This is a genomic window from Cellvibrio fontiphilus, assembly GCF_042646205.1.
In the GTDB taxonomy this organism is placed as follows: domain Bacteria; phylum Pseudomonadota; class Gammaproteobacteria; order Pseudomonadales; family Cellvibrionaceae; genus Cellvibrio; species Cellvibrio fontiphilus_A.
On the sequence record NZ_JBHRTF010000002.1, the window covers coordinates 461,372 to 519,042 of the forward strand.

The 57,671-nt window shown below is 51.9% G+C and carries 43 protein-coding genes (2 of these 43 running past the window's edge); 24 read left to right on the forward strand and 19 right to left on the reverse strand.

From position 1 onward, the window contains the following. From ACFODX_RS03850 to ACFODX_RS03870, 5 genes are all read right to left on the reverse strand, one after another. Positions 1 to 710, reverse strand: partial view of an acyltransferase family protein gene (locus ACFODX_RS03850; RefSeq protein ID WP_378116233.1) — the 5' portion only. Its footprint begins 568 nt before the window's first position; the window shows 710 of its 1,278 coding nt (coding positions 1-710); the start codon lies at positions 708 to 710; its stop codon lies beyond the left edge, outside the window. Between the two features lie 48 nt (positions 711 to 758). Continuing rightward, entirely contained in the window at positions 759 to 2,009 is a 1,251-nt protein-coding gene (locus ACFODX_RS03855; RefSeq protein WP_378116235.1) for an efflux RND transporter periplasmic adaptor subunit, read from the reverse strand. Between the two features lie 189 nt (positions 2,010 to 2,198). Then, positions 2,199 to 3,236, reverse strand: coding sequence for a metal-dependent hydrolase (locus ACFODX_RS03860; protein ID WP_378116237.1), 1,038 nt, complete (start codon positions 3,234 to 3,236; stop codon positions 2,199 to 2,201). A 1-nt stretch (position 3,237) separates the two neighbouring features. Then, positions 3,238 to 5,043 carry a DNA helicase RecQ gene (gene recQ / locus ACFODX_RS03865; RefSeq protein WP_378116956.1) on the reverse strand — a complete coding sequence of 602 codons (1,806 nt, stop codon included), beginning with the start codon at positions 5,041 to 5,043 and terminating at the stop codon, positions 3,238 to 3,240. 474 nt (positions 5,044 to 5,517) lie between these two features. Continuing rightward, on the reverse strand, positions 5,518 to 6,531 hold the full coding sequence (locus ACFODX_RS03870) for an alpha/beta hydrolase (protein WP_378116239.1): 1,014 nt from the start codon (positions 6,529 to 6,531) through the stop codon (positions 5,518 to 5,520). A gap of 254 nt (positions 6,532 to 6,785) precedes the next feature. Between ACFODX_RS03870 and ACFODX_RS03875 the strand changes: the two genes are divergently transcribed. The 5 genes from ACFODX_RS03875 (at position 6,786) to ACFODX_RS03895 (ending at position 13,021) form a co-directional block, all read left to right on the forward strand. Beyond that, complete coding sequence (locus ACFODX_RS03875) at positions 6,786 to 7,637, forward strand: type IV toxin-antitoxin system AbiEi family antitoxin domain-containing protein (RefSeq protein ID WP_378116241.1); 852 nt, start codon at positions 6,786 to 6,788, stop codon at positions 7,635 to 7,637. Then, positions 7,624 to 8,544 (forward strand): nucleotidyl transferase AbiEii/AbiGii toxin family protein, encoded by a 921-nt coding sequence (locus tag ACFODX_RS03880; protein ID WP_378116243.1) that lies wholly within the window; start codon positions 7,624 to 7,626, stop codon positions 8,542 to 8,544. Before ACFODX_RS03875 ends, ACFODX_RS03880 begins: the two co-directional genes overlap by 14 nt. A 221-nt stretch (positions 8,545 to 8,765) precedes the next feature. Beyond that, positions 8,766 to 10,238 (forward strand): lysozyme inhibitor LprI family protein, encoded by a 1,473-nt coding sequence (locus ACFODX_RS03885; protein WP_378116245.1) that lies wholly within the window; start codon positions 8,766 to 8,768, stop codon positions 10,236 to 10,238. Positions 10,239 to 10,411: 173 nt separating this feature from the next. Further along, the gene (locus tag ACFODX_RS03890) at positions 10,412 to 11,164 is read left to right on the forward strand and encodes an HNH endonuclease (RefSeq protein WP_378116247.1); all 753 of its coding nucleotides are present in this window, start codon (positions 10,412 to 10,414) and stop codon (positions 11,162 to 11,164) included. A 57-nt stretch (positions 11,165 to 11,221) separates the two neighbouring features. Further along, entirely contained in the window at positions 11,222 to 13,021 is a 1,800-nt protein-coding gene (locus tag ACFODX_RS03895) for an AAA family ATPase (protein ID WP_378116249.1), read from the forward strand. A gap of 164 nt (positions 13,022 to 13,185) precedes the next feature. On the opposite strand, the gene ACFODX_RS03900 is transcribed toward ACFODX_RS03895, so the two are convergent. After that, positions 13,186 to 14,499: an ATP-binding protein gene (locus ACFODX_RS03900; RefSeq protein WP_378116251.1), complete on the reverse strand. Its 1,314-nt coding sequence runs from the start codon at positions 14,497 to 14,499 to the stop codon at positions 13,186 to 13,188. A gap of 235 nt (positions 14,500 to 14,734) precedes the next feature. Here ACFODX_RS03900 and ACFODX_RS03905 point away from each other — a divergent pair, with 235 nt between their 5' ends. The 11 genes from ACFODX_RS03905 to ACFODX_RS03955 all read left to right on the forward strand — a co-directional run bounded on the left by ACFODX_RS03905 (position 14,735) and on the right by ACFODX_RS03955 (position 33,289). Next, positions 14,735 to 15,538, forward strand: coding sequence for a Cof-type HAD-IIB family hydrolase (locus tag ACFODX_RS03905; protein WP_378116253.1), 804 nt, complete (start codon positions 14,735 to 14,737; stop codon positions 15,536 to 15,538). A 51-nt stretch (positions 15,539 to 15,589) separates the two neighbouring features. Further along, complete coding sequence (locus ACFODX_RS03910) at positions 15,590 to 16,660, forward strand: DUF2157 domain-containing protein (RefSeq protein ID WP_378116255.1); 1,071 nt, start codon at positions 15,590 to 15,592, stop codon at positions 16,658 to 16,660. After that, complete coding sequence (locus ACFODX_RS03915) at positions 16,660 to 17,532, forward strand: DUF4824 family protein (protein ID WP_378116257.1); 873 nt, start codon at positions 16,660 to 16,662, stop codon at positions 17,530 to 17,532. The genes ACFODX_RS03910 and ACFODX_RS03915 overlap by 1 nt, the downstream gene beginning before the upstream one ends. A 173-nt stretch (positions 17,533 to 17,705) precedes the next feature. Beyond that, positions 17,706 to 19,808 carry a TonB-dependent receptor gene (locus ACFODX_RS03920; protein ID WP_378116259.1) on the forward strand — a complete coding sequence of 701 codons (2,103 nt, stop codon included), beginning with the start codon at positions 17,706 to 17,708 and terminating at the stop codon, positions 19,806 to 19,808. A 9-nt stretch (positions 19,809 to 19,817) separates the two neighbouring features. Beyond that, positions 19,818 to 20,909: a PepSY-associated TM helix domain-containing protein gene (locus ACFODX_RS03925; RefSeq protein WP_378116261.1), complete on the forward strand. Its 1,092-nt coding sequence runs from the start codon at positions 19,818 to 19,820 to the stop codon at positions 20,907 to 20,909. 85 nt (positions 20,910 to 20,994) lie between these two features. Next, on the forward strand, positions 20,995 to 23,946 hold the full coding sequence (locus ACFODX_RS03930; RefSeq protein WP_378116263.1) for a bifunctional diguanylate cyclase/phosphodiesterase: 2,952 nt from the start codon (positions 20,995 to 20,997) through the stop codon (positions 23,944 to 23,946). Between the two features lie 162 nt (positions 23,947 to 24,108). Beyond that, positions 24,109 to 25,041 (forward strand): hydroxypyruvate isomerase family protein, encoded by a 933-nt coding sequence (locus tag ACFODX_RS03935; protein ID WP_378116265.1) that lies wholly within the window; start codon positions 24,109 to 24,111, stop codon positions 25,039 to 25,041. 52 nt (positions 25,042 to 25,093) lie between these two features. Further along, entirely contained in the window at positions 25,094 to 26,782 is a 1,689-nt protein-coding gene (locus tag ACFODX_RS03940) for a GMC oxidoreductase (RefSeq protein ID WP_378116267.1), read from the forward strand. After that, positions 26,779 to 27,327: a gluconate 2-dehydrogenase subunit 3 family protein gene (locus tag ACFODX_RS03945; protein WP_378116269.1), complete on the forward strand. Its 549-nt coding sequence runs from the start codon at positions 26,779 to 26,781 to the stop codon at positions 27,325 to 27,327. Before ACFODX_RS03940 ends, ACFODX_RS03945 begins: the two co-directional genes overlap by 4 nt. A 179-nt stretch (positions 27,328 to 27,506) precedes the next feature. Further along, positions 27,507 to 31,190 carry a thrombospondin type 3 repeat-containing protein gene (locus tag ACFODX_RS03950; RefSeq protein ID WP_378116270.1) on the forward strand — a complete coding sequence of 1,228 codons (3,684 nt, stop codon included), beginning with the start codon at positions 27,507 to 27,509 and terminating at the stop codon, positions 31,188 to 31,190. Between the two features lie 326 nt (positions 31,191 to 31,516). After that, positions 31,517 to 33,289 (forward strand): pectate lyase family protein, encoded by a 1,773-nt coding sequence (locus ACFODX_RS03955; RefSeq protein WP_378116272.1) that lies wholly within the window; start codon positions 31,517 to 31,519, stop codon positions 33,287 to 33,289. Between the two features lie 81 nt (positions 33,290 to 33,370). On the opposite strand, the gene ACFODX_RS03960 is transcribed toward ACFODX_RS03955, so the two are convergent. The 4 genes from ACFODX_RS03960 to ACFODX_RS03975 are packed head-to-tail and all read right to left on the reverse strand — an operon-like array spanning position 33,371 to position 35,937. Next, positions 33,371 to 34,030, reverse strand: coding sequence for a Bax inhibitor-1 family protein (locus tag ACFODX_RS03960; protein WP_378116274.1), 660 nt, complete (start codon positions 34,028 to 34,030; stop codon positions 33,371 to 33,373). Positions 34,031 to 34,055: 25 nt separating this feature from the next. Beyond that, entirely contained in the window at positions 34,056 to 34,685 is a 630-nt protein-coding gene (locus tag ACFODX_RS03965; protein WP_378116276.1) for an FMN-binding negative transcriptional regulator, read from the reverse strand. Between the two features lie 30 nt (positions 34,686 to 34,715). Beyond that, entirely contained in the window at positions 34,716 to 35,045 is a 330-nt protein-coding gene (locus ACFODX_RS03970) for an antibiotic biosynthesis monooxygenase family protein (protein ID WP_378116278.1), read from the reverse strand. Between the two features lie 58 nt (positions 35,046 to 35,103). Then, positions 35,104 to 35,937 (reverse strand): hypothetical protein, encoded by an 834-nt coding sequence (locus tag ACFODX_RS03975; protein ID WP_378116280.1) that lies wholly within the window; start codon positions 35,935 to 35,937, stop codon positions 35,104 to 35,106. A 274-nt stretch (positions 35,938 to 36,211) separates the two neighbouring features. Here ACFODX_RS03975 and ACFODX_RS03980 point away from each other — a divergent pair, with 274 nt between their 5' ends. Then, positions 36,212 to 37,723, forward strand: a complete 1,512-nt coding sequence (locus tag ACFODX_RS03980) for a methyl-accepting chemotaxis protein (protein ID WP_378116282.1) — start codon at positions 36,212 to 36,214, stop codon at positions 37,721 to 37,723. A gap of 157 nt (positions 37,724 to 37,880) precedes the next feature. Then, positions 37,881 to 38,831, forward strand: coding sequence for a CDF family Co(II)/Ni(II) efflux transporter DmeF (dmeF, locus tag ACFODX_RS03985; protein ID WP_378116285.1), 951 nt, complete (start codon positions 37,881 to 37,883; stop codon positions 38,829 to 38,831). 64 nt (positions 38,832 to 38,895) lie between these two features. Here the strand turns inward: dmeF and ACFODX_RS03990 are convergent, their stop codons facing one another. Beyond that, a complete protein-coding gene (locus ACFODX_RS03990; protein ID WP_378116287.1) occupies positions 38,896 to 39,573 on the reverse strand; it encodes a YkgJ family cysteine cluster protein in 678 nt (225 codons plus the stop codon). Positions 39,574 to 40,062: 489 nt separating this feature from the next. Between ACFODX_RS03990 and ACFODX_RS03995 the strand changes: the two genes are divergently transcribed. After that, positions 40,063 to 41,496 (forward strand): alpha-amylase family protein, encoded by a 1,434-nt coding sequence (locus tag ACFODX_RS03995; protein WP_378116289.1) that lies wholly within the window; start codon positions 40,063 to 40,065, stop codon positions 41,494 to 41,496. A gap of 205 nt (positions 41,497 to 41,701) precedes the next feature. Continuing rightward, on the forward strand, positions 41,702 to 42,781 hold the full coding sequence (locus tag ACFODX_RS04000) for an SGNH/GDSL hydrolase family protein (protein WP_378116291.1): 1,080 nt from the start codon (positions 41,702 to 41,704) through the stop codon (positions 42,779 to 42,781). 118 nt (positions 42,782 to 42,899) lie between these two features. Here the strand turns inward: ACFODX_RS04000 and ACFODX_RS04005 are convergent, their stop codons facing one another. The 6 genes from ACFODX_RS04005 to ACFODX_RS04030 all read right to left on the reverse strand — a co-directional run bounded on the left by ACFODX_RS04005 (position 42,900) and on the right by ACFODX_RS04030 (position 51,350). Continuing rightward, the gene (locus ACFODX_RS04005) at positions 42,900 to 44,300 is read right to left on the reverse strand and encodes a glycoside hydrolase family 5 protein (RefSeq protein ID WP_378116293.1); all 1,401 of its coding nucleotides are present in this window, start codon (positions 44,298 to 44,300) and stop codon (positions 42,900 to 42,902) included. Between the two features lie 307 nt (positions 44,301 to 44,607). Beyond that, a complete protein-coding gene (locus ACFODX_RS04010; RefSeq protein ID WP_378116295.1) occupies positions 44,608 to 45,234 on the reverse strand; it encodes a cation transporter in 627 nt (208 codons plus the stop codon). Between the two features lie 67 nt (positions 45,235 to 45,301). After that, entirely contained in the window at positions 45,302 to 48,388 is a 3,087-nt protein-coding gene (locus ACFODX_RS04015; RefSeq protein ID WP_378116297.1) for an efflux RND transporter permease subunit, read from the reverse strand. A gap of 12 nt (positions 48,389 to 48,400) precedes the next feature. Further along, positions 48,401 to 49,639 (reverse strand): efflux RND transporter periplasmic adaptor subunit, encoded by a 1,239-nt coding sequence (locus tag ACFODX_RS04020; RefSeq protein ID WP_378116299.1) that lies wholly within the window; start codon positions 49,637 to 49,639, stop codon positions 48,401 to 48,403. Continuing rightward, positions 49,636 to 50,895, reverse strand: a complete 1,260-nt coding sequence (locus ACFODX_RS04025) for a TolC family protein (RefSeq protein ID WP_378116301.1) — start codon at positions 50,893 to 50,895, stop codon at positions 49,636 to 49,638. The genes ACFODX_RS04020 and ACFODX_RS04025 overlap by 4 nt, the downstream gene beginning before the upstream one ends. A gap of 83 nt (positions 50,896 to 50,978) precedes the next feature. Continuing rightward, positions 50,979 to 51,350 carry a hypothetical protein gene (locus ACFODX_RS04030; protein ID WP_378116303.1) on the reverse strand — a complete coding sequence of 124 codons (372 nt, stop codon included), beginning with the start codon at positions 51,348 to 51,350 and terminating at the stop codon, positions 50,979 to 50,981. A 157-nt stretch (positions 51,351 to 51,507) separates the two neighbouring features. Here ACFODX_RS04030 and ACFODX_RS04035 point away from each other — a divergent pair, with 157 nt between their 5' ends. The 4 genes from ACFODX_RS04035 to ACFODX_RS04050 all read left to right on the forward strand — a co-directional run bounded on the left by ACFODX_RS04035 (position 51,508) and on the right by ACFODX_RS04050 (position 55,863). Continuing rightward, positions 51,508 to 54,027, forward strand: a complete 2,520-nt coding sequence (locus tag ACFODX_RS04035) for a cation-translocating P-type ATPase (RefSeq protein ID WP_378116305.1) — start codon at positions 51,508 to 51,510, stop codon at positions 54,025 to 54,027. A 93-nt stretch (positions 54,028 to 54,120) separates the two neighbouring features. Further along, positions 54,121 to 54,531: an MbcA/ParS/Xre antitoxin family protein gene (locus tag ACFODX_RS04040; RefSeq protein ID WP_378116307.1), complete on the forward strand. Its 411-nt coding sequence runs from the start codon at positions 54,121 to 54,123 to the stop codon at positions 54,529 to 54,531. Further along, complete coding sequence (locus ACFODX_RS04045) at positions 54,531 to 55,208, forward strand: RES family NAD+ phosphorylase (protein ID WP_378116309.1); 678 nt, start codon at positions 54,531 to 54,533, stop codon at positions 55,206 to 55,208. Before ACFODX_RS04040 ends, ACFODX_RS04045 begins: the two co-directional genes overlap by 1 nt. A gap of 271 nt (positions 55,209 to 55,479) precedes the next feature. Then, a complete protein-coding gene (locus tag ACFODX_RS04050) occupies positions 55,480 to 55,863 on the forward strand; it encodes a GreA/GreB family elongation factor (RefSeq protein ID WP_378116311.1) in 384 nt (127 codons plus the stop codon). Between the two features lie 338 nt (positions 55,864 to 56,201). On the opposite strand, the gene ACFODX_RS04055 is transcribed toward ACFODX_RS04050, so the two are convergent. Both ACFODX_RS04055 and arsJ read right to left on the reverse strand, forming a co-directional pair. Beyond that, positions 56,202 to 57,470 (reverse strand): hypothetical protein, encoded by a 1,269-nt coding sequence (locus tag ACFODX_RS04055; RefSeq protein WP_378116313.1) that lies wholly within the window; start codon positions 57,468 to 57,470, stop codon positions 56,202 to 56,204. A gap of 32 nt (positions 57,471 to 57,502) precedes the next feature. Then, positions 57,503 to 57,671, reverse strand: partial view of an organoarsenical effux MFS transporter ArsJ gene (gene arsJ, locus ACFODX_RS04060; RefSeq protein ID WP_378116958.1) — the 3' portion only. The gene runs 1,034 nt beyond the window's last position; 169 of the gene's 1,203 nt are visible here — the last part of the coding sequence; the start codon falls outside the window, past its right edge; it ends in the stop codon at positions 57,503 to 57,505.

The window sequence follows — 57,671 nt, forward strand, 5'->3', positions numbered from 1 at the left end:
CAAAACAGCGGCGTAGAGCCAATAAAAATTTTCCAAAATCCCGGCGCCTCGGTACCGGCAGGAAAAAACCACGCATAAACAGCTGTGGGTAGTAGCGAAATAAACGGCAGGGCACACAAGAGTTGAATCGATGCACGGCGCGATAATTTGGCCAGCATTGGCAATAAAAACGGCAGTAGGGCGTAGAGAAATACCAGCGCCGAAATAGTCCAGGTCGGCCATGACCAGATGGGCACAAAATCCGGATACCAGGCTTGGGTCAGGGTGATGGTGGCGAGGCCGCTGGCAAATAGCAGGGCCGGGCTATTGCCGAGCGACAATTGATACCCCGTGGTCATTAACAGGGTAATTAACATGATTATCCAATGGATAGGGTAAATCCGTATCGCGCGCGTGAGCCAAAAGGTTTTTTTGGTAATACTCAGCTGGCCATGCTCGTCCCAATACAAATAGGCCAAAATAAAACCCGATAACAAAAAGAAAAAACTGGTGGACATCCAGCCGTTGCTGATCGCCGTCACCAGTGGCCCCGGCAATTCTTTGATATCGCGCAGTAAATTTTCCATCCCGGGTTCTTTTTTCATGTCGAACAATACCCAGAGGTGAAAACAAAAAATATGCAGTATGGCGATAAAACGAATACCGGTCAGTGCGGGTAGCAATTGCCTCTGCTGATTGGCACGGCGATGGGTGTTTTGTTGGTCAGTCATTATTTAACGTCCTTTAAATAAAATGTCGGGGTTATTCACAGCGGGATCTTAATTGAGGCGCAGCTTGTCATAACTGCGAAACCGGGTGGGGTCGGAAATAATGACTTTATCGCCCGCCGCCAAACCTTTCAGGATTTGAATGTGATTGGCAGAACCCTGCCCCAGCTGCACCGCCACACGTTCAAAAAAATGGCCATCCTCCGTTAATTTGTACAACAGGGTTTCACTGCGGCTTTGCGTAAACAGCGGGCGCGCCACGTAAAGCGTATCGGCAATTTCAGTAATTTTTATTTCGCCATCCACACTCAGATCAGGGCGTGCGTCATCGGGTAATGGTTCATTAAATACCACATCCACTTGCACAGTGCCGTTAATCACTGCGGGATCAACACGGGCTACCTGACCGCTAATTTTATTGTTGCGTGTATCCACAATCACAGTCTGGCCGGGCATGACTTCACGAATGTGCAACTCGGGAATTTTTAATTCGGCAATCAGCGAATCCTGTTGCGCAAGCTTGGCGATATTATCGCCCATCATCACCCGCTGCCCGGATACCGGCGGCAGTTCCAACACCACACTGTCCATAGTCGCGGTGATCTGCAAATCATTCACTTGTTGTTGGATAATCGCCACGCGCTGTTTGTGTTGATTCAAGCGCGCACTGTGCGCATTGCGCTGGGCAGTGAATGACTCCTCCATTTTATCCAGCTGGTGCTGATGGGTTTGCATGCGCTGTTGCGCCTGATCCAATACAAGGCGGGTACGGTTGTAATCCAGGCGCGACACTGCGCCGGTTTTCATCAGCTCGGCGCGCGCCGAAAATTCCAACTCACTGGTTTCAACATCCAAGCGGGCGTTGAGCAAATTGGATTTTTGTTGTTGCAGGCTGGATGCTAACACCACATCGGCCGCGCTGAGTTCTGCCTCCAGCGCAGCCAATTCCCACTGCGCTTCCGCGAGTTGCTGCACTAAACGCGGATTGCTTAGCTCAACAATCACATCGCCTTTTTTTACCGCGTGACCCGGTTTTACGGCCCGTTTTACCACAGTGCCCTCAACACTTGCCGACAGCCATTCAATATTATCCGGCACCAGTAGACCAGTGCCGCGCACCGAGAAAGTAAAGTTGCCGCGTTTGACTTCATCAAACACCAGCGAATTGGCATCCACACTGATATCCGCCTGGCCGAGATACCAGAGGTAGTAACCGGAAAAAATAACTACCAGCGCTGCCAACACCAATAACCAATGGTGTTTACGCAGACGCGGTTTTTGTGGTTCGAGGCGAATGTCCATTGCGCTTCCATTATTCCAATAGCGATGGAAGGGCTAGAGCAGCTTCTATGCCATTTTTTAAGTGGCTGATTTTTATCGATTATTTATTATGCTGATGGTGTGAATCCCATTAGCGGGACGCACAATTGGCACAGGATTTCCGCTCGTGGGATTCGGGTTTGTGCCAAGGGAATAAAACGAAAGGACGCCCTAGTTTCCTTTCAAAAATTCCACTAATGACTGATCTGTGTCGCCCAAGAAGCGCTGTTGAAACCAATGCAAAGTGTCGGCACCTTGAATATCCGGCATGGGCTGTTTAGGCCTGGTAAAAAGAATGCGTTCGCCATGTTCGTCACGCGTGCGTGTGGCAATATCAAAAGTAAAACTGTAGTAGGGTTCAACGCCCATGCGCAAATCCGCAATACTTAGCACCCCGTTTTTTTCTTCCATTTTAAAATAACCCTTGCTAAACCAGGCGATGCGATTAACTTCCCAGTTGCTGCGCACAAGGTTATAAATATGTTCGCCGCGTGGATATTCAATAAACTGGATATTCCTGTCGTCATCCAGTAATGAATAAAATCCTTCGGCATAACCGCTTGGTGTGATCGCCACTACGCGCCACAACACACTGTTAAAAGGTGCTGCAGTAACTAATCGCTGCTGCGCAGAAATTCCTTGCGCGGTGAGCGATTTATCGGCGAGCGTGCCAACGTAGAATTGCATCGCCAGCCCCCACATTAAATAGGCACTGCTAATAGCAAGGCCGAGGGTATTCCAGCGCAGTCCCGCTAGTTGTTTGCGCGCAAGCGCCACGCCAGTGCCGAGTAACAATGGCAAGGTGTAAAGTGGATCTATGACAAAAACACTACCAATACCAAAGGGATAATCACTAAACGGCAACGCAAGCTGGGTGCCGTAGATCGTCATGGTATCGAGCAGTGGATGAGTAATGAGTACCAGCCACACCGCAAGCCACCAGTGTTTAAACAAATCCATTTCACGCGCGAGTTTCGCCGTAATCCATGCAATCAAAGGCGCGGCTAATGTGAGATAAAACAGCGCGTGACTTTCGGTGCGGTGCAGTGTCATATCGCGAATCGGATCGCCATGATTAATTAGCACATCCAGATCGGGCAAGGTGCCCACTACCGCGCCCATGACGGCGGCTTTCCAGAGCGCTGTTTTGCGCCCCATCACCGCCACACCAACAGCGGCACCCAGCGCAACTTGTGAAAGTGAGTCCATTTTATTCCTCGTATTCCGCTGCGCGAATCACCGCTAAAAATTCGTCGCCAAAACGTTTTAATTTGCTGTCGCCTACGCCGGTAATGCTGCGCAGTTGTTCGGGTGTAAGCGGGCGGAATTCCAACATTTCGCGCAATGTAGCATCGTGAAAAATCACGTAGGGCGGTACGCCCTGTTCTTCGGCCAAGCGTTTGCGACAGGCGCGCAGCGCGTGCCACAGGCCTTGATCTTCCGCTTCAATTGCATCGCTGATATTGGCGCGGCGCGGCGATTGATTGGTGGCTTTAATATCGCGGCGCAGATAAATATTTTCTTCGCCGCGCAAATAAGGGCGGCAGGTTTCATTGAGTAGCAAACCGCCAAAACCATCGCTATTCACATCCAACAATCCACGCGCAACCAGCTGACGAAAAATGGCTTTCCATTCATCGCTACTTAAATGTTTGCCAATGCCGTAGGTGGTTAATTTGTGATGATCAAACGACAGGATTTTTTCATTGTTGCTGCCGCGCAATACATCAATCACATGGCCCGCACCAAAACGCTGACCGGTGCGGTACACGCAGGAGAGCGCCATTTGCACCGCTTGGGTGGCGTCCCAGGTTTGCGGTGGGGTTAAACAGCAATCGCAATTGCCGCAGGGCTGCGCCAAGCTATCGCCAAAATAGCGCAACAGGGTTTGGCGACGACAGCTGGTAATTTCACACAGGCCGAGCATGGCATTTAAACGCTGTTGTTCGTTGCGTTTAAATTCTTCGCTGCCTTCGCTCTGCGCCATCATTTGCCGCAACTTAACCACATCTTCCAAACCGTAAAGCAAAAGCGTGGTGGCCGGTTCACCATCGCGCCCGGCGCGACCGGTTTCCTGATAATAAGCTTCAATACTTTTGGGCAAATCCAAATGCGCGACAAACCGCACATCGGGTTTGTCTATGCCCATACCAAAGGCGATGGTGGCCACCATAATGATGTTGTCTTCGCGCAAAAACCGCTGCTGGTTTTTTTGGCGCACATCCGCAGGCAAACCGGCGTGATAGGGCAGCGCGGTAAAACCTTCATCGCTCAACCACTGCGCAATTTGCTCCACTTTATTGCGCGACAAACAATACACAATGCCGGAGTTGCCCTGCTGTTCATCGCGCAAAAAGCGCATGAGTTGAATTTTGGGATTATTTTTTTGGGCGATACGGTATTGAATGTTCGGGCGATCAAAGCCGTTAATAAATTGCCGCGCGTTTTCCAATTGCAGGCGCGCGATAATTTCATCGCGCGTGCGCACATCCGCCGTGGCGGTTAAGGCAATACGCGGCACCTGCGGAAATTCGCGGTGAAGCAATTCCAGTTTTAAATAATCGGAGCGGAAATCGTGACCCCATTGCGATACGCAGTGGGCTTCGTCTATCGCAAATAAGGCAATTTTGCTGTGATGCAATAATTCCAGCGTGCGCGGCTGAATCAACCGCTCGGGCGCGACATACAACAAATCCAATTCGCCGCGCTGCAGCGCCAGTTCGGTCTGCCACATTTCCTGCGCACTGAGCGAGGAATTTAAAAACCCGGCGCGCACACCCAATTCGCGCAGCGCACTGACTTGATCCTGCATCAGCGCAATCAAGGGCGATACCACAATGCCCACACCCTCGCGCACCAGCGCCGGAATTTGATAACACAGGGATTTACCGCCGCCGGTAGGCATAAGCACCAGCACATCCTCACCGGCCACCAGCGCATCAATCACCGCGGCTTGCGGGCCGCGAAATTCGTGGTAACCGAAGGTGGAATTTAAAATGGCGAGGGGGCTGCGCATATCGGCGGGAGGCAATGTCATGAGGCGAAAAAAGAACTCACAGGGGTAAACAGAAAATCATGGCAAAAGTGACGCACTTTTATGCCCGATGATGGATATATGCATCAAAAACCTGATTTTTCAGCAAAATGATGAATATATCCATCATTTTAAAAGGAAAAACGGCCCCCCGGAAAAACAAAACGGGGGCATAGCCCCCGCAAATACACACAATGTTTTATCGCAGCGCGTTTACAACTCCGCCGCTACACCCGGCTTGGTGGATGGGCTGTTGCCTTCAGGCACAACAATCATCACCAAACCCCACATCACCAGCAGACCTGCCAATACAGATACCGACTTTCTCACGATACATCCCTCCTGCGGATAACACTGCTACCAGACTAGGCAGCAAAAACTGAACCATAACTGAAAGGTCGGCAATCAACTGTACTAATTCGTACCGGGCATGGGGCCAGGGCTTTTGTTTGCGCATTAATTCAAGGTTTTCTTCAAGAATTGGATGATGTCCTCCATCGGCCAGAGTGCATCCTTGTCAAAACAACTACCGGCCCAGTTGCAGCCGTTATCCAGATACGCGTGTTTTTTACCGGGGTAAACCTTGTATTCCACCGGTTGTTTGCCGGCCTTGAGCAAGTCCACGTAATGCTGGGCGGCACTGGGCGGGGTGACATCGTCCAGGCTGCCCACGTGCACAAATTGGGGCGGCAATTTGTATTCACTCGCCTTGGGCACAAAATAAATGGGCGATACCGCTTTGTAGTGCTCGGGGTGATCATTTGCATTGATGCTATTGCCAAACAGGCCGCGCGGCTCGGCGTTGCCAAACTTCCAAAACGCGTTGTTGGGCGATTCAAATCCCCCTTTCGCCGCTGCATAGAGATCAAACGCACCATAACTGACCACCGCCGCCTGGACTTTCAGGCCGTCCTCTTTGGCGACCTGCTCGGCGGTTTTACCGGCGGGCAAATAGCTGGGTTTAAAACCCAAACTCGGGCCGGCGTAGCCATCGCTTTCCAACTGGCGGCCGCGGGTGAGGATCATAGTCGTTAAATGGCCGCCGGCGCTGTCGCCGGTAATTGCCACGCGGCTTGGGTCGCCACCGTATTCCGCAATATGGTCTTTTACCCACAAGAGGCCGCCGAATACATCCTCAATAATCTGGTTCATAGTGACTGTATTGTTTTGGTCACCCAACAGGCGATAGTTCATATTCGCCACCACCATGTCGCCCTCGCGCGCCACCTTGGTCGCCATGTCATGCATGATGGAATTGTTATTCACCAACCACCCGCCGCCGTGATAAATCACCAGCACCGGGTAGGATTTTTTGCCGGTTTGCGGCACATAAATATCCAGCGTAAGCGGGAAGTTATCGGGCTTGGCAAACTCAATCGCCTTGTGGATTTTTACCGCCTCATCCGCCTGCGCCACCAGCGCACAGCAGCCCAAACACACCATCGCCATCAACTTGCCAAACTTCAGCATAAACACCTCTTTGCATTGTTATTGTCAGATTTACCAAGCCAAGCATAGATGCTGCCCCAACGGGGTGATAGTGATAAGCGTCATACCGCCTCAGCCTTTACCCCGCTTTACGTTTGCGGTGCATCGCTGGTTGGTTTTTGAGGGGTTGGAGCATGAGGGCGGTTTAACTTTTGTTGTATTTGTTCATTCAAACTGAACAAATACAACAAAAGTTAAACTTGGCTTTGGTTTGAAAATACGCTAATTTGTTCAGTATGAATGAACAAATTAGCAATAAGTTAAACCTCTTGGATCGCCAACTGCCTGAAGGCTTGCTGGTAGATTCAGCTTGGCTGGAGCAATCAGGCTACTACGGCTCGCTGCGCCACCAATATGTTGTCTCCGGGTGGCTTGAACAGCCTGCGCGCGGTGTATTCCGTCGCCCACGCGGGCAATTAAGTTGGGAACAGGTGGTTATCTCCCTGCAAACCCTGCTTAAACAGCCCATTTCTGTGGGTGGCCGCACTGCACTTGAACTGGGTGGATATGCCCACTATCTGCCGCAAACCCAGCAGCAAATACACATTTATTCCGATAACAAACTTCCCGCCTGGCTGCTAAAACTGCCCTTGCCGGAAACCTTTGTGATTCACAACCGCAACCGGTTTTTACCAGCTCCAGTCATCGCTCAGAATTCCCCCTCGCTTGATACCGCCGCCTCACTCGAACAGGCATTAGTGCCAGCAGGTTTGATAGTGACTACGTGGGGCCACTGGGTTTGGCCGCTGATTATCTCCAGCCCCGAGCGCGCTTATTTAGAGTTGCTGGACGAATTACCGCAACACGAAAGCTTTCATATGGCCGATGTCATTATGGAAGGCCTAACTAACCTCAGCCCGCGCCGTATGCAATCGCTGCTGGAAGCAGCCAGCAGCATCAAAGTAAAACGCTTGTTTTTTGTGTTCGCCGAACGGCACAACCATGCGTGGTTGAAACATCTGGATGTCAGCAAGATCGATTTAGGCAAAGGCAAGCGCGTGCTGGTAAAAGGCGGCAAGTTGCACAGCAAATATCACATCACCCTACCTGAAGAATTTACAGCGGAGTCTGTTAATGGCATTTACTGATGTTTATCGCAAGCAAGTGGAATTGCTGGTGCGCACTATTCCAACTGTTGCAGAGGAAAAATGTTTTGCGTTGAAAGGTGGAACGGCAATTAATTTGTTTATTCGCAATATGCCCCGCCTTTCGGTCGATATTGACCTCACCTATTTACCCGTTAATGATCGCGCGCAAGCGCTGCAAGAAATAGATACGGCCTTAAAACGTATCGCGCAACGCCTACGCAGCAAGCAACCCGATATTCACATCGCAGAGTCAGCACCGGCAACTCAAAAAGAAACTACCAAACTTGTTATACGCACACGCGAGCGAGTCCAAATAAAAATTGAAGTTACACCGGTACTGCGCGGCTGCGTGTATGAACCCGTATTAATGCCGGTTTGCCAAACCGTAGAAGAGCAATTCGGGTTTGCCGAAATGAATGTGCTTTCTTTTGCCGATTTATATGCAGGCAAAATCATGGCGGCGCTGGATCGCCAACACCCGCGCGATTTATTTGATGTACACCATTTGTTGGAAAATGAGGGCATTAATGACGAGCTGCGCAACGCGATTATCATCTACCTGATTAGCCACGACCACTCGCCGCATTCACTGCTAAACCCGGTGCTACAGGATATAACGCAGGACTTTGAGCAAAACTTTATGGGCATGACTGACGCCCCCATTGAGCTATCAACTTTGCTTAACGCGCGGCAAAACCTGATTACCAACATCACCAGCCAGATGCCGGAACACCATAAACAATTCCTGCGTTCTTTCTACAATCGCAAGCCAGAATGGGATCTGTTAGGTATAGCAGGAGTACAACACCTGCCAGCGGTGCGCTGGCGGGAGATGAATTTGGATAGGTCAGGGGAAGGAACGAAGGAGGCGCTTTTGGAGAAGTTGGTGCAGGTGTTTGGGAGATAATTCCAATACGTGTAATACCGCGTATTCCCAAAATGATCGACTATAGTGGTGAATCTGACGACAAGATGGATAATCAAATGAATAAGAACTCTCATGCAATAAACAAGCTAGCCAATTGACATTAAGCGACTATTTCATATTTACTTTCCAAACCCTAATAAGATTTTTTAAAGCCAATTACTAAAAAGGACGAATCAACGATGCTTGCAAGGAAATTTATCATGTCATTATTGTTAATCGCTTCTACGCCAGTATTAGCTGCTGGATTCGATTGTAAAAAAGCACATACAGAAATTGAAAAAACAATTTGTTCAAATGATAGATTAAGCACATTAGATCTAGAGTTGAATCAAATATTTAAACTGGCGCGTATGGAGACAAAAGACAAACAATCGCTTATCAGCGGACAATCAGATTGGCTAAAGAACACTCGCGACTTATGTAAAAGTGCTGATTGCTTGCAGTTAGTATATATAAATCGAATCTCCGATCTAAAATCAAAAATAACCACTTCGCCATATGAGGCTGGTTACTTTCTAAATCCAGCAACTGATAAGCCCTTAGCCACGCTTGCTGAGGAGAGTGAAATTTATGTGATTTCTGGTTATGAACCATTAAAGAACGTAGTATCAATCACTGTAGATAGACCAAATTCAAAAGTCATATTGGTCGTCTCCTCTTATGAACCTACTATATGGAAAATCAGCGCCACACCTAAAACTCAAATTGGAGCAATTTTTTTTGGAGGTAATCAAACTATTTTCTCGAACAAAATAGCGCCGTTATATAAAGAAGAAATACCTTACACCACTGAAATAGATAATAGAAATTTCCAAACACTATTATCCAAGCTTAATGACCTAATAAAAGTCAAAAATATTGACTACTTTCTAGGGAATTACAAAATCCCTTCTACTGTGGTCATAGATCAGTTTATAAGAGAAGATAAAAAAACATTAAGTCTAGACGGGCCTAAAATACAAACCCCAAAAAGTAATTGGGAATTTGATCTTCTCACTGATTCCAATAAAATTGAAAAATGGACATTACAAGGTCCTAAGACACAAGTAGATAGTAATTATGTATTCCAAGGTAGGTTATTATCATCCAAAACAGAAAAGGTTTTTAGTATTAAAAACCACAACTTTGAAATTTTAAATATCAAAAACGGAAATAAGTATTCACCAACTATGCCAATGGATTTTCCAAAAATCTCTTGGCCAACAGATATTACATATGATGCCCGGCGCAACTATTACTCGATCGTTTCTTATGGCGGAGAGGGGTATTTATATAGATACAATCCTGACCAAGATCTGTGGATTGATTTTAACTCAGCAAAAAATTTTGATATCAGCTCAATTTTTTACGATAAAACAGCGGATCGCTATGTGGCGTGGGCTAATTTCATTAACAGAGGAAGCTTAGTAATTTTCGATGGCGATGGAAAATATGTCTCTGATAAATATCTAACGGAAAAATTAGAAGGCTTTGGCAGACTTTATGACAAAGGCAATGAAGCGGCAGCACCCTTAAAAATAGTTTCTAATGGTAACGCCATTGCCCTAATCGCCATGTCCGCCGGAAAAGTGACGCATATCTGGCTCTATGACATGGAAACGGACAAAGCGATTCTTACCTATAAGCGCGCCACGCATGTATTGAACAGCCAGAATGGTTTGCTGGTCAATTAAATGGCTATAAATAACGGGGTAAGACCCGTTAGGTTGCCGTTTATTCACACACCTCTGGATGTAATGCGCTGTATTTCACATCCACCCCGTTTTGGTACAGAATCCGCTCATGGAATAGCTATGGAATACAGCGATGCACGATAACTACAGCACCGGCCACCGAGGGTTAGCGCGTGGCAAATAACTGGCAAGAAGACGAACTGCTGCTAACGCTGCACCTTTATTGCCGCACAGCGTTTGGTAAATTGCATCAGACCAACCCCGAGATTATTAAACTCGCCCAGATCATTGGCCGCACACCTTCTGCGGTGGCGATGAAAGCCTGCAACTTCGCCAGCCTCGATCCCGCGCTCGCACAAAAAGGTTTAGCCGGAGCCAGCAAAGCCGACCGCGCCCTGTGGAATGCGTTTATGACTAACGCCACAGAAATTGCCGACAAAGCCGAAGCGCTTTATGAAACGCGCGTACTTCCCACAGAACTCATCACGCCTGACACTGAAAAGCCTCTCCAATTCCCCACCGGCCCAACGGAAACAACACGCGAAGTAAAAGTGCGCCGCGTACAGCGCTTTTTCCGTCAAACCGTTTTAGAAAGCTACAACAACCGCTGCGCAATTTCCGGTTTAGCAATTCCTGAATTATTAGTAGCGAGCCACATTATTCCTTGGGCGGAGGATGAATCGCGCCGAGCAGATCCAACCAACGGCATTGCGCTGAATGCGCTTTATGACAAAGCGTTTGATCGGCATTTAATTTCGTTTGATGAAGATTTTAGGTTGGTGTTGTCGGAGCGAATTAAAGCGCAGGCTAAGGATGAGATAGTTAAGGAGTATTTTTTGAAGGTTGAGGGGAAGGTTTTGGAGATGCCGTATAGGTTCACTCCAAACGAAAGTGCACTAAAAAGGCATAGAATAATATGTTGTTAGATAGAATTACTCTGTCGTAAGTTAGCCGTATCAATAAATGGAACAAAGATCATACCCATGAAGATTATTAATAAAATATCTGTAAAATACTTCAGATCACTTCATACAGTCGAAATTAAGGATTGCTCATCAATTAATGTCATTTCCGGACGAAATGACGTCGGAAAATCAAATGTAATTAAAGCACTAAATTTATTTTTCAATGGGCAAGCTGATTGGGATAGCGATTATTCTTTTTATGATAACTTTTCAAAAAAGAGACTTGAAGAGGTAAGGAAAGACAGTATTAAGGGAAAACAATTTGTTAGCATTAAGATTGAATTCAGTAGGCCGGAAAATTACCATAAAAGTCTTCCCGAAACTTTCAATGTAGAAAGAAAATGGTTTAGAGATAGTAAAACTTTTGAACAATCTGATGATCTCTCAGCCTTGGATAAAGCAAAAAAGTTGCCCTCAAAATTAACCACAGCTCAGAGAGCTCTGGGACGTTTTTTGAATAAAATACATTTTGAATATGTTCCAGCTATTAAAGACAGAATTTACTTCAACGATCTTCTACGAAGGCTACAATTCTCTTTACTTGACCTAACAATTTCTCAGAATCAGCAACTTTTCGAGACGGCCAATACATTAGCTGATCACATAGAGGGTCAAATAACCGATCTAAAAATGGATTTTGAGAAAGCAACAAATATACATACAACTATTCAACCGCCCTCGACGGTATCATCACTATTCCAGGCATTTTTTATTTCAACTCAAACGGACAGTGGGGAAGTTGCACTTAAATTTAGAGGTGATGGACTACAATCACGCTACATAGCATCCGTATTGCACTACATTGCCTCTAATTCCAATGATTATTACATTTGGGGCTATGAAGAACCTGAGCTCGCTTTAGAGTATTCTCATGCAAGCAAAATGGCAGATGACTTTTCTGAGACTTATTCTAAAAGATCTCAAATTTTTCTCACATCTCATTCTCCAGCCTTTATTTCACTTGCTGGTGAAAACGTGAGCTGCTACAGGGCTACTCAAGAAAATGCAATTACGGATGTTTCAAATGTATTAAACAGTAATAACAAAGAGCTACTTAGGTATGAAATTGGCATTCTTGACATACAAAAAGAAGTTCATGAGCTCTATTCGAAGGAGTTTTTAAAACTCAAAAGTGTCTATGAAAAAATAGATCAACTGGAGTTAGAAATAAATAGAACTAAGATGCCAATGCTTGTTACTGAAGGAAAGACAGATAAAATAATTATAGAAAAAGCATTAGAAATTTTCGGAGAAAATGCACCATCAATTCTGGTAAGAGCTTGCGACAATTCAGGAGGAATTGGTAGTAGTGGAGGAGCAGGACAACTGGGAAGGCTTATAGAGACCATACACCCAGATGATGACAGAATCGTTATAGCTTTATTTGATAATGATGAGGAAGGACAAAAAGAATTTTCGGGGCTGTCTAAAAACTTCACTGAATATAATAAAAATGTCAAGCGTCATAGAAATGGAATTGCTTGGGCAATTAAAATACCAGAGCCAGATTTTAGGGAGGGTTATGCTGATGCAAAAAATTTATGCATAGAATATTTGTTTGATGACGGAATAATTAGCAAGAAAAACGAACGTGGTGAAGGATTAAAGTTTAGAAAACAACCACCGAAAGTAACTATAGGAAACGTTCAACTATCATTGAATTTAGATCATTTAGATCTTCAACTGAAGAAATATGAAAAGATCGAAACAGGGAAAGATATTTTTTCACAGGAGATAATAAACGATCTGAATCTGAACGATTTTAGAGGCTTTAAAGAATTGTTTAACGAAATAAAGGAAATATTACAGTTTATTTGATAACCGTTTGACCTCAAAAAATAAGCAAGTACCCCGCATGGAGCCTAACGAAATACGGGGATGACTCTCTTCAATCGAGGGCTTGAAATAAGTCGTGTTTAATATCAAAAGCTCCGCATTCCGTCAGGCTCCAAACAGGCTACTCATTTATTTTTTCTGCGCGTTCACAACACCGCCAACACATATTCCGCATAGTACAGCGGCAGCACTATATGGGTTTGCTCTTCCGGTGCGGAACCTTGGGTGCCGGTGAGTTTTAGGGTTTTGTGGGGAGCGCATTTGGCGATGTAGGACTGCAGGGATTTTGCGCGGGTGCGGGTGCCGCTTTTTACTTCTACGGGCACCACCAAACCTTCTTCGGTGGTGATAATAAATTCAATTTCGGCGCGGGCATCGCCCCAGGAATAGCTGGGTTCAATGCCGATTGCGGCGAACTCTTGCTGCACAAAATTTTCCGCGATGTAGCCTTTGTATTCGTAGTTTTGCTGTTTAATTTCTTTGTAGCTGGTGTTCAGCATGTGGTTTAGCAAACCTACATCAAACAAAAACAATTTCACTTTATTGTCTTTTTGATAGGCCGCGAGCGGTGTTCTGGCGGTGCCCTCGATAGGGTAATTTTTTAACGCCAATCGGCACTGGTGCAGCCAGTTGATTGCGCTTTCAAATTCGCTGTAGCGAGATTTGCGTTCGGCGATGCCTTTGAATTTAAACCGCTTGACTGACTCATCCACCACGGCCGATAACTGCGCAGGAATATTGTTAAATACTGCAGCGATTAATTGCGCATCGGTTTTACCGGCGTATTTGCCAAAATCGCGTTGATAGCCTGCTATTAAATCGGCATGAATTTTTTGTACTGCACTCACGCGTTCAACAATACTTTTATTCATATTGCCAAACCAACTCGCAACCGCTTCTGGCATACCACCGGTGAAATAATAATCCGTTAGTGTGTCTAACAGTTTGTTATGCGCTGCCGCTGAATTAACGCGCGCTTCATAGGCTTTAACCAGCATAGGTTCATTGGCGGCCCATAAAAATTCCCTGAAGCTGAGTGGCCGTAAATTGTGTTGTTCCACTTTGCCCACGGGAAACGAAGTGAGTAAACCTATGTTGGAACCACTGGCGGCGACAAACCAGGTGGGTGCCTTTTCGGCAAAGTATTTGAGTGATGTGACGGCTTTTGGGCACTCGCCGATTTCATCCAGAATGAGCAAGTCGGTTTCCGGTTGGAAAATTTGCCCGGTGAGCAGTTCAATACTGCTGATGATGTCTTGCGGGTTTAGTGAGTTGGCAAAAGCATCGGCCAAGTGCGGTGTTTCCAGAAAATCTACCCGCAAGACCTGTTTGAACTCCCGCCCCAGCAGCTCGCGCAACAAGTAAGTTTTACCGGTTTGGCGGGCACCGTCGATTAACAAGGGCTTGCGGCTTGGCTGGGCTTTCCAAGCGAGCAATTTCTCTAGCAATAGGCGTTTCATAGGATGGCATTCCTGACCAGATCTACACTAATGAGCTGAAATTACATTTTTCTGCGCATAAAATCGCAAATAATCACATTATTATGCGCGTTAAAATGTATAAATCTACACTTTTATGCGCATAAAAGTGTAGATTTTCAGCGCAATCCCCGGCAGAAACGGGCTAAGCGCTTGGGATCAGCGGTTTTCCGCTAGAATCGGCAGGCGCAATCCATCACCTTTTTGGAACCTCCCGATGTTTGAACAAACCCCCGATACTTTTATTTTTGACATGGATGGCACCCTGCTCAATGAGCACCACGAGCTGTCGCCACTCACGCTGCGCGCGCTGAATGAACTGCGGGAGCGCGGACACAGGTTGGTGGTGGCGACCGGGCGGCACTTTATGGATGTGCAGCCTTACCTGAAACAATTAGGGGGTGATATAGCGGCGATTACCTGTAACGGGGCGCTGATTCACAGTGCCGGGGGTGAGCTGCTGCAGCGCGCCGATTTGCCGCTTGCGGTGAATGAAACCCTGCTGCCGCTGGGTGAAGCGGCGGATGTGCATTTAAATATGTATACCCATGCGGAGTGGCTGGTGGCTGCGCCGTGCGAGTCCATGTTGGCGGCGCATAGCCTCTCGCAATTTTTTTATCGCCAAACTTCACTGCAACAAATGCTGACAACGCCGGCGTTAAAAATTTTGTTTTACGGCGAAAATCCGCGCTTGCAGCAATTGAAAACACAGATCCAACAAGCACAACTGCCCATCCATTTAACCTTTTCCGATGACTATTATTTGGAAGCTATGCCCCAGGGCATTTCCAAAGGTGATGCCTTACAAACACTCGCCAAGATTGAAAATTTCTCTTTAGTAAACAGCATGGCCTTTGGCGATGGTTTTAATGATGTGGAATTATTTAATAGTGTGACTCATCCGGTGCTAATGGAAAATGCGAGCGATAAGTTAAAACAACAATTTCCCCAAGCGCCACAAGCGCCTTGCCATTGGCAGGATGGTGTGGCGCGGTTTTTGTTGGAGCGGGTGTTAAGGTAAAACGGATAAACACTCATAAAGTGGATTGTTTGATTTACACAAAGGATATTTATGAACCAACTCACCAAAACCCAGGCGCAGTTGCGCGCTGATCAGATAGCGGCATTTCGCGCGGAGCAGCGTTTGCTGGCGGAGCAGGGGCTGTTGCAATTGCCGGAGCAAACGGCGGAGGGGATTCGCCGTTATCACGACAACTTATTACGCGATTTGCAGCAGGCGCAGGATGTGGATGTGAATGAGCGCGCGCGCCATTTGTCGCTGGGTATGCAGATTGTTTCCTTCCTCGGTGCCAGTGCGTTGGCGGCGAGTTTATTTTTTCTGTTTTACCAATACTGGGGTTATTTTGGCACCGCTACCCAGGTGGTGATTTTAATTGCCGCGCCGCTGTTGAGTTTGGCACTGGCGTGCAGTTTGCTGCGGCTGGACAGCTCCGGTTATTACGCCAAATTGGCGGGGCTGGTGTCCTTTACTGCTTGGGTATTAAACATTGTGATGCTCGGCAGTATTTTTAATCTATCGCCCTCACCCAATGCTTTTGCCGTGTTTGCGCTCTACGGTTTTTTGCTCGCCTATTTATTGCAAGTGCGTTTGTTATTAGCGGCGGCGCTGCTGTGCAGTTTTATTTTTATCGGCGCGCGGCTTGGCACCTGGATGGGCAGCTACTGGATTTACGTGGGTGAAAAACCCGAGCATTTTTTATTGCCGGCGCTGGTATTTTTTGCGCTGCCGGTGTGGATTGATCAAACCCGTTTTCATGGCTTCACCGTTATTTACCAAGTGTTGTCTGTGATCACCTTTTTTATTGCGCTGCTGATTTTGGCTAACTGGGCCGGCGGCAGTTATTTGCCTTGGTCAGTACAGATTATTGAAGGCACTTACCAGGTGATTGGTTTTGTGGCGAGTGCGCTGCTGGTGCTTTACGGTTTGCGCCGTGGTGCGGCCTATTTGATGCTGACGGGCAATGTATTTTTTGCGCTGTTTCTGTACACCAAATTTTTTGATTGGTGGTGGGATTGGCTGCCCAAGTATGTGTTCTTTTTGGTGATTGGGTTAACCGCGATTTTGGCGCTGATGGTGTTTAACCGCCTGCGCAAACTGCAACAACCAGGGAGCAGCCACTAATGGACATTTTTTCTGTGAAGCAAGGCGCCAACAAACAATTACTCAATAAAAAATTACTCGCACTGGCGGTGGCCTGCATTCTGCTGGTGAATGGTTTTATTTTAGGCAAGGTGTACATCAACCGCTCCGCCGTGGTTGCGCAGTTGAATTTGAGTGAACGCGAGCTGCAATTGCCTTACCACTATGGTTTTGCCAAGGAAGATTCCAGTGCGCGGGTGAGCCTGCGCTGGATGACCCCGAGCAGCCGCGCGGTGACTCTGGAGTTGGACCGCTGGCACTGGCAATACGACCGCAATCTGCAATTGAGTGAAGAACACTTTGCCAGTTTTGGATTTCCCGCCTGCAGCAACAGCACCCGTTTGCGGCAAAAACGCGCGGCCTGGGTGCTGTTGGAATTTAATGGCCGGAGCTATGAGCAACACTTGGCGCAAATCGAGCAATACCAACAATTGGTGGAGGGGCTTAGCACGCAATCCCACCCCGAGTTGGTGGAAAAAGAGATAGCCGAAAAACGCAAAGGTGCCGCCGAGCTGTTAACCGAAGCGCAAACCAGTCACTCGCGTTTATTTATTGTGGATGCCGCGGCCGACTATGCATTGTTAGTGCAGGCAAAAAATGCATTTCCATCCAGCAGCCAAGACCAACTGCTGATTGTGCCCGCCGAAGTGCGCGCCGGTTACTACCGCTGCGATAAACCTGAACAACGCCAGCGGGAAATCGTTATCGATGGCCTGGCGGTGGACTCGCTGTACATTCCCAAACACCTGGCGAGTAAATTTGCGGGTAATAACACCGGGCGCAACACCGTGAAATTCACCGCGCAAATCAACTACGGCCGCTTACACGAACCCTGGATCAGTGATTTGCAGTGATCGCTAGTGATAAACAGCCCAGCCTTGCCGGGGGCAGGGTTTGAGCTGTTCTGCCATGTGTTGACCCAAGCTGCGTTGATTCGCTAAAGGTTGAAAGATACGCCATTGATAGCGATTCTCATTATTGCTAGAATTCCTAATAACGCTTGCCACTTTGGTTATCAGGAATCGCTATGCCCCGTTTTATCGTGCCCGCCAGTTTGTTTATCGCCTCCACTAGCCTTTTACCCCAGCTGACCATGGCCGATGATGCCGTGGAAGAAGTGATTGTGAGTGCCAGCCGCACCGAGCGGCCACTGAGTACCATTCCCAATACTGTCACGGTGATTAACGCGGCGGAGCTGCAACAGCAGTTATCGATTCAGGATGATTTATCCACGGTATTGGGCAACCTGATTCCCGGTTTTTCCCCCAGTCGCCAAAAGATGACCAACGCCGGGGAAACCCTGCGCGGGCGCAAACCGCTGTATATGATCGACGGTGTACCGCAATCCAACCCGCTGCGCGATGGGGGCCGCGAGGGCAATACCATCGACCCGAATGTGATTGAGCGGGTTGAGGTATTACACGGCGCCAACGCGATCCACGGGGTGGGTGCGGCGGGCGGCATTATCAACCTGATCACCAAAAAACCGGCCAATAAGCTGGAGCAGAGCATCCGCCTCAATACCGGTTTCCAAACCGAAGATCTGCAGGAAAGTGCGGATTATGGCCTGAGTTACAGCCTGTCCAACCGGGTGGGCAATGCCGATGTGATTGCCAGCATCAGCCTGCGCGATATGGGCATGGCTTACGACGGCAAGGGGCAGGTGGTAGGGGCCGACAATACCCAGGGCGACACCATGGACTCTGAGTCGGTCAATGGTTTTGTCAAAACCGGCTACGACTGGGACGACCAGCGCATTGAGTTGATGGTCAACCGCTATGAAATAGAAAACAAAAACCGCTGGGTGTCGGTGCCCGGCAATGTGGCGACCGGCATTCCCAGCAGCGCGGTAAAAGGCGAGATTACCGGCGAGGGCGCCAGCAACAAGGTGACCGCCGTTAGCCTGAATTACACCAATGACGACTTCCTTGGGCAAAAGCTGCGGGTGCAGGGGTTTAGCCAGGATTTTGCCGCCACCTACGGCGCCGAAGCTGTGCCTCTGGCGACCTTCCAGGACCCGGCCTACGGCCCCAACCTGATCGACCAATCGCAAAACAACTCGGAAAAACGCGGCGCCAAAGTGACCCTGGTAAAGGATCGCATCGCCAGCCTGCCGCTGAACCTGGTCTACGGCCTGGACCTGCTGCAGGACGAAACCTGGCAGGAATTGATCCAGACCGGGCGCGCCTGGGTGCCGCCGAGCAAATACCAAAACTATGCGCCCTACCTGCAGGCCGAGTTTACCGGCATCGACAAACTCACCCTGAGCAGTGGGGTGCGCTATGAAAAGTCCGCACTGGAAGTGGATGATTTCACCACCCTGGCCTCCTACGGCAGCCGTTTTGTGGAAGGTGGTTCGCCAGAGTTTTCCGAGACCCTGTACAACTACGGCGGCACCTATCAAATCACCAGTGCCTGGCGCGCCTTTGCCAACTACGCCGAGGCGTTTTCCATGCCCGATGTGGGCCGGGTATTGCGCGGTATCAACCAGCCCAACCTGAGTGTGGAAACCTTTTTGGATTTAAAGCCGGTACTGACCGAAAGCACTGAGTTTGGTCTGGAATTCAAAACCGGCGATATCACCGCCCAACTGAGCTACTACCGCTCGAACTCGGCATTTGGTGAGCGGCTGCAGCGCGATGCGGATGGCATTTACAGCGTTGAGCGCGAAAAAACCGCCATCGACGGTATTGAGCTGAGCACCGCTTGGGCCGCTACCGATGTGGATCTGTTCAGCCTGCGCTATGCCGAGGCCACCGGCCGCTACGACTCCAACAAAGACGGCCGGGTAGATTCCGATCTGGGCGGCACCAACATCTCCCCCGACCGGGTCAACCTGAGCTGGGATCGCACCTGGTCGAGCAGTGTTGATACACGCTTGCAGGTCAACCACCTGATCGATCGCGAAGTGGAAAACAGCAGCGGCGCCGTTATCAATGAGTTTGAGGGTTACACCACGGTGGATGCGAGCGCGACTATTGCCGCGTTTAACGGGCAGATCAGCCTGGCGCTGCAAAACCTTACCGATGAGTACTACTTCACCTACTACTCGCAGAGCAGCCCCAACAATATCCGCAACTTTACCGGCATAGGCCGCAGCCTGAGCCTGGGCTACCAGGTTCGGTTTTAAGCCTTCGCTATGGGCAGTTCTACGTCAGTAGCAGCGGGCCGTCGCCGGCACAAAGCGCGCGACCGGTTGCTGCTGCGCTGGCATCGCTGGCTGGGTCTGCTGGCGCTGGTGTTCCTGCTGCTGGCGGCGCTCAGCGGCTGCCTGCTGACCTACAAACAGGCCTTGATCCGCGCCATCATCACCCCCGGCATCACCCTGCCGGCCACTTACGGTGTAGCGCAAATGGCACCGCAACTGGAGGTGATAGCCGGGCGAATCCAGGGCGACAGCAGCGGTTACCTGATCAAGGCGCCCAATAGTGAGGAGCCTTACTGGACACTCACCCGCGATGCGGATCGCCAGGTGCAATTACTCGCCTGGGATTCGCTCCAGCCCCACCAACAGAACCTCTGGTTGTTGCAGGCGCTCTCGTTCATCCGGGAGCTGCATACCGAACTCTTTGCCGGGGTGGTGGGTGAGGCGATATTGCTAGTCAGCGGGCTGCTGGGTCTATTTTTGGCGCTGAGCGGGCTGGTGATCTGGTGGGCGACCAAACGCAGTTTCCGCTGGCGCTGGGTATTGCCGCGGCAATTCAACCGGTCTTACCTCATGCATTACCACCGCCACAGCGGCGCCCTGATGCTGCCAATCCTGCTGGTCATTCTGCTCACCGGCAGCATTATGCTGTGGCAAAAACTCACCCAACCGCTGCTCACACCGCCGCCGCCCACCCAGCTGCCACGGGCTATGGCCTCTGCCGCCAGTGCCAGCGCCGGCGAGTGGTTAGCCTTCGCGCAACAACAGGTGCCGGACGGCTGGCCCACCTATATTCGCCTGCCAGCGCCGGGCGTTGCGGCAGTCACGGTGCGTTATCGCCTGCCGGGGGAATGGCACCCTAACGGGCGCACTTCGGTAAAAATCGACCTGCCCGATGGCAGCCTGACCCTCAGTGCCAGGGCAGACGAGGTGGACTGGCCGCAGCGCCTCATCAACCAGAACTACCCCCTGCACTCGGGCTACGGCATGCACGGCGGCTATAAGCTGGTGGTGTTGATCGGCGGTATTACCCTGTTTTGGTTGAGCCTGACCGGCGGCTGGAGTTTTATCCGTCGCCATCACTAGTGGCGATAGGTTCCAGCCGCCGCCAACAGATCCGGGTACGAGTGCTATAGTGTCGGGGATCTTGGCGTTTATCCTCGGGTTTCCTATGTCTGATGCTTTTCCTCTGCTTTATCGCCGCCCGCGCAGCCTGGCATTGCTAGTGTTTTTGCTGTGCCTGGCGCTGTCGCTGATGGTGGTTTGGACACTGGAGCGCAACTACCGCCATAACCAGCGCGCCGATATTGAAAACATCGCCCAAAACCACGCCTTTTTGCTGCGCGACAGCCTGCGCCAAGCCTTAACCCTGAATTACTCCATGGCCACTCTGGTGCGTTTAAGCCAGGGTCAAACCGATGCGTTTGCGGCGGTAGCGCGCGACATGCTGCCCTACTATGACAGCGTGTCCCACATTAGCCTTTCACCCAATGGCATCATCTCCCAGGTATACCCGCTGGAGAGCAATGAGAAGTCGGTGGGTTTTAACCAGCTCGCCGATTCCATCCAAAATAAGGAGGCAATTCGCGCGCGCGATACCGGGCGCATGACCTTGACCGGGCCGGTCAATCTGGTACAGGGCGGTACAGGGGTGGTGGCGCGCCTGCCAATTATGGTGGAAGACCAGGGCCAAGCGCGCTTTTGGGGATTTGGCAATGTGATTATCCGCATCAACCGGCTGCTGGAAACCGCCAATATCAACCAGCTTAAAACCCAGCAGATGGCCTACAAACTCTGGCGCATCAACCCCCTGAATCAGCAGGAGGAGGTGATTGATGTAAATGCGCCCGAGTACCTGCGCGACCCGGTGCATAGATCCTTTGACGTGCCCAATGGTGAGTGGACCCTGAGCCTGGCGCCAATTCAGGGGTGGGTAAATGGTTGGCGCCTGGCCAGTATGTTGATGCTGGCGCTGGTGTTGAGCGGGTTGCTGGGTTACCAGACGTTTTTATTTATCAAACTTCAGCGGCGCAAACTCAGCCTGCAAACGGCGGTGGAGGAGCAGACCCGCGAGCTGATCGATGCGCGCGCGCAGCTACAGGCCACCCTGGATGCCATCCCCGATTTGCTGTTTGAAATCAGCACTGACGGGACTATTTACAATTTCCACACCCATCGCCCCGAACTGTTACTGCTGGAACCTTCCGCCTTTTTGGGCAGAAAGGTTAATGAAGTAGTGCCAGAAAGGGTCAGTGACCTTATCTACGCAGCCATGGCGGAGGCAGAGCAGCAGGGGTTTGCGACCGGCAAGTATTACCACCTTGAGCTGGCCGATGGGCGCCACGAATTTGAACTCTCGGCGGCGCGCAAACCCGTGTCACTGGATTCACAAGTCCATTTTGTGATGATCAGCCGCGACATTACCGAGCGCCGCCAAGCGGAAGAGGAGTTGCGTATTGCCGCCACCGCCTTTGAAGCGCGCGAGGGCATGATGATTACCGACCCAAGCGGCACCATCCTCAAAGTGAATAAAGCTTTCTGCGAAATTACCGGCTACAGCCCCGAAGAAGTGATTGGCAATAACCCGCGGATATTGAACTCGGGCCACCATGAACCGGAGTTTTACGCCGATATCTGGAACACCATCAAGCATGAGGGCAGCTGGAAGGGTGAAATATGGAACCGGCGCCGCAGCGGCGAGATATTTCCCGAGTGGCTGACCATCACCGCAGTAAAAAATACTGCCGGTGAGATTACTCACTATGTTTCCACTCTTACCGACATCACCGAGCGCAAGGAAAACGAGGCGCGCATTAACAACCTCGCATTTTTTGACCCGCTCACCCAACTGCCCAACCGCCGCCTGCTGCAGGACCGGTTGGAGCACGCCATAGCCGCAAGTGAGCGCAAGGGCAAATTGGGTGCTTTGCTATTTATCGACCTGGATGACTTTAAAACCCTGAACGACAACCGCGGCCACCATATTGGCGACCTGCTGCTGGTAGCCGTGGCCAATCGCCTGCGCATGGCGGTGCGCGCGCAGGACACAGTGGCGCGCCTGGGTGGCGATGAATTTCTGGTGGTGCTGGAGGACTTGGATAACCACCACGATCAGGCCGCTGCCGTCGCCCAGCAGATTGCCGAAACGATTCTGGAGAGCCTGAACCAGGCCTATGTGCTGGAAGGGCAGGATTATTTCAGCACCCCCAGCATTGGCATATCACTGTTTGGCGACCGGGTGGCGGATATAGACGAGCTGCTTAAACAAGCGGATCAGGCCATGTACCACGCCAAGGCGGCCGGGCGAAATACCCTGCGCTTTTTTGACCCGGAAATGCAGGAACACACCGCCCAGCGGTTTGCCCTGCAACACGAAATCCGTGAAGCCCTGCAATTGCAGCAATTCAGTCTGTTTTACCAACCCCAGGTGGATAGCAGCGGCGCGATTGTGGGCGCTGAAGCGCTGATCCGCTGGTTCCACCCCCAGCGCGGCATGGTATCGCCGGCGGACTTTATCCCCATCGCCGAAGAGTCGGGGCTGATCCTGCCGCTGGGCAACTGGATTGTGGAAGAAGCCTGTCGCCAGCTGGTGCGCTGGAGCAGCAACCCGGCCACTGCCGCACTGGTCATCTCCATCAATGTCAGTGCGCGCCAATTCCAGCAGCCGCAATTTGTGATGCAACTGCTGGCGGCACTGGAGCACAGCAGCGCCAACCCGCGCCTGCTCAAACTGGAACTGACCGAGAGCATGCTGGTGCACAACCAGCAGGACATCATCGCCAAAATGGATGAGCTGAAAAACCACGGCATTAAATTCTCGCTGGATGACTTTGGCACCGGCTATTCCTCCCTGTCCTACCTTAAACAGCTGCCTATCAGCGAGCTGAAAATCGATAAATCCTTTGTCAACGATGTCTTGACCGACAGTAATGATGCGGCCATTGCGCGCATGATTATTCGCCTCGCGCAGAGTATGGAGCTGCGGGTTATCGCCGAGGGCGTAGAGACCAAAGACCAGCGCGACTGGCTGGAAGCCCAGGGCTGTGTGCACTACCAAGGCTATTATTTTGGCAAACCCGTGGCGGCGGCTGACTTTCCGCTAACACTGGCCAGCCCCTTGTAAGCGCGGCAGCGGCGGTTAAGACCTGTGCCGCTGTGGGTGTTAAGAAGTTGTAAAGTTCCGTTGACCTCATGGCTAAGCCCCCGACCTCGGGCTAACCTCTAGCCACGGCTGTGGAGAGCAGCCGTGGCAATAGTTAATAACAACAAACCAGGGTCAACCACCATGAGCCAACTGCTAGACCGCCGCGACTTGTTGCGCGGCGCCGTTGCTAGTGCATTGGGGCTATCCAGCCTTGCCGCATTAGCGGCGCAACCCCAAGCCAACAACCAATCAACCACCCCATCGACCACCGCAGCCGGGAGCGCTGGCCCAACGGCAGCCCTGAAAGGCAATATCCGCCATTCAGTCGCCCGCTGGACCTTTGATTTCCTGACACTGGAAGAACTCTGTCTGATCGTCAAACGCCTGGGTTTTAGCGCCATCGACCTGGTGGGCCCCAAAGAGTGGCATATCCTCAAACAGCACGGCGTGGATTCCTCCATGTGCAATGGCGCCGAGCTGAACCTGGAGGACGGCTGGGGCGATAGCCAGTTCCACCAACCGCTGATTGAACGCTACCGCGAGCATATCGATCTGGTGGCCGATGCCGGCTACACCAACCTGATTTGTTTTAGCGGCAACAAACGCGGCAAAGACCCGGAAGAGGGGCTAAAGCAGGCCACCATCGGCTTGAAAAAGATTCTTGCGCAAGCGGAAAAACGCGGCGTAGTCCTGCAAATGGAGCTGTTTAACAGCAAGGTGAATCACCCGGATTACTTTGCCGATAACTCCGCCTGGGGCATAGAACTCTGCAAGCGCCTGGACTCGCCCAACTTCAAGCTGCTCTATGACATCTACCATATGCAGATCAGCGAAGGCGACATCATTCGCACAATCCAGAATCATCATCAATACTTTGGTCATTACCACACCGCCGGTGTGCCCGGCCGCAACGAAATCGACGATACCCAGGAACTCTACTACCCAGCCATAGTGCGCGCTATTCAGGCCACCGGCTTTAAGGGTTACGTGGCACAGGAATTTATGCCCAACCGCGCGACTACAGCGGAGAAAGTTGAATCCCTGCAAGCCGCCATTCGCATCTGCGACGTCTGATTGCCTTCACCTAAACGGCACAGACGTCTAATTCCCGATAAGAGGTACATTTATGTCTACACAACATTTTGATGCCATTGTGGTTGGTTCCGGCATCAGCGGCGGTTGGGCCGCCAAAGAACTCACTGAAAAAGGCTTGAAGGTGCTACTGCTCGAACGCGGGCGCAACATCGAACACATCAAAGACTACGTCAATGCCACCAAAGAACCCTGGGACTACGAGCACCGCGGCCGCCCGACCCAGGAAATGAAGGAAAAACACCCGGTACTGCAGCGCGACTTTGTGCTCAATGAAGAAACCCAGGGCATGTGGGCCAACGAGCAGGACAACCCCTACGTCGAGAAAAAGCGCTACGACTGGTATCGCGGCTATCACGTGGGCGGCCGCTCACTGCTGTGGGGCCGCCAAAGCTACCGTTACAGCAAGCAGGATTTTGAAGCCAACCTGCGTGAAGGCGTGGCAGTAGATTGGCCGATCCGCTATGAAGACATGGCGCCCTGGTACGACTATGTCGAGCGCTATGCCGGTATCTCCGGCACCAAAGAAGGGCTGGAGCAATTGCCCGATGGCCAGTTCCTGCCACCGGTTGAACTGAACATTGTGGAAAAAGACGTCGCCGCGCGCATCAAAAAAGCCTACGGCGGCAAGCGAGTCATGATCAACAGCCGCACCGCCAACATCACCCAGCCCAAGCCGGAGCAGGGCCGGGTGAATTGCCAATATCGCAACAAATGCTGGCTCGGCTGCCCCTTTGGCGCCTATTTCAGTACCCAGTCATCCACCCTGCCGGCGGCGATGAAAACCGGCAACCTCACCCTGCGCCCCTTCTCCATCGTGAGCCAGGTGCTCTACGACAAGGACAAAAAACGCGCCCGTGGGGTAGAGGTGATCGATGCCGAAACCAACCAAACCTACGAATTCACCGCCAATGTGATTTTCCTCAACGCCTCCAGCTTTAACTCCACCTGGATCCTGATGAACTCCGCCACCGACATCTGGCCTGGCGGTTTGGGCAGCAGCAGCGGCGAGCTGGGCCACAACGTTATGGATCACCACTTCCGCGTGGGTGCCAGCGGCGTAGTGGAAGGCTTTGAGGACAAGTACTACTACGGCCGTCGCCCGGCGGGTTTTTACATCCCGCGCTTCCGCAACCTGGGCGATGAAAAACGCGACTACCTGCGCGGCTTTGGCTACCAGGGCTCTGCCAGTCGCGAAGGTTGGGATCGCAACGTTGCCGAATTGGGCATAGGTGCGGATTTGAAAACCGCGCTGGCCGAACCCGGCAATTGGACCATCGGCATGACTGCCTTTGGTGAAATCCTGCCGCACCACGACAACCGCATCTACCTTGACCCTAAAGTGAAGGACAAGTGGGGCCTGCCAGTGCTGGCGATGGACGTAGAGCTGCGCAGCAATGAACTGGCGATGCGCAAAGACATGCTGCAAGACGCGGTGGACATGCTCGAAGCCGCCGGCCTGAAAAATGTAAAAGGCAGCGATTGGGGTTATGCACCGGGCATGGGCATCCATGAAATGGGCACCGCGCGCATGGGCCGCGACCCCAAAACCTCGGTGCTCAACGGCTTCAATCAGGTGTGGGACGCGCCCAACGTGTTTGTCACCGACGGTGCCGCCATGACCTCCGCCTCCTGCGTGAACCCGTCGCTCACCTATATGGCCATGACCGCGCGCGCTGCCGATCACGCCGTGAAAGAATTGAAAAAGGGGAACCTGAGATGAACCGCCGCGAACTACTTGCCCTGATTACCGCCGCCACCGGCACCGCCATGATTGGCGGCACCGGGCTGCTCACCGGCTGCGCTACCGCCGCACCGGCCAAATTCTCTAACGAGAACATCGCCCTGCTGGATGAAGTGGCCGAAACCATTTTGCCGCGCACCACTACCCCGGGCGCCAAAGATGCCAAAGTCGGCCAGTTTATGACTGTGTATGTGACTGACTGCTACACCCTGGATGAACGCGCCATCTTCCACAAAGGCTTGCTCGAACTGGAAGCGCAGAGCAACAAAACCTACGGTCGCGGCTTTATGGCCCTGCAACCGGAGGAGCGCAACGCTTTTGTCAGCCAACTGGACAAAGACGCCCGCGCCGCCGTTGCCAAGGGAGAAACGCACTATTTCACCATGATCAAACAGCTCACCCTGTTCGGTTTCTTCACCTCCGAAGTAGGCGCGACACAAGTCCTGCGCCACATGCCCATCCCCGGCCGCTACGACGGCGCACTCGCCTACAAACCGGGCGATCGCGCCTGGGCGACGCGCTGATTATTTTGTAGTCTTTTTTACTCCAAGCCCCGCCCAGCAATTGAGCGGGGCTGCCTTTACGGCTAGACTGGCGCGTGAATTCGGTTTGCTGCTGTCAGTTAAACAAAATCCCGCCCAGCCGATTTCCCTCTGTTTGTCCTTCCTAACAACACCAGATCTTTTTTGTGATGGAGCATTCTATGCACTCGCTATTAAAGGGAATTACCGGGTCGGTAAAACTCCTCTTTTGTTCGATCTTTTTACTCGCCGGCAACTTGGCCCATGCATTACATGTGGACACCCAAGTGGTGGGCGACAAAGCCTACTTCCTGTTTTCCGCGCCCAATAAAATCGCCGTGTACGACATGGCGCAGCAGAGCCAGGCTGCGGATATCACCCTCAGCAAAATTCCCACTGCCTTTGCGATTGAGGGCAATACCGCTTATATCGCCTATCACCGCGAGCTGCGCGCGCTCAATCTGACCAATAACAGCAGCGAGTTTGTGCGCAATACCAGTACCGATATCATCCGCGTAGTGCCCCTGGGTGATTATCTCTATGTCACGGAAACCAGCGGCGATATCAGTGTCCTCAGCAAGCAGGGCTTTGCGTTGCTGCAAAGCTGGTCAACCTGGTATTCCTCCGGCCGGGCGCAACTGGGCTCTGCCATTAACCAGGCGATTTACTCCCGTTCTGAAGGTATATCGCCCTCGGATATCAACAAATTCACCATTGCCAGCGATGGCCAGATTACCAACGCCACCGACAGCCCTTACCATGGCGATTACCCCAATGCCAGCCGTTTGTTCCTCAACCAATCCCAATCCAAAGTCTATGACAATGCCGGGATTGTGTACTTCGCGGCTGACCTGACCTACGCCGGCAGCCTGGCTGGCTCGCTGGATGATATGACCTTCAGCGGCGATAACCCGATTGTGTTGCGCAATACCCGCCTGACACTGTTCAACGCCAGCAACATAGAGCAGGGCGTTATTGACCTGAGCGCCAAACCTGACCTGATTGCAGCCCATGGCGACCGGGTTTTTACCTTTACCCTTAGCACCAGTGGCGTAACCGCAAGTTCGGTGGACATTTCCGGCTTTGACTTGCCCGAACCGGGCGAACCTGTGGACCCAACCGGTTTGGCCTATACGCCGGACATAGTAGTAAGTGATGATCAGGATCTGGTGTATCTGGTCGACCGCGAAAGCCTGAGCGTGTTTCGCTGGTCGCGCAGCCAACAAAAATACCTGACTAGCTGGCCATTGCTCTCGGCGCCGACCTGGGCCACCTATTCAACTGCCCACCAGCGCCTGTATCTGGCCTATGCCGATGGCAAAATCACCTACATCAGCAGCGCAGACGCCAGCCCCCAGGAAACGCACTTCACCAGTTTGCCCATCACCCCCAGGGGCCTGCTCGCTGCCGACAATTACCTTTTTGCCACCGATGCTTCCGGTGCCTGGGCGACCCACTACAGCTTTGGCGCCAACGGCAACCTGCTGGACTCCAAGGACTGGGCCTACATAGGCCAGCAATATGTCTGGAACCCGGTGACCAAACGTGTGTATTTACACCGCGACGACACCTCGCCCAACGATCTGGTATGGCGCGAGCTGGATACCAACACCGGTTTGCTGGGTGGCGATGGCGACTCACCCTACCATGGCAGCACTATCAATACCCGCTACCCATTGATTGTCAGTAACGACGGGGAATACCTGCTCAATGGCGCCGGCCAGATTCTCAGCGCCTACACCGGCACACTGCTCAATGCGTTATCCAACTCGATCAACAGCGGCGTGTGGATCGGCAGCCGCCTGATTACCATCAGCAGCCAGAATAACCTGCAATTTTGGGGTGCTAACTTTTCTCTGGATTCCAACTTCCCCCTGACTGACGCCACCAGCGCACGTCTGTTTAACCTCAACAATCGCTTGGTCATTGTTAAACAAACCACAACCGGCCCGGCGTTTGCGGATTACGACATCAACAACCTGCCCGACAGCGATAGCGATGGTAAAAACGACCTGCAGGATAACTGCGTAAATGCGGCAAACGCCGATCAAGCCGACTATGACGACGATGGTCTGGGCGATGCCTGTGATGATGACGACGATAACGATGGTCTCTCTGATAGCGTCGAAGTTTCGCTTGGGCTCAATACGCGCAACGCCAGCGATGCCGATGGCGATCTGGATGGCGACGGCTTCTCCAACCGGGTGGAAAATCTCCTCAACTCTGACCCCAAAAGTGCTGGCTCTGTGCCCACGGCGCTGAGCTTCTACAGCCAGAATTTTGAACAGGGCTGGCCGAGCGGTTTTTACAATGCCGCCGGTAAGTTGCCCTGGACAGTGCAATCCGGTGGTGTTGGGGGCAATGGCTACATGTTGCAGTCCACCCCCTTTAGCAACGCCAGCCAATCCAGCGAAGTGTCCTTCACCAGCCTCTTCGACGCCGGCCAACTGTCGCTGAAATTCAAATTTAACGGTAACAACTACTACGTCTACAGGTTTGAAGTGCTGGTGGATGGCAATGTGCGCTACGACAGCTATGGCCAGAGCGAATGGAGCGCCATGAACCTGGAATTAACGCCAGGTGTGCACACCATCAGCTTCCGCGTGAGTGCCAGTTACCTCTGGGGCAACGAGGGTCAAGTCAGCTTCAGCATCGATAACCTGATCTTTGATAAAGATGATGACGGTGACGGTTATGCCAACAGTGTCGATAACTGTCCCGCCCTGTACAACTGGTGGCAGACCGACAACGACAAGGATGGCATAGGCGATGAATGCGATAAGGACCCTTACAACCTGGACACCGATGGCGACGGCTATGGCGATGTGCGCGATAACTGCCCCAATGCAGCTAACCCCGACCAGGCCGATATAGACACCGACTCCATTGGCGATGTGTGCGACCCAACCGACGACCGCCCGGCAGATAGCGATGGTGACGGCCGTTACGATATCTGGGATAACTGCCCGCTGATCGCCAATGCGGATCAAGCCAATCTGGATTGGGATGGCAAGGGCGATGTCTGCGATGAGGATGTTGATGGCGACGGAATCAAAGGCACAGACGAAGCCAAATACAGCTTTTTAAGCGACCGCGACAGAAATGACGCCACGCTGGATCAGGATAGCGATGGGGTAAATAACCTCATGGAAATTAACTCAGGTCACAACCCCAACCAGGCAACTAGCTTCCCGGCCATTGACCTGTTTGATTACTACCTGCTGGGCGACCTGGACTACAGTTTTAGAGATATTGAAGGCGTTATCTCTACCACCCAAGTGCGCAAATCAGCGACAGCAAATGAATTTGTGATGATCAATAGCAACGGCTACACCTCTTACATGGAGCGCCGTACAGACGGTATCTACTTGAAGTCCGCTACTTATGGCGGCTCTTTTGAGTATCGTTACCACTACAACAACTGGGTAATAATGCCAAAATCCCTGAAGCTAGGCGAAACACTCGCCAGCAGTGCCAGTATCAGAGTTGAGTTGAAAGCAGATTCCAGCCAGGTTGATGAGCCGCGCTTTAACCGCAGCGTCCAATTGATTGAAACCGGTAAACACAGTTGGAAGGGTAGGGAATACGACTCAGTGACCCTGGAATTCAGCGACTCGCAAATCGGCCCGAGTGGCTACAGTTACAGCTATCGTGTTATCTACCTCAAAGGTTTGGGCAGCATTGGCGATGGCTCAGGTCAGTTAGAAAGCGCCACCCTCACCAGCATCGATAAACCCGCACCGGCCAACCCCGGTGGCGGCAGTAGTGGTGGCAAAAGTGGTGGCGGTGGCGGCAGTATTCCCCTGGCCTTGTTAATCGGCCTGTTAGCGCTGGCGGCTGGTTCACGTCGGCAGCGCGCCGGTTAATCGCTTTCCCGGTTACAAACCGCGCGCCCTGTGCGGTTTGTAACACTTCTCGCGTGTTTCCATTTCAGTTGTTAATTTCTGTCGCCCTGTTTTGCAACCGCATATTGCCAAGCGGTCGGCGCAGGCGTAGATTCAGCCTCCCGCTCCGGCGTTTCTGAAGTGCAGCATTAGCCTGCGCTCCGCTGTAGATGTTGTCCCTGAGCAGGAAAAAATAACAATAAAACTGCATGAATGTTCTGGACTCGCTGTAACTCTCCCAGATTGCAAAAATGGCAACTCGGTCAATCCGTCCTGTTTATTCCAATAACTAAGACGAGATTGTAACTATGTTAAAAAATTCTATTTCTGGCACCGCCAAGCGCCGTGTCAATTTCGCGCCTCGCCTGTTAGTCAGCGCCCTGGGTTTAATCGCCAGTGGCTCAGTGATGGCAGCAGCGACCGGAGGTTTCTCCACCACCGATGGCGGCAATGTCTCGGGCGCGCGCAGCTTTAACGCCTCCACCCACACCCAAATGCAGCAAATTATTGAAGACGCCAAAGACGGCGGCTATCCGGTCATCATCACCTACACCGGCAATGAGGATGCATTAATCAACCAAATGATTCGCGACCACACCGTGGACTCCTCGGGCAATTGCCCCAACCCGCGCTGGAGCGAGGCCTATCGCAAGGTGGAAATCAAGGAATCCACCCAGGGCGTTACCATTCAGGGCGCCAACGGTTCCTCGGCTAACTTTGGCATAGTGATCAATAAATCCAGCAATGTGATTGTGCGCAATATGAAAATCGGTGCACTCGCCGGCGCCTCCAACGATGCCGATATGATTCGTATCGACAGCGGCGTCAACGTGTGGATCGATCACAACGAATTATTTGCGGTTAACAACGAGTGTAAAGGTTCACCGGATGGCGACCTGACCTTTGAAAGTGCGATTGATATTAAAAAGGAATCGCAAAACATTACGGTTTCCTACAACGTCATTCGCGACAGTAAAAAAGTCGGGCTGGATGGCTCCAGCAGCAGCGATATAGGCGGCGGCCGCAAAATCACCTTCCACCACAACATCTACCGCAACGTAGGGGCGCGTTTGCCTTTGCAGCGCGGCGGTTGGACCCACATGTACAACAACCTCTATGACGGCATCACCAGTTCGGGCATTAACGTGCGTCAGAATGGTTATGCGCTGATCGAGAGCAACTGGTTCCAAAATGCGGTGAACCCGGTGACCTGCCGCTTCGACAGCAGCAATTGCGGCAAGTGGGATTTGCGCAACAACAACATCCGCAACCCCGGTGATTTTGCGACTTACAACATCACTTGGACCAGCGGCGGCACCATCGACGCCACCAACTGGACCACCACCGCCCCCTTCCCGATTAGCATTCCCTACAGCTATTCACCGGTCACCCCGCAGTGCGTGAAGGATAAAATCGCCCAGTACGCCGGTGTGGGTAAAAACGGCGCGCAGCTGACTGCCAGTGCGTGCAGTGGCGGCACCACCTCATCGGCGGCGGCGCCCTCAACACCTGCAAGCTCTGCCGCCAGCTCCAGCAGCGCGGCAGCATCGGGTTCCATCAACCTCTCAACCAGCGTTTCCGGCACCAGCGTTAACCTGAGTTGGTCTACCAGCAACCTCACGACCGCCTCGCAAGAGGTGTACCGCGATACCGACTCAGACCCTGCTGGTCGCGTGCGTATTGCCACACTGACCTCGGCAGCGCGCAGCTACACCGACAGCACCGCCAGCACCGCCAGCGCCGGTACTTACTACTACTGGATCAAAAACACCACCAACGGTGTAGTCACCAACTCCAACGCGGCAGTGGCGACAATTGGTGGCACCAGCAGCTCCAGCTCATCCGCAGCGAGTGGCGCACCCAACCTGACTGGCACTGGCGACTACCCAGACGGTTTCTCCAAATGCGCTGACCTGGGCGGCACCTGTTCCGTCACCTCTGGCGACGGCTGGGTAGCCTTTGGTCGCAAAGGCAAGTGGGTACTGAAGAAAGTCTCGGTACCAGGCTCTATCGCTTGCACCGTATCCGCCTTCGGCTCAGATCCACTGGGCAACCCCAACAAGTGCTCCTACAAACGCTAATGATTTTGTAGCGCGCTAAAAACAAAAAACCGATCTCACAAGGATCGGTTTTTTGGTTTTGGGATAGGGTTAAACAAGGTTTTACTTTCTGCCTAATATCCGCAAAATTCGCAAAAATAAATTAATGATATCCATATAAAGCGCAGCAGCACTATCAACTGCATTATCGACTGTTTTGGGAATTTGGTTTGCTCTTCCCCAGTCATAACCAATGTAACCGCAAAATAAGATCGCCACCGCCCAATCAATCCAGTTGTGGTGAATACCCAATAAAAATATCTGCACCAGTTCGATTACCAGAACAGCCAACAATGCCACGGTTAACGCACCGGAAATTTTCTGAAAAAACTTAGGGTACATAGCCCCTAATATCATCATCACCAACGTCACACCCGCGGTTATGCGAATTGCCTCAATGACTAATGTTTCATCGTATCGGGAAACAACCAAATTCACGATCAAACCAAAAGGAACAACAACGAAGTTATAACCGATAAAACTAACAATCGGTTTATCGGAAGAGTTGAATAAATAAATCCCAAAAAAACAGGAAGCAAAATAACCAATAAAAAATACCCAGGGATTGATAGCTCTCAGGGATTCAGGCTCTATATTTATCACCAACAACCAATTGACAAAGAAACCCCAGAACAAACACAACCCTATGACAAGGTTATAAAGTGCAGGACTAATTAGTGCATCAGCCGTAGATGTTCTATCAAACACATTGGATTCAAACATGGACATTTCCCTTTTTGTTAGCGTTTTACTTTCTATTTAATCTTGAAAAAATTTGCTCTGCCATTAGAGGGTGCTGTTGCCCCAAGCCCTCTGCTATACCTGTCTGATTCTCTGTAGATTGATTTTGACTTAGCTTAAATTTTCCCATCACTTCACTGACCACAACTTCAAAGCCAACGATTGCTGGCAGCAATTTTTGAATATATTCCTCAGGCGCATCGGCAACCAACCAAGGATACTCCAGTTTATTTTCCTGTTGCGCAGTTAAATTATTTAGCAGCGCTAATTTCCAGCTGGGGTCGTGAATGAATTCAATGCAACCTTTTACGTGAACAGCTGAATAATTCCAGGTAGGTACAACCCTGCCGTCCGTTTTTTTGGAGGGCAACCAAGACGGCGAAATGTAGGCGTTACTGCCCTGAAATATAAGCAGTGACTGCTGTAAACCAGTAATGTTTTTCCACAGGGGATTGGCGCTGGCAATGTGGCCTTGTATGCACACCTTGTGTGGGTTTTGAGTATTCAAATACACCGGCAGATGGTCAGCATTCAAACCACTTTGTGTATTGGTAACCAAGAGCGCGAATGGATTTCCCCTGATAAATTCGTACAGCAGATCGCTATCAGACTCTGCAAAATGTTTTGGTATGTACATCTGTGATTCCACTCCTTCGGTGTGTGTTTTTTATGGATTACTTTTTTGCACAGGCAATACACCAAATTCAGTGTTGCCATAGGTTTTTAACACCTGAGATATCACAACCTGATACCCATCAAGCCATTTTTCCTGGGATGCTTTAGCTTGCAAATGCTTGGGGTGCCGCACTAATTCATGCAACGCCTCCAGGGATTCCCAATAATACACATTGGATACAAACCCACTCTCTGGATTCTCCCAGCTTTCCTCACACAAATAGCCGGGGATAGATTTGGCCGCATCGGCGATTGCCTTATCCAAGGCATAAAACTCTTCGTCAAATTGCTTTTTTAAAAATATAAAAGTAGATGAATACACCTGATGTTTATACCTATGAATAGTTAATATTTACTCAATCGATCATTTCTGGATGAAATCAAATTCCCCAAACCGCTTCAAGCATGGAGTAACCCTTGGGGTCATAGGATTTTAACTCTACTTGATTAAACGGATAATAATCGCCACCCACAAAATAAATTGCAGACAATTCCGCAAAGTATTCTTTTTCATTCGTGGAGGCGTAAGCAGGTTTCAATATTTTTCCATTTATATCTTGTTGCGAAAGATAAAGGCCACTTTGTCTGGATGAAAACCACGCCTGCTTGAGTAAAGGGTAATTATTAGACCAGTCTTCGTAATGCCAGGCATGGGCTAGCTCATGCACCATAACTTTGTTAACCCATAAATCAGGAAGCCAAAGAAAATTTTCAAGGTTGTAAATAACAATTGAATGCGACCATCTTTTATCGCCTAGAAGAAGATTAGGATCTCCGCTGACAGGGAAATATCTGAGGCCATTATTTTCACCACCTAGTTTTGCGGTTGGGCCAAGCATGATGTAAAAGCTGACTTTTTTTAAATAACTATGGCTTGATTTTGGTATTTTTGAAAAAACATAATCCAACGACTTATTAAGCCTTTTAACAGCCAGGCTCATGTTGGCTTTATCCTTTTCACTCTCAGGTAGCTCTATAAAAACCTGATAAGCTGAACTTTTATTTTCGTATTGTCTTTGCGGGTAACGATAATTTACCCGCGTATCTTTAGATACATTAATGTCAATACTTTTACTTTCTGCACCGCATTGTTTTTCATCATCCGTAAAGATAGTTTTGCCTTGTTTTATACAGGAAAATACTTTTGCGCTTACAGGTACTGAATTGAATATCACAATGATTAGTACAGATATTAATAATTTAAATGCGTCCATGTTATTTATTGCCTAAAAATACTTATAAAAATCCAGATGACACAGAACCGGTAAAACCCCTGCAACTCCCAATGCGGTAGACCGCGCAGGCGCTCCCGGTTTTTTGCGAGCGCCCGAATATATAGGCTACCAAAACACAGGGCCAGCGTTTTTTCGGCGCTCAAGCTTCGCCGAACCTCCATCACCCCGCCAAAGCACCAAATTGGAACAACGGCCAACTCAGGTCTAGAGTTAATATCTAGTCACGCAGCGATTGCATAAGAAGGAGAGGGTTATGTTGGTGAATATTTCTGTGCCCAAACGTTTGGGCGGTGGGTTTGCGCTGGTAACGCTGACGTTTTTGGCGCTGTTGGTGTTTGTGGCTTATGCCTTTCACACCGAACACGCCACCACCAAGTTAATTTTGAATAATTATGTGCCCGGCACCAGCACCCTGTACTCCGCCGACCGGGATTTGCAGCAGGCACTGGTGGCGGAGCGCACCTTGATCGCGACTGACCCGGCAAGTGAACAATTCAAAACCCTGCTGGGCGAGCACGCCGAGAACAAACAACAGGCCCGCGAGCGGGTGGATGCGTTTTTTAATTTGATTGAGGACGCCAAACTCAATGAGCTGCGCAATAACTACACCGGCCTGCGCGATAGCTGGGAGGCAAGCACCGATCAGGTAGTGGCTATGGTGCAACAGCCGGATGCCGAGTCGCGCCGTTTGGCACTGGAGTTAAGCACCGGTAAAGCCGCCGCCGACTTTGAGGCGATGCGCAATGAACTGGATTTAATGCAGGAGCGGCTGGAGCAAATTCTGGCGGCGAAACAGGAGTCGGCCATTAGTAACTTCCAGCGCACTTCGCTGACCATGTTAATCACCGCATCTATCGGCGTGTTGCTGGCGATTGGTTTATCGGTTGCGCTGTTCCGCAGCATTACCACACCGCTGCAAATTGTGGCCAACGCCGTGCGCCAGTTGGCGGAGGGCAATTTAACGTTCCGCAGCCGTAGCGAGCGGCGCGATGAATTTGGCCAGTTATTGAATGCGATGAATGAATCCATGGAGCGTTTGTCGCGCACCGTGACCGATATTTTGAATACCTCGGATGCACTTACCAACGCCTCTTCACAGGTATCGGCCACCACCCAAAGTCTGAGCCAGGCGACTACCGAACAGGCCAGCAGTGTGGAGGAAATTTCTGCATCGCTGGAGCAAATTTCCAGCTCCGTAAAACAAAACGCCGACAATGCGCGCGTCACCGATGGCATTGCCGCCAAAGCCTCACAACAAGCCGGAGAAAGCGGGGCGACAGTATCCAAAACTGTGGAGGCCATGCGCCAGATCGCCGAGAAAGTCGCCATCATTGACGACATTGCCTACCAAACCAATTTGCTCGCCTTAAACGCGGCGATTGAAGCGGGGCGCGCCGGTGAACACGGGCGCGGGTTTGCGGTAGTGGCGAGTGAAGTGCGTAAACTGGCCGAGCGCAGCCGCGTAGCGGCCCAGGAAATTGATGAGCTGACCGCCGGCAACGTGCGCCTGGCGGAGCGCGCCGGTGAGCTGTTAAAAGATATGGTGCCGGCGATTACCAAAACCTCGGATTTGGTACAGGAAATTTCGGCCAGTTCGATGGAACAATCCACTGGCCTCTCGGAAGTCAATTCAGCGATGTTGCAAATCAACCGCGCCACCCAGCAAAACGCGGCGGCAGCAGAAGAGTTGGCAGCGACCGCCGAACAAACCAACGATCAATCGCAACACCTGCAGCAGTTGATGTCGTTTTTTAAAGTTGCCTGATACCGCCAAGGTCACCTGACCCATGGTTTGCCCGGTGCACACTGTGCCGGGCAAATGCGCACTGACCAATCCCCTCGCACCACACATTGCCAGCGCCACTCGCACAGCGGCATTATGGCGACCCGTTTATAACGCCAGTGTTAAACAAGGTTGCCCTATGACCCCCGCCCAGCACCACAAAACCTGCCATCACCCCATTATTAATGCCGCTAACCCGCTGGCCGAAAAAAATACCCGGCGCGCGGTGATACTCACGGCAGTCATGATGGTGTTGGAAATCGCCGGCGGCTGGTATTACAACTCCATGGCACTGCTGGCCGATGGCTGGCACATGAGTTCCCACGTGGTAGCGCTTGGCCTGGCGCTCTTTGCCTATGTGATGGCACGCCGCCTGGCGCAGGATGGCCGCTTCAGCTTTGGCACCTGGAAAATCGAAGTGCTGGGCGCCTATACCAGCGCGATTTTATTGTTGCTGGTCGCCGTGACCATGCTTTATCACTCCGGCGAACGTTTGCTGAACCCTAGCGAGATTCACTACAACGAGGCTATCGCGCTGGCGACTCTGGGCCTTGCCGTCAATTTGATTTGTGCCTGGTGGCTGAAAGACGGGCATCACCACCATCACGGCCATGACCACGATCACGATCACGATCACGATCACGATCACGATCACCAGCATCATGGCCACGAGGATCTAAATTTGCGCGCGGCCTATATGCATGTGATTGCCGATGCCGCCACCTCGGTGCTGGCAATTATTGCGCTCATTGGCGGCAAACTCTGGGGCGCCGATTGGCTGGACCCGGTAATGGGCATTGTGGGCGGGCTGTTGGTGGGCAACTGGGCGTTGGGTTTATTGCGCACCAGTAGCCGCGCGCTGCTGGATGCGGAAATGGACGCACCGGTGGTGAAAGAAATTCGCGACGTGATTGCCCAGAGCCCGGTGCCGGCAACAATCCGCGATTTGCATGTCTGGCGCGTGGGGCGCGACCAATACGCCTGTGTGGTCGCCTTGAACACCAGCGCCAATACCAGCGCCGATTTTTTTAAACAACAACTCGCCATCCATGAAGAGTTGGTGCATATCAGCATCGAACTGCACGCTTGAGCACCACAGCAGCTGGCCTTCACAACAACTAGCCCTCACAACAAATAAAGGGCGCAGGCGGGTTTTAATTTACTTCTATCGCCTGTTGAAAAGTTTTTTTACCGCGCAGGTAGCGTTTTACACAGGCTTCATCGGTCAGGGCTTCCTGCAAGGCGGTAGTAAAGTCGTACACCCGCGCATCCAGCCCCTGGTGTTCAATTGCCGCTTCAAACCCCTGGGAGTGGGCATCCGCCGCAATCGCCAGGGTTTCCACCATACCGGTGCTGATGTCCATATTCGCCGGGTCAGCAAAGGAGGCCTCGCAGGCGCTGGCATCGGTCGCATGGAAATTGCGGCAGCGATAGGGGCGCACCGGGTAGGCACTGCACTGGTTGTCCTGCAGGAGCGGGCATTTGAGGTTGGTGGTAAGCTGCTGTTCCGGCGTCATGTTGCGAATCTGCGCCGCATTCTGTGCTATTTCCTGCAGAATTTTTTCTCTCAGTTCGCGCGCCAGATGTTGATCCAGATAGGCGCGAATATTCAGCACCTCATGGGCGCGCACCTCCACTTTGTAATAACAGCAAAAGGCGCAGCCGGCGCGACAGGCCGGTTTGGTCGCTGCTTCATCAATCGTTTTGGCGATGAGTTTGTCGTAGCGGTTGAGCGATTTATTCAACGCCGCTTGAAACTGTTTTGCGCTGGATAAATCGCGCACCGCCGATTGGAATTCCCGCTGCGCGGTCTGTTGGAAAAAATCATTCATAAAACGCTACTTAATCAAAAAAAAGTAAAAATGCCGGCTGAAATTACTGAAGATGAATTTGTTAACGCAATCATCAACATAAATAAAAAAAGAGTTATAAACGACCAAACTGAATACGTATGCAACCGACTGTTCAATAATTAGCAAATGGCTTTAACTATTCCTTGTGCGGTTTGTACTTTTTCCTGTGCAAACAGCGCCCTAAATTAGCCGCAACACCTGCTGTCTGTGCGGCGCTCTAGTGAAATAACAATAACTCTGGATAGAGCTCAGGTTACCACCCATTTTGTCGCTGTTGCAGCCGTGCAACCCACACTGCCCCGAGCGATTAATGCGGATGATTTCATCCCACACTGGCCACACGTTTTTGCAGAATTATTTTCTGCGGGATAAGTGTTGCCCTGAAAAAAATAACCATAACATTTTCAATCACTACAACTGCCGCTGCAGAAATTTATTGCACTGCACACCGGGCAGGGGAGACTTACTGTGGATAATCGTTTTCTGAAAAATCGTTTTTTGAAGCAACTTTTGGCAAAAACATCACTGACCTTTACGCTGGCTCTGGCCAGTATTTCCAGCATCCAACAAGCCAGCGCCGATGCCATTTTACATGCGTTTGACTGGAACTATAGCGATGTTTCCGCCAAGGCCACGGAAATTAAAAACCTCGGCTACAAAGCAGTATTAGTCGCACCGCCGTTAAAATCCAACTCCGCCAACTCCGCCTGGTGGCAACGTTACCAGCCACAAGATATTCGCGTGATTGATCATGCGCGCGGCAATAAACAAAGTTTCCAAACTATGGTGAATGCGCTCAACGCCCAAGGTGTTGCTGTGTACGCGGACATAGTGCTCAACCACATGGCCAATGAGCGCAACGGCGCAACCGATTTCCCCGGCTCTGCCGCCATTAGCACCTACAATTCCAACACCACTTATTGGAACAACCAAAAATTATTTGGCGATTTAACCCAGGGTTTGTTTGGCGGTTACGATTTTAACCCCGCTAACTGCATTAGCGATTACAACGATGTGTGGCAAGTGCAAAACTGGCGTTTGTGTGGCGGCGCCGGAGATACCGGTTTGCCCGATATGAACCCCAACTCCTGGGTAGTGACCCAACAGCGCAATTATTTAACCGCGCTGAAAAACATGGGCGTGAAGGGTTTCCGTGTGGATGCCGCTAAACACATGACTTCCTATCACCTGAACCAAATTTTCACCTCCACTATTAAAACCAACATGTATGTGTTTGGTGAAATTATTACCGGCGGCGGTGCGGGCAATTTGGATAACGACCGTTTCCTCAGCCCCTACCTGCGCGATACCGACCACAAGGCCTATGACTTCCCACTGTTCCACAGCATTCGCAATGCCTTTGGTTTTGGCGGCAGCATGAGTTCTTTGGTAAACCCACAGGCGGTAGGCCAGGCGATTGATCAATTCCGCGCGGTGACTTTCACTGTTAACCACGACATTCCACTCAACGGTGGCTTCCGCAGTTGGATCATGGATTCCACTGACGAACAATTGGCTTACGCCTACATCATGGGTCGCGATGGTGGCAAACCTTTGATCTTCAGTGACACCACTGGCACTGACAACAATCGTTGGGTCAACGCCTACAAAGCGCCGCACATTGCCGCTATGTTGAAATTCCACAACAAAGTGCAAGGTCAAGGCATGGAAGTATTGGCGCACAACAGCTGTGCGATTTTGTTCCGTCGCGGTGAAGAGGGCGTAGTCGGCATTAACAAATGCGGCAGCCAACAAAACTTTAGCGTGAACACCAACAGCCGCTTCAAGTGGTATCGCAACTACCGCGATGTACTCACCAACGGCAATTTGGTTTACATCAGCAGCAGCAACTACACCTTCGCCTTGCCAGCACGCACGGCGCGTATGTGGTTGCCGGAGTAATACCAGCACATTTTTCTCACTCAGTTGTGCACCCCAAAAAAACGGCCGCAGGATAGCGGCCGTTTTTTATTGTGCGGTTGTAGCAAAGCGGCGCTGACAAGTTGCTTACCTTTCCTTTCACTTATCTGATTTATCTATTCCACGGCAGCGGTAATAATCTCGCGAAAAAAATATAACTATTGTTACGTCAACACACGAGGCCATTATGTGGAAATCCGCTCTGCTTTTTTCATCCTTAATAGCGCTGGCCGCTTGCACTAACCAGCCCTTACCCCAGCAAGATAACCCCCAGAATTCCAGCGCCCATTCGCCCGGTTTTAGCGGGGAACAGCAGCGCTTGATTGGCCGGTTTGATACCAGCAGCCCGGGCAAAGCGCAATTTAGTTGGCCGGGTTCAGCGCTGGAGTTTCGTTTTACCGGCACTCGCGCTGCGATCACTCTGGCCAGCACTGGCGATTTGCGCTTTCAAGTGGAAGTGAATGGCAAGCCGCAGGACTTGTGGGTAAAAGCAGGCGAAGCCAGCTATGAACTCGCCAGTGGTTTACCCCAGGGCGAACACCAGATTCGTCTGACGCGGCTCACCGAATCTTTTGCGGTGGTAAGCAGCCTGTTAAGTGACCCTGTGGTCGATGGCGAATTATTGCCCGCACCTGCCGCGCGCGAAAAACGCCTCTTGGTGATTGGCGATTCCATCACTGCCGGTTACGGCGTGGAAGGCCCAGATCAACATTGTCACTACGAAGCCAAGACCAGCAATCAGCAGCTGACCTACGCCGCCCTTGCTGCGAACACATTAAACGCCGACTTGCATGCAATCGCCTGGTCCGGCATAGGTGTGTGGCGCTCCTACGGTGAAAAAACCCCGGTAAACCCCAGCATGTTAGTGCGCTACCAACGCACGCTTGCTGACGATAGCAATAGCCGCTGGGATGCAACTGCTTATCAACCCGATGCGATTTTAATTAACCTGGGCACCAACGATTATTGGGAAGGCTCGGTGAGCGATGACTATCGCGCAAATATGAAAACATTAATCGCCATGGTGCAGCAGGATTACGCCCATAAACCGGTGTATTTAATTGTCAGCCCCATGCTAGGCGGCGCGCAGCGCGAATCGCAAAAAATTATTTTAGGTTCACTGACGGGCAAGGGTGTACAGCTTGTCGATTTGGGAAAAATTGAACCACAAGACGGTTTAGGCTGCGATTGGCACCCCAATAAAATTACCAACCAACGTATGGGCGATGCCTTGGTTGCACGTTTAAAAGCGGATTTGAACTGGTAAAACTATTCAGTGCCGTAATACGCGGTATCCACAACATAAAAAGCCCGGCTTCATTACGAAGCCGGGCTTTGTTTTTTTAATCTCCCTGAACAAAGTAACGCGAGGGAGAGATTAAAAACTATTTCGCCGCATTAACAATTGTACTGATAATCGTGGGATAAACCTGATTGCCAGAGTAGCGATCAAATAAACCCATACCACCATTGGCGGTGTAGCCATTGTCCCAATAGATAGGCACTAAACCACGGGTATAAGCCGCACGGGTAATGTACTGGTTCCAATAAACACGATAGCTTTCTGCTGCCGGAATATTGGTGCGTGAAATAGCCCCGAACTCACCGAGAATCACCGCCACCCCGTTATCCACAAACTTGGTTTTCATGCGCTGGAATTGATTATCCACATGCGCTTCATTCGCCCAGGTTTCTACGTTCGCGGAATTGGTGGCATTTTTACCCCACTGCCAGATGGAACTATTTTCATTTAACGTGAAATTGTAGGGGTCGTAAAAATGCACTTCCATCATCAACCGTTTGTTAGCGGAATCGCTCGGAATAGTGGCAAAACTAATCGCGTGATCGATGTTGGTATTAAAAGCCTGCACCACTAAATGGCGCACCGCATTATTGCCACCGGTAGCGCGCACCGCATTCACAAAGGTTTGGTTAAAACTGTTTTGCACTGTGTAGTATTCAACGGTTGGCGTACCGTAATCGCCATCCACCATCACCTCGTTGGTACCAGCAAATAATAAATAATCGTCATAGTTTTTAAATTGATTGGCGATCTGCGTCCACAATTTGGTGATGCGATTATTTACATCGGTTTGATTGGCGTATTTAGGCTGCATCCAACCACCGTCCCAATGGATATTAATAATCACATAGAGCCCGGCGCTTCTTGAATAATCCACCACTTGTTTTACGCGCGCCATCCAACTGCTGCTGATGTTGTAATTTGCATCGGAATACTGGGTCCAGGACACGGGAATGCGGATGGTTTTAAAACCCGCCGCTTTTACCGCATTAATCATCGCTTGCGTGGTAGCCGGGTTGCCCCATGCGGTTTCACTGCCAATCGCCTCCAGCGAATTACCCAAGTTCCAACCGGCGCCCATCAAAGCCGCCAGTTGCACACTGGTGAGGTTGCGCATCGCCGCCGTGGAAGCGGTGCGTGTTGCGCTCGCTGCGTTGGAGTTATAGCTTGCGCCACTGGCAGTAAATTTAATCCAATACCAGTAGGGCGTTCCCGCCACAGCGGTTGAGTCGGTATAACTTCTGGTGGATGCAGTGACCGTGGCAATGCGGGTTCGCCCGCTGGGGTTGCTATCGGTATCGCGATAAATCTGCACACCGCTGATAGTGCCACTGACCGTCCAGCTCAAACCAATATTGCTGGTACTACCGGTCGCGGTTAAACACACAGTCGCACCGCCGCCACTGCCACAACTTTGGGCGCTAGCAAAAGGTGAAATACAAAACGCGAGTAAAACGAGGATGGATGAGAAAAAGGATTTCATCTTTATTATTTCCTTTTGAAGTTTTTGAATTCCCGACACTACTGCAGGCGATACATCTCCCCGGAAGCCCGGGGCCTAAGCCAGGGTGAAAGATGTCAGCAGCCGGATTGCAAGGGGATGTGCAAAGCTACCAACAACGACCGCGCTGAACGGCCGCAGAAATACTAAGGGTAACTTTGACTAAAAGACTATAAAAATATTACAAATAGGACTTAATGAGTGCTTTGGAAACAGCCCAAGTTACGGAAAGGAATCGCCATTCACCGGTGTTTCATTTTGAAACATGGAATTGTTTTTATATATAAACCTATTCCACTGGCGTCAATTCACGCCGCGCCTGCTTGATCACCTGCCACGCGGCCGTTAACGCCAGGGTCGCCATAATCACCGCGACAATTAAATCCGGCCAAGCGGTGCCTGTGCCGAATACACCGAGCGCCGCAATAATAACGGCCACATTGCCCAGTGCATCGTTGCGCGTACACAACCACACACTGCGCATATTGCTGTCACCGTTGCGATAGGCATAAAGCAATATCGCCACGACCACATTCGCTGCAAGTGCCAGAAAACCAATCAGCGTCATAGTCTGCGCATCGGGCACCACACCGGTTATGGCATTCCATACTGCGTGGGCCAGAACCGCTATGCCAAATAACCCCATGGAGGCCGCTTTCACCAGCGAGGCTTTTGCGCGGGTTTGCACACTCATCGCCAGCACCCAAATACTAATACCGTAATTGGCAGCGTCACCCAAAAAATCAATCGCATCGGCCAGCAGCGAAACCGAATTGGCGCGCTGGCTAAAAATAATTTCAATCAAAAACATCAGCGCATTCACAATTAACGCGACCCACAAAATGCGCCGGTATTTGGGGTCAGGTGAATGGGATGGTTGATGATTGTGGTCGTGATGACAGCAGCTGGCACCCATGGGAACTCCAATATCGATATAACTCTGGAATAAATGTTGGGGTTCGCTGGCTCACCCCAACCTACGGTCACACTTTTTTGCGATACACCAGCGCATACAAAATCGGCAATACCACTAGCGTTAATAATGTCGATGAAATAATTCCACCAATCACTACCGTTGCCAATGGCCGCTGCACCTCTGCACCAATTCCCACATTAAATGCCATAGGCACAAAACCTAAACTGGCGACCAGTGCGGTCATTAATACCGGACGCAAGCGTGTTAGGGCACCTTCGATAATCGCGTGAATTAAATCGCCGGATTCGTGGTAGAGCTGGCGAATAAACGCGAGCATGACTAATCCATTTAAGACAGCAATGCCCGAGAGCGCAATAAAACCGACACCGGCAGAAATGGAGAGCGGCATATCGCGCAGCCAGAGTGCTAACACGCCGCCGGTGAGCGCGAGCGGTACGCCGGTAAAAATGATTAGCGCATCTTTAATGGAACCAAAGGCCATTACCAACAACAGAATTACCATCAACAGTGTAAGTGGAACCACTATGGCTAAACGTTGGCTCGCTGACTCAAGTTGCTCAAAAGTGCCGCCGTAATCCAACCAATAACCGCTAGGCAGTTTTATGTCGCTGGCGATGCGGGTTTGCACTTGATTCACAAAAGAACCCAAATCGCGGCCGCGCACGTTGGCAGTGACTACCACTAAACGTTTGCCATTTTCGCGGCTGATTTGGTTGGGTGCGGGCGCCAGTTCAATGCTGGCGATTTCATTTAGAGGGACAAATCCCGGCTCGATTTTTATCGGCACGGGTAAGCGTTCAAGCGCGATTAAATCGGTGCGCAAATTTTCAGGCAGGCGCACTACCAATTCAAACCGGCGATCACCGTCAAAAATTACACCAGCACTTTCGCCAGCCATGGCAGTGGCGACAAAATCTTGCAGTTCATCCAGGCTTAAACCGTAAGCCGCGAGTTGTTCGCGTTTGGGGGAAACAGTTAAAACCGGCAGGCCAGTGACTTGCTCCATACGCGCATCGGCAGCGCCGGGAATTGTTTCCAGCAGTTGCAAAATTTCTGCCGCCGATTGTTGTAGTTGCTCCAGGTCATCGCCAATCACTTTAATACCCAGATCTGAACGCACACCGGAAATGAGTTCGTTAAAACGCATTTGAATCGGTTGGGTGAATTCGTATTTGTTGCCCGGCAATTCGCTTACCGCCGCTTCCATGGCAGCTACCAGATCCGCTTTTTGGCGTTTGGGTTCTGGCCAAGCGCGGCGCGGTTTAAAGGTGACGTAAATATCCGCCACTGAGGGTGGCATAGGGTCGGTGGCAATATCAGCGGTGCCGATTTTGGCAAACACTTTATCCACTTCTTCAAATTGTTTGATGCGCGCTTCCAGAATTCCCTGCATATCTATTGCCTGCTGCAAACCCGTGCCGGGAATGCGCAGTGCGTGCAGGGCGATATCGCCTTCATCCAATTGCGGAATAAATTCCGAACCCAAACGGGTGGCCAGCCAGCTGCTAAATACCACCAACAACACTGCCGCACTCAATACCCAAGCGCGTTTATTGAGTGCCATTAATAACAGCGGGCGATAGGCATTTTTTGCAACGCGCATAAAGCGGTTTTCATGCTCGGCAACCTTGCCGTTCATAAACAGTGCCACCGCTGCCGGCACAAAAGTGAGCGACAATATTAACGCGGCAATTAAGGCGATGACCACGGTGGTGGCCATAGGGTGAAACATTTTGCCTTCCACACCGGTGAGCGAAAAAATGGGCAAGTACACCAGAGTAATAATGCCCACCCCAAATAAACTCGGGCGAATTACTTCGCTGGTGGCTTCATAGGCGAGTTGCAAACGTTCTTTTAATGACAAATGACCGCCGCGCTGGGCTTCACCCAAACGGCGAATGCAGTTCTCCACAATAATCACTGCTCCGTCCACAATCAAACCAAAATCCAGCGCGCCCAAACTCATTAAATTGGCAGAGACACCGGCCTGCACCATGCCGGTAATGGTCATTAACATGGTGATGGGAATTACCGCCGCGGTGATTAAGGCCGCGCGCAAATTGCCGAGCAATAAAAATAAAACCGCAATCACCAGCAGCGCACCTTCCAGCAAATTTTTTTGCACAGTGCGAATGGTTTTTTCTACCAGTGTGGTGCGGTCGTACACCGCAATCGCTGTCACTCCTTCCGGCAGCGTGCGATTTATTTCCTGCAATTTCATCGCCAACGCACGCGCCACATTGCGCGAATTTTCACCCTTTAACATAAGCGCGGTAGCGAGCACAGTTTCGCGGCCATTTTGGGTGGCTGCACCGGTGCGCAGTTCACTGCCAATCGCGACCTGGGCAATATCCGCAATACGTACCACAACGCCTTGGGCATTGGTGACTATGACATTTTCAATATCGCTGATATTTTTTAATTGGCCTTCACTGCGCACTAATAATTGCTGGCCATTGTGCTCAATAAAACCCGCGCCGCGATTTTGGTTATTGGCCTTGAGCGCATTCACCACCTGCTCAAAACTCAATTGCCACTGCAATAATTTCACCGGGTCGGGGGTAATGTGATATTGCCGCGTGTAACCGCCAATGGAATTGATTTCCACCACACCTTTCACTTGCATTAATTGCGGGCGAATAAACCAATCCTGCAATTCACGTAACGCCATCGCATCAAATTGTTGCGGGTCGCGCGCCTCCAGCGTATACATAAAAATTTCGCCAAGACCGGTGGCGATAGGGCCCATCACCGGTTCAATATTTTCCGGCAGCGCGGATTTAATCGGCGCGAGGCGTTCCGCAATTAAATTGCGCGCAAAATAAATATCCGTGCCTTCTTCAAACACCACGGTGACTTGCGACAAACCGTAGCGCGAAATCGAACGGGTGTAGGCGAGTTTGGGCAAACCCGCGAGCGCGGTTTCCAGCGGGTAGGTAATGCGCTGCTCGGTTTCCAGTGGCGAATAGCCCGGCGCCTCGGTATTGATTTGCACCTGCACATTGGTGATGTCCGGCACCGCATCAATCGGCAAGCGCTGGTAATTCCACAGGCCGAGGGCGATTAATCCGAGCACCGCAAACATGACCAGCCAGCGGCGTTCAATCGCCGTGCGTAAAATAACTTCAATCATTTGCGCTGCTCCCTAGTGATCGTGCGCGGCACCGGATTTCTCCAGATCGGCCTTGAGCAAAAAGGAATTTTCCACCACATAGCTGTCGCCGATTTTTAGGCCGCTGAGTACTTCAGTGAATTGACCATCGCTGCGCCCCAGTTCGAGTGGGCGAATTTCGTAGCTATTGCCAATCTGGATAAACACCACCGTCCAATCGCGAAAGCTTTGCAGGGCGCGGTTATCCACCAGTAAATCCACCGGCGTTTGTGCTACATCCACCCAGCCTTCCACGGCTTGGTTGGGCACCCAGTTGCCCGCGCTGTTATCCACCGGCGCATGGACTTCCAGCGCAGGGGTATCGCCGTGGCGGGGGGTGATGAATTCAATTTTGGTCGCGGCCTGCTGGCCATCGGCCTTGATCAGCACCGCCTGCCCCGGCTTGACCTTGGCGGCATCGGCGGGAAAGGCTTGCAAATGCAGCTCCAATACGCGCTCGTCGAGGATGCTAAACAGCACCCGGTCGGCGGTAAATTCACCGGCATTGGCGTGGCGTTCCACCACTGTGCCATCAATAGGTGACAGCAGCGGGTACTCGCGCAGGCTTTCATTGGATTCCACCCTGGCGATCACCTCACCCGCGGTTACGCGCATACCTATGCTGGGTTTGACCGAGCGGATCAGGCCGGGGTAGCGCGCCTGAATGTGGCTGACTCGCAGCGGGTCGGCCACTATATTGCCGTAGAGTTTGATGCGCTCCTGCAACACCCCGGCACCCGCGATAGCGGTGGTTAACCCGGAAGCGTTGGCAACGTCTGGCGCCATTACCACCCGCCCTTCATAGGAGGGATAAGCCCAGCGATAGCGTTTGTTTTTGTAGCTGGCGGTGACCTCCACATCAAACGAATGCGGCTCCTCCACCACACCTTGCCCGCGCAGAAAATCCTGCTCGGGGGTGAATACAAAACGATTCACTTCACCACCCAAGCGGGTGAGTTGCACTTCTAATGTCCATTCATTCGGCTTTAGCGATTTGCCATCCACCGTCGCCCAGGCGCGGTATTCGGGCGGTACATCTTGTTCAAAAATCGCCAGCTCGACCACAAAGTCGCCCTCTGCTAACAAGCGGCCGTTGTGGGCACCTTTTTGCGGCTCATCTTCATGGTGCTCATCATGGCCGTGACCGTGATCGCCTGAAGCAAAAAGCTGTGCCGACACACCGAGGCTCGCGGCCAGTAACAGGGTGTTTATCAATAATTTCATTAATTTCATTGGGCTGTCTCATCAAATCGGGTTGGGTCGATAGGAGCGGACGCGGTCAAACGCTCCAGTTCAATGCGGGTTTCATGGGCGCGCAGGGCGGCGTCGATCAGCGCGGCGCGGGCCTCCAGCAATTCGCGCTGGGCAAGGGCCAGCTCCAGCGAGCTGTAGCGCCCCTGCTCGAAGGCGGCGCTGGTAGCGCGATGGGCGTCTTGCAGCAGTGGCAGGATTTGATCGCGTAGGCTGAACAGCTCCAGCAAGGCCTGTTCGTGGGCGCTGTAGGTTTGTTTAAGGCGGGCTTCCAGCTGGATTTTGGCGCTATCGGCGGCGAAGTTGGCGGCATCCTGCTCGGCGCGCGCCTTGCTGATGGCACCGCTGGCGCGTTTACCGCTCGCAAGCGGAATACTGATGCCCGCCACCAGCGCGGTATCGTCAGTCGCCTGCAACTGGCGCACCCCGGCATTCCAGCCCAGGTTGATTTGCCCCTCAGCTTCGGCCTTGCGCAGTTCAGCAGCGCGCAGGCGACTCTCGTCGGCTAGCAACAGCAAATCCGGGTTGTGCGCGAGGCGCTCTTGCCATCTTGCAAAGGGTTGCGGGTTAGTAAGCGCATACAAATCACCCTCGGCGCGGGTGAAATCCGGGGTGCTATCGGCCCAATAGGCGCTGAGTTTTAGTGTTTCTAACTGGACTTGCTGGCGGGCGCGACCGACATCCAGCGCCGCCTTGGCTTGCGCCGCGCGGGCGCGCAATAACTCCTCCTGCGGCGCGCGACCGGCCTGCACCCGTTTGCTTAAGCTAGTTACTAAGGACTGCGCCAGCTGCTGCGCCTGCTCCTGTACTTGCAACTGCTCCTGCGCGGCCAGTAGAGCGATAAACCGGTAATTCACCGCCGCCACCAGATCCAACACCGCCACCCGCTGTTCAGTCATCAACTGCTGCTGGCGCGCGGTGATGACACCGAGGCGGGCATCGCGCTGATCGCCCAGCTCAATTACCGAGGCAAAAGAGAGCGTGAGTTCCGCGCCATCCACACCGGCCAGATCGCCCGACCCGGCGACATTTTCCAGTTCACTGTGCAGGCGCACTTCTGGCCGCAAAGCGGCGCTAGTGTGTTCGCCAGCCAAGGCAGCGCGGCGGAATTGGTAGCCCGCTAACTGCGGGTTGTGCTGCAAGCTGGCGGCCAGCGCATCTTGCAAGCGAATCGCGTCCTGCGCCCAAGCGCAAGTCGCACTGGCCAACAAAACCAGTGTTAATAAACGAGTTTTCATCGAAGTTCCTGCCTGTTTGCGCCAGTTAGGCGCAGGTTATCAAACGCGACTGCATCGGCAGCAGCCACAAGGTCGATAAATAATCAGGCAGTAAAGGGCGGCGCGCGCAGTAAAGGTCGCCAGTGGGGGGAGCGAGGCGGGTAAAACCCTGAATAAAAATGCGGGAAACGGGCGCGTGGCAGTATCAACAACACCAGCGCCAGGGCGGCAAGCAACACCAATCCCAAATCGACCTTGCTCAGCTTCGCCAATACCGATTGACCCAGTTCTATATCCGCGTCCTGATGCACTTCATCCGGGTGATGGTCATGCACCTCATGGCCATCCAGATGCATATGCACCGAAATCGGCGGCTCCTGCCCATCAAAACAAAAATGCCCATGCGCCCCCGCCCAGCTGCTGAGCAGCCAGAACACGAGTGCCACAAAGGCATAGTGAGGGGGGAGTTTGGGCATCGAACGCAACTAATGATTAAGGGGGAAGTGTTAAGTGAGGCAAGCATAACCACGCGGCGGCGGCGGGTAAACCCTTGGTTGTTACTGATCCACATCATAGACACCCGCCCCATCGCCAACTATGGTTGGTTAATTGCCAACCAGCGGAGTGGTGTTGATGAACCCGGAGACCTTACAAGGCCTGAGCCATGAGGAAGCGGCGCGGCGTTTAAAGCGCGATGGCCTGAACCAGTTACCCAAAGCCAATAGCCGCAACCTGTTGCGCATTTTTCTGGATGTGCTGCGCGAGCCTATGTTTGCGCTGCTGCTCGGCGGCGGGCTGATTTACTGGCTGCTGGGCGATACCACCGAGGCGCTGTTGCTGCTGGTGTTTGCCTCTATTTCGGTGAGCATTACCCTCGTTCAGGAATCGCGCAGCGAGCGGGTGCTGGAGAGTTTGCGCGACCTGGCAAGCCCGCGCGCGCTGGTGATTCGCAGCGGCGAACGGCTAACCATCGCCGGCACCCAAGTGGTGCGCGGCGATTTGCTGGTGGTGAACGAGGGCGATAGGGTGGCGGCCGATGCGCGCCTGCTCAGCGCGCAGGAATTGCTGGTGGATGAGTCGCTGCTGACCGGCGAATCGGTCTCGGTGGGCAAAATCGCCCAAGCCCCAAACACAACAGCCGAGGCGATTGCCGACAACCAGCGCATCTATGCCGGCACGCTGGTGGTGCGCGGCACCGGCATCGCGGAGGTGACCAGCATCGGCCTTGATACCGAGATGGGGCATATAGGCACGGCGCTGCGCAGTATCGACACCGAACAGGCGCACCTGCAGCAGCAACTGCGCTGGTTAGTGCGCGATTTTGCCCTGATCGGCGCGCTGGCGGCGCTGGTGGTGGTAGTGCTTTACGGCCTGCTGCGCGACTCCTGGCTGGAGGCGATTTTGAGCGGCATTGCGATTGGTATGTCGCTGCTGCCGGAGGAGTTCCCACTGGTGATGGCGGTGTTTATGGCCATGGGCGCCTGGCGCATATCACAAGCGCGGGTGCTGACCCGCCGCGCCGCGAGCATCGAAACCCTGGGCGCCACTACCGTGCTCTGCACCGACAAAACCGGCACCCTCACCCAGAATCGTATGACCCTAATGGCGCTGGTAGTCGAGACTCACTCTTGGTACGCAGCCATGCAATTGCCGTTGGATGAGGCCAGCAAAACCCTGCTGGATGCCGCCTTGCTCGCCTGCCCGCTGGTGCCGAGCGACCCGATGGATGTGGCGGTACATCGGCTGGCGCAGAGCCACGCCGCACTGACCCGCTTACAAGGCGCCAGCCTGCAACGCGCCTATGGCCTGCGCCCCGACTTGTTTGCCACCACTAATATCCTGCAGCACCCACACGACAATAACCTCCATGCCTATAGCAAGGGGGCACTGGAAGCTATCGCCCAACTCTGCCAGCTCAGCCCGGAACAGCTGGCGCCGCTCAGCGCCCAGGCCAACGAACTCGCCAGTGAGGGCATGAGGGTACTGGCGGTGGCCCACACTCCGGTGCCGGCAGGGGAGTTACCCGAATCGCCGCGTGAACTGCGCTTTGAATACCTCGGCCTGCTCGCCTTTGCCGACCCGCTGCGCGAGTCGGTGCCCGCGGCCGTGGCCGAGTGCCAATCCGCTGGGATCCGGGTGATTATGATTACCGGCGACTACGCCACCACCGCCAGCGCCATAGCACTGCAAGCGGGGCTGCCGCCGAGCGAGGTGCTGGTGGGCGACCAGCTGGAACAACTGAGCGATGCCGAACTGGCGGAGCGGGTCAAAACCACCTCGATTTTTGCGCGCATCCGCCCGCAGCAAAAACTGCGACTGGTGCAGTGCCTGAAAGCCAACGGCGAAATCGTCGCCATGACCGGCGACGGCGTCAACGATGCCCCCGCCATCAAAGCCGCGCACATTGGCATCGCCATGGGCGGGCGCGGCACCGACGTAGCGCGCGAGGCCTCCTCTATAGTCCTGCTGGACGACGACTTTGGCTCCATCGTCAAAACCATCCGCCTCGGTCGCCGCATTTACGACAATTTGCGCAAAGCCATCGAATTTATCGTGGCGGTGCACATCCCCATCGCCGGCCTCGCCATACTGCCGCTGCTCATGGGCTTGCCGATGATGCTCACCCCGATCCACATCGCCTTTCTGGAAATGGTGATAGACCCAGCCTGTTCGGTCGTGTTTGAAGCGGAACAGGAAGAGGAGGACGTGATGAACCGCCCGCCGCGCGACCCGCAAATGCCACTCTTGGTGGGCGAGCGCATCGGTTGGGCGATCACGCAGGGCGCCGTCACCCTGGCTTTGCTCGCCACCCTGTTATTCGGCGGCGCCGCCCTCAACATGCCAGAAGACGACCTGCGCGCCTTGGTATTTGGCGCATTGGTACTGTTCAACATGGGGCTGATCCTGATCAACCGCTCCTTCCGCGCCTCCCTCATCAGCGCCTTCACCCGCCCCAACCGCTCGCTGTGGATCCTGCTCAGCGCCGTCAGCCTCACCCTGCTTATTGCCGTCGGTTGGCCACCAGCGCAACAGCTGTTCAGCTTCGGCAGTTTTCACTGGAACGAATTTTTCGTCTGCATCGCGCTGGGTGTGGTGAGTTTGTTGCTGCTGGAAGGGGTTAAGGCGGTGTGGTTTAGGAAGAAAACAGCCTAAGCAAAATCGTTCAAATCTCATAGTTTTTATTGAATATGTTCACTTTTGAACATAGCATAGATAGCAGGATGTAAAAAGCAGGAGTTAATCCTTATGAATGCCGCACAACCCCTGGCCGCTATTGATGACGCCCAGATCAGCCGCGTAGCGGTGAAACTGTTTTTTGGCATCGCCGAAGAATGGAGCCTGACCGACGAGCAGCGCTGCACCCTCGCCGGGCTTGGCACACGCACGACGCTGCACAATTGGCGGCAAAAACTGGCAACCGGCGAGCCAATCAAGTTGGGCAGAGATACCCTGGAGCGTTTGTCTTACCTCGCCGGAATCTACAAAGCTACACAGCTCTTGTTCGCCGACCCCGCCCAATGGCGACACTGGGTGCGCAAACCCAACCGCGATTTTGGCGGTGCCTCGGCCTTGCAACGTATGCTGGGTGGGCGAGTAGTAGATTTGGTGGATGTGCGCCGTTATCTGGATGGCTGGCGTGGCGAGGTTTATGTTTGATGACAGCACCGATGCAATACACGGAAGTTCACAGCAATACTTACCGCCTGATCCCCAGCCATTTCCCGCCCATCTCACTCTTTGAAAACCTGCTCGACCCTTCCGAACTGGAAGCGGCCTATGCGCTCGAAAGCCTGACCAATGATCGCCTGCAAGATGAGGCAGGCAATATTGCGTTGGTCGCACCGGAAGACCGCGTCACCGGGCCGGGCACCACCGCCATCATGGCCGCCTTTACCCACACCGGTATTGCCAGTCGCTTTACCGATGGCCGCTTCGGTATTTACTACGCCGGTTTACATTTGGAAACCGCACTCGCCGAATCTCGCTTCAGTCGCGCGCGCTTTTTACAGGCCACCAACGAACCCGCACAAATGCTCACCCTGCGCTGCTATAGCTGCGAGGTGCATACAGAATTAGTCGATCTTCGCGCCGATCCGCAAGTTCACAACCCGGACAGTTTTGTTTACGCCCAAACTCTGGGGCGGCAATTAAAAGCACAAAACGAAATGGGAATCTTGTATCAATCGGTGCGCCATGCCGGTGGAGAATGTATTGCCGCTTTGCGGCCAAACGCCTTAACGCCACCGGCTATTCAAGCGGGGCATTATCAATTTTATTGGGATGGAAATTTAATAACGCATGTGTTGGCGGTGACTAATACTTTTCCAATTTAATTTTATTAACCATTAAATGATTGCCGCTCTTAGCGGTTGACTTAAATTTTATCGGGGCTATGATTGGCCTTGTCGAAATTATTTTTATTATTGCAATTATGTTTTCTTTACTGCGTTTTATCCTCAAAAGAGTTTCTCTCGCCTTTCCCCGCTAATCGAGCGTTAAATACGCTCGGCTATTTTTTATTTCGCTTTTTTATTTCTGGTTGATTAAATCCACTTAAAACAGTTTCTGTTTTGAGCCGTTATTTTATTGCGCTGGAGAAGTAAATTGTCCATCCATTATTTCAATCGTTTGAAAAAACGACTGGGTGATTGCGCACGTCAGCATTATTTGCACCTGCCCTGGAGCATGGGTTTAAACACGCTGGAATTATCCACGCTGTTTACCAGCCTGGAGCAGGCCCCTGCTCGCGCCGGTGTGCAAACCCAACGAGTGAATATCGGCCATAAGGTGACGCTATTTGATGTTCGGGAAAAAGAAATTATTGTGCTGACGCTCACTAATCCGCGCGACAGCGATCCGCATAGCGGTTTTATTTCTTGTTTTTCACCCTTGGGTAGGCAACTGATTGGCCGTATGCCGGGTGATCTTGTGGAGGTGAAAATATTTATGCGAACGCTGATCTTCAGGGTGATTCGTATTGAGCATTAATGTTTTTTGATTGGCACGCAAGAGGAGTAATAACCCATGCATGTTGCACACTGCCGCTCGCTGTAAGCAATGCTTCAGCGAAATAGCGAACCGATAAACTTCTGCAAATAATCCAGCGGCAATAGGTGCAGAAGTGTTACTGATCAGGAGTAGACAGCATGTCCAAAGAGAAGGCAAAAAAAGAACCGCAAAAATCACTGAAAGACAAACGCCGCGATAAAAAAGATAAGCGCGCTAACAAATCGGTACTGAGCAGTTAACTGATTTTATTTGATAGTTAAGTCCGTAGCCATTTGCGCACTCATTCCTGAGTGCGCTTTTTTTACAATCGATAAGCCTTAACCCGCCACAAACACCGGTGCAAAACCGCCACCTTGGGTGCGGAAATTGGTGGTCTGGCCTTGATATAAACGCGCGGCGAGTAATTGGATTTTGCCAGCGTAAACGTAGGCGCGAATATCCATTTTGAGTGAGGTTTTTTGCTCGTCCACCATAATGCCGCGCTCGCTGGGTGCTACTTGTTGTTGGGCGACATAATCGCCCTGCAGGATTTCATCCCACACGCGTTTGGTAATTTTGTCGCCGCGATAGGCCGCTTTGCTGCCGTAGCCACTGGCAGGTTTAAAAAATAATTGTTTGCGTGCATTCCACAATTCGCTGGCGTTATCGGCGCTGACTAATTGGGTGTGCGGGATGCCAGCGACCAGCGTGGTTATATCCTCAAGTGTTGCACCAAGGTCACTCAATGTGTTGCCATCGCTCAGCAATACCAAGTTGCGTTTATCCGCATAAAGCGCGTGGTGATGTGGGTTAGGTGTGAGCACTACGGCGTCTTGTTCATAAGCGGCGCGCAGTATTTGGTTGTGCGCTTGCGCGAGGGAAAAATCGGTTAGGCGGTTGTACACCAAATCAATGATTTGCTCCTGGAAAAACAATTGTCCATTCTGCAACTGCAATTCACGCGGATCGACAATCAGGGTTTTGATACCGGCGCGCTCAAACAGGCTTTGTGCCAATAAAAATTCCGGATACAAAAATTGCGCGCTCGGGTTTTCATCCACTATGGCAATGCAGCGCAACGGTTGCGCGCCGCGTGCGAGTTGCCACTCCTGTTTAAACATGGCAACAAATTCTGCATCCAACTGCGGTTGCAATAATACTGGCAGGGCGCCAGCGGCATTACAGCAGGCAGTTTGTGCACTGAGTAGCGCTGCATTCAAAAACGCACCACCAGCGTTGGTATTGATTTCAATAATCTGCGGGCCAGCATCACTCATGTGAAAATCAAACCCCATAAATACACCCGCCGTGGGCGATGGCCGCTGTGCAATAGCGGGCGCATTGTTTAAAACCCGCTGCCGATAGGCTGGCTGCGCCGTCACACGCATCACCGCTTGCACCAGATTTTGTAACTGTTGCCACTGCGCGGGTGAAATAAAGGTAGCCGTGTGTGAAAACAATTGCGCCTCATGCTGCAACACTTCAGCGGGCAATGCCTGGGCTTGCAGACTCGCCAGTAGTTGCTCGCGCTGGAGGGTTTTACAAAAACAGGCGCGATTTAATAATTCCGCCGCTGAACTGCAATCACAAGGATTATCACGATTCATAGCGCACCCGAATGAATTGAGAGGAAAAAGCGTTATTGAGTATTGCGCGGCAGGGCAATAGATATCAATGTGGTTATGCCGATAAACAGCGCGGCTACCCACAAACAGGCAACCAAACCCGCCGCTTGATAAACCCAGCCCGACAACAATGTGCCAATCAAACGCCCCAAGGCATTAGCCATGTAATAAAAACCTACATCG

Coding starts and splice junctions, on each gene's coding strand:
- ACFODX_RS03855 (WP_378116235.1), bottom strand. CDS start 2,009: ATGGACATTCGCCTCGAACCACAAAAACCGCGTCTGCGTAAACACCAT.
- ACFODX_RS03860 (WP_378116237.1), bottom strand. CDS start 3,236: ATGGACTCACTTTCACAAGTTGCGCTGGGTGCCGCTGTTGGTGTGGCG.
- recQ (WP_378116956.1), bottom strand. CDS start 5,043: ATGCGCAGCCCCCTCGCCATTTTAAATTCCACCTTCGGTTACCACGAA.
- ACFODX_RS03870 (WP_378116239.1), bottom strand. CDS start 6,531: ATGCTGAAGTTTGGCAAGTTGATGGCGATGGTGTGTTTGGGCTGCTGT.
- ACFODX_RS03875 (WP_378116241.1), top strand. CDS start 6,786: ATGAATGAACAAATTAGCAATAAGTTAAACCTCTTGGATCGCCAACTG.
- ACFODX_RS03880 (WP_378116243.1), top strand. CDS start 7,624: ATGGCATTTACTGATGTTTATCGCAAGCAAGTGGAATTGCTGGTGCGC.
- ACFODX_RS03885 (WP_378116245.1), top strand. CDS start 8,766: ATGTCATTATTGTTAATCGCTTCTACGCCAGTATTAGCTGCTGGATTC.
- ACFODX_RS03895 (WP_378116249.1), top strand. CDS start 11,222: ATGAAGATTATTAATAAAATATCTGTAAAATACTTCAGATCACTTCAT.
- ACFODX_RS03900 (WP_378116251.1), bottom strand. CDS start 14,499: ATGAAACGCCTATTGCTAGAGAAATTGCTCGCTTGGAAAGCCCAGCCA.
- ACFODX_RS03905 (WP_378116253.1), top strand. CDS start 14,735: ATGTTTGAACAAACCCCCGATACTTTTATTTTTGACATGGATGGCACC.
- ACFODX_RS03910 (WP_378116255.1), top strand. CDS start 15,590: ATGAACCAACTCACCAAAACCCAGGCGCAGTTGCGCGCTGATCAGATA.
- ACFODX_RS03915 (WP_378116257.1), top strand. CDS start 16,660: ATGGACATTTTTTCTGTGAAGCAAGGCGCCAACAAACAATTACTCAAT.
- ACFODX_RS03920 (WP_378116259.1), top strand. CDS start 17,706: ATGCCCCGTTTTATCGTGCCCGCCAGTTTGTTTATCGCCTCCACTAGC.
- ACFODX_RS03925 (WP_378116261.1), top strand. CDS start 19,818: ATGGGCAGTTCTACGTCAGTAGCAGCGGGCCGTCGCCGGCACAAAGCG.
- ACFODX_RS03930 (WP_378116263.1), top strand. CDS start 20,995: ATGTCTGATGCTTTTCCTCTGCTTTATCGCCGCCCGCGCAGCCTGGCA.
- ACFODX_RS03935 (WP_378116265.1), top strand. CDS start 24,109: ATGAGCCAACTGCTAGACCGCCGCGACTTGTTGCGCGGCGCCGTTGCT.
- ACFODX_RS03940 (WP_378116267.1), top strand. CDS start 25,094: ATGTCTACACAACATTTTGATGCCATTGTGGTTGGTTCCGGCATCAGC.
- ACFODX_RS03945 (WP_378116269.1), top strand. CDS start 26,779: ATGAACCGCCGCGAACTACTTGCCCTGATTACCGCCGCCACCGGCACC.
- ACFODX_RS03950 (WP_378116270.1), top strand. CDS start 27,507: ATGCACTCGCTATTAAAGGGAATTACCGGGTCGGTAAAACTCCTCTTT.
- ACFODX_RS03955 (WP_378116272.1), top strand. CDS start 31,517: ATGTTAAAAAATTCTATTTCTGGCACCGCCAAGCGCCGTGTCAATTTC.
- ACFODX_RS03960 (WP_378116274.1), bottom strand. CDS start 34,030: ATGTTTGAATCCAATGTGTTTGATAGAACATCTACGGCTGATGCACTA.
- ACFODX_RS03965 (WP_378116276.1), bottom strand. CDS start 34,685: ATGTACATACCAAAACATTTTGCAGAGTCTGATAGCGATCTGCTGTAC.
- ACFODX_RS03975 (WP_378116280.1), bottom strand. CDS start 35,937: ATGGACGCATTTAAATTATTAATATCTGTACTAATCATTGTGATATTC.
- ACFODX_RS03980 (WP_378116282.1), top strand. CDS start 36,212: ATGTTGGTGAATATTTCTGTGCCCAAACGTTTGGGCGGTGGGTTTGCG.
- dmeF (WP_378116285.1), top strand. CDS start 37,881: ATGACCCCCGCCCAGCACCACAAAACCTGCCATCACCCCATTATTAAT.
- ACFODX_RS03990 (WP_378116287.1), bottom strand. CDS start 39,573: ATGAATGATTTTTTCCAACAGACCGCGCAGCGGGAATTCCAATCGGCG.
- ACFODX_RS04000 (WP_378116291.1), top strand. CDS start 41,702: ATGTGGAAATCCGCTCTGCTTTTTTCATCCTTAATAGCGCTGGCCGCT.
- ACFODX_RS04005 (WP_378116293.1), bottom strand. CDS start 44,300: ATGAAATCCTTTTTCTCATCCATCCTCGTTTTACTCGCGTTTTGTATT.
- ACFODX_RS04010 (WP_378116295.1), bottom strand. CDS start 45,234: ATGGGTGCCAGCTGCTGTCATCACGACCACAATCATCAACCATCCCAT.
- ACFODX_RS04015 (WP_378116297.1), bottom strand. CDS start 48,388: ATGATTGAAGTTATTTTACGCACGGCGATTGAACGCCGCTGGCTGGTC.
- ACFODX_RS04020 (WP_378116299.1), bottom strand. CDS start 49,639: ATGAAATTAATGAAATTATTGATAAACACCCTGTTACTGGCCGCGAGC.
- ACFODX_RS04025 (WP_378116301.1), bottom strand. CDS start 50,895: ATGAAAACTCGTTTATTAACACTGGTTTTGTTGGCCAGTGCGACTTGC.
- ACFODX_RS04030 (WP_378116303.1), bottom strand. CDS start 51,350: ATGCCCAAACTCCCCCCTCACTATGCCTTTGTGGCACTCGTGTTCTGG.
- ACFODX_RS04035 (WP_378116305.1), top strand. CDS start 51,508: ATGAACCCGGAGACCTTACAAGGCCTGAGCCATGAGGAAGCGGCGCGG.
- ACFODX_RS04040 (WP_378116307.1), top strand. CDS start 54,121: ATGAATGCCGCACAACCCCTGGCCGCTATTGATGACGCCCAGATCAGC.
- ACFODX_RS04045 (WP_378116309.1), top strand. CDS start 54,531: ATGACAGCACCGATGCAATACACGGAAGTTCACAGCAATACTTACCGC.
- ACFODX_RS04055 (WP_378116313.1), bottom strand. CDS start 57,470: ATGAATCGTGATAATCCTTGTGATTGCAGTTCAGCGGCGGAATTATTA.